General features: G+C 39.2%; 47 protein-coding genes (2 of these 47 running past the window's edge). 32 read left to right on the top strand and 15 right to left on the bottom strand.

Annotation, left to right across the window (positions count from 1 at the left end):
• The 11 genes from D2V08_RS14100 to D2V08_RS14045 form a co-directional block, all read left to right on the top strand.
• On the top strand, positions 1–127 hold the end of the coding sequence (locus tag D2V08_RS14100; RefSeq protein ID WP_245980593.1) for a serine hydrolase. The gene continues 1610 nt to the left of window position 1, outside the view; 127 of the gene's 1737 nt are visible here — the last part of the coding sequence; its start codon lies off the left edge, out of view; it ends in the stop codon at positions 125–127.
• A gap of 148 nt (positions 128–275) precedes the next feature.
• Positions 276–2018 (top strand): helix-turn-helix domain-containing protein, encoded by a 1743-nt coding sequence (locus D2V08_RS14095; RefSeq protein ID WP_119608798.1) that lies wholly within the window; start codon positions 276–278, stop codon positions 2016–2018.
• Positions 2019–2255: 237 nt separating this feature from the next.
• The gene (locus D2V08_RS17390; RefSeq protein ID WP_182835562.1) at positions 2256–2411 is read left to right on the top strand and encodes a hypothetical protein; all 156 of its coding nucleotides are present in this window, start codon (positions 2256–2258) and stop codon (positions 2409–2411) included.
• A gap of 1006 nt (positions 2412–3417) precedes the next feature.
• The gene (locus D2V08_RS14085) at positions 3418–3816 is read left to right on the top strand and encodes a DinB family protein (protein WP_119608797.1); all 399 of its coding nucleotides are present in this window, start codon (positions 3418–3420) and stop codon (positions 3814–3816) included.
• A gap of 187 nt (positions 3817–4003) precedes the next feature.
• On the top strand, positions 4004–5497 hold the full coding sequence (locus D2V08_RS14080; RefSeq protein WP_119608796.1) for a serine hydrolase domain-containing protein: 1494 nt from the start codon (positions 4004–4006) through the stop codon (positions 5495–5497).
• 33 nt (positions 5498–5530) lie between these two features.
• Positions 5531–6736 (top strand): serine hydrolase domain-containing protein, encoded by a 1206-nt coding sequence (locus tag D2V08_RS14075; RefSeq protein ID WP_220473408.1) that lies wholly within the window; start codon positions 5531–5533, stop codon positions 6734–6736.
• A 537-nt stretch (positions 6737–7273) separates the two neighbouring features.
• On the top strand, positions 7274–7741 hold the full coding sequence (locus tag D2V08_RS14070) for a hypothetical protein (protein ID WP_119608794.1): 468 nt from the start codon (positions 7274–7276) through the stop codon (positions 7739–7741).
• A 453-nt stretch (positions 7742–8194) separates the two neighbouring features.
• On the top strand, positions 8195–8746 hold the full coding sequence (locus D2V08_RS14060) for a helix-turn-helix domain-containing protein (RefSeq protein WP_119608792.1): 552 nt from the start codon (positions 8195–8197) through the stop codon (positions 8744–8746).
• A gap of 804 nt (positions 8747–9550) precedes the next feature.
• A complete protein-coding gene (locus tag D2V08_RS14055; RefSeq protein ID WP_119608791.1) occupies positions 9551–10483 on the top strand; it encodes an NAD(P)-dependent alcohol dehydrogenase in 933 nt (310 codons plus the stop codon).
• Between the two features lie 153 nt (positions 10484–10636).
• Positions 10637–11659, top strand: coding sequence for a helix-turn-helix domain-containing protein (locus D2V08_RS14050; protein ID WP_147374144.1), 1023 nt, complete (start codon positions 10637–10639; stop codon positions 11657–11659).
• 263 nt (positions 11660–11922) lie between these two features.
• On the top strand, positions 11923–12834 hold the full coding sequence (locus D2V08_RS14045; protein ID WP_147374142.1) for a hypothetical protein: 912 nt from the start codon (positions 11923–11925) through the stop codon (positions 12832–12834).
• A 241-nt stretch (positions 12835–13075) separates the two neighbouring features.
• Here D2V08_RS14045 and D2V08_RS17385 read toward each other — a convergent pair whose 3' ends face one another.
• Together D2V08_RS17385 and bla are read right to left on the bottom strand one after the other, a co-directional pair.
• A complete protein-coding gene (locus D2V08_RS17385) occupies positions 13076–13249 on the bottom strand; it encodes a hypothetical protein (protein ID WP_182835561.1) in 174 nt (57 codons plus the stop codon).
• A 58-nt stretch (positions 13250–13307) separates the two neighbouring features.
• Positions 13308–14036, bottom strand: coding sequence for a subclass B1 metallo-beta-lactamase (gene bla, locus D2V08_RS14040; RefSeq protein ID WP_119608788.1), 729 nt, complete (start codon positions 14034–14036; stop codon positions 13308–13310).
• Between the two features lie 608 nt (positions 14037–14644).
• Here bla and D2V08_RS14035 point away from each other — a divergent pair.
• Positions 14645–15793, top strand: coding sequence for a helix-turn-helix domain-containing protein (locus D2V08_RS14035; RefSeq protein WP_119608787.1), 1149 nt, complete (start codon positions 14645–14647; stop codon positions 15791–15793).
• Between the two features lie 120 nt (positions 15794–15913).
• Here D2V08_RS14035 and D2V08_RS14030 read toward each other — a convergent pair whose 3' ends face one another.
• Complete coding sequence (locus D2V08_RS14030; RefSeq protein WP_119608786.1) at positions 15914–17599, bottom strand: S41 family peptidase; 1686 nt, start codon at positions 17597–17599, stop codon at positions 15914–15916.
• Between the two features lie 480 nt (positions 17600–18079).
• Between D2V08_RS14030 and D2V08_RS14025 the strand changes: the two genes are divergently transcribed.
• The 4 genes from D2V08_RS14025 (at position 18080) to D2V08_RS14010 (ending at position 26520) form a co-directional block, all read left to right on the top strand.
• Entirely contained in the window at positions 18080–18649 is a 570-nt protein-coding gene (locus D2V08_RS14025) for a DUF7103 family protein (protein ID WP_119608785.1), read from the top strand.
• A gap of 50 nt (positions 18650–18699) precedes the next feature.
• The gene (locus tag D2V08_RS14020) at positions 18700–20307 is read left to right on the top strand and encodes a hypothetical protein (protein ID WP_119608784.1); all 1608 of its coding nucleotides are present in this window, start codon (positions 18700–18702) and stop codon (positions 20305–20307) included.
• A gap of 86 nt (positions 20308–20393) precedes the next feature.
• The gene (locus D2V08_RS14015; protein WP_119608783.1) at positions 20394–21473 is read left to right on the top strand and encodes a hypothetical protein; all 1080 of its coding nucleotides are present in this window, start codon (positions 20394–20396) and stop codon (positions 21471–21473) included.
• A gap of 208 nt (positions 21474–21681) precedes the next feature.
• A complete protein-coding gene (locus D2V08_RS14010) occupies positions 21682–26520 on the top strand; it encodes a RecQ family ATP-dependent DNA helicase (RefSeq protein ID WP_119608782.1) in 4839 nt (1612 codons plus the stop codon).
• A gap of 88 nt (positions 26521–26608) precedes the next feature.
• Here D2V08_RS14010 and D2V08_RS14005 read toward each other — a convergent pair whose 3' ends face one another.
• Genes D2V08_RS14005 through D2V08_RS13985 form a run of 5 tightly spaced genes read right to left on the bottom strand, consistent with a single transcriptional unit; the run spans position 26609 to position 34544 of the window.
• Positions 26609–29710, bottom strand: a complete 3102-nt coding sequence (locus D2V08_RS14005; RefSeq protein ID WP_119608781.1) for a DEAD/DEAH box helicase family protein — start codon at positions 29708–29710, stop codon at positions 26609–26611.
• 5 nt (positions 29711–29715) lie between these two features.
• A complete protein-coding gene (locus tag D2V08_RS14000; RefSeq protein WP_119608780.1) occupies positions 29716–30156 on the bottom strand; it encodes a type II toxin-antitoxin system death-on-curing family toxin in 441 nt (146 codons plus the stop codon).
• Position 30157: 1 nt separating this feature from the next.
• Positions 30158–31234, bottom strand: a complete 1077-nt coding sequence (locus D2V08_RS13995) for a DNA-binding protein (RefSeq protein WP_119608779.1) — start codon at positions 31232–31234, stop codon at positions 30158–30160.
• A gap of 3 nt (positions 31235–31237) precedes the next feature.
• On the bottom strand, positions 31238–34342 hold the full coding sequence (locus tag D2V08_RS13990; protein WP_119608778.1) for a site-specific DNA-methyltransferase: 3105 nt from the start codon (positions 34340–34342) through the stop codon (positions 31238–31240).
• Positions 34343–34346: 4 nt separating this feature from the next.
• The gene (locus tag D2V08_RS13985; protein ID WP_119608777.1) at positions 34347–34544 is read right to left on the bottom strand and encodes a helix-turn-helix domain-containing protein; all 198 of its coding nucleotides are present in this window, start codon (positions 34542–34544) and stop codon (positions 34347–34349) included.
• A gap of 855 nt (positions 34545–35399) precedes the next feature.
• Between D2V08_RS13985 and D2V08_RS13975 the strand changes: the two genes are divergently transcribed.
• The 6 genes from D2V08_RS13975 to D2V08_RS13950 all read left to right on the top strand — a co-directional run bounded on the left by D2V08_RS13975 (position 35400) and on the right by D2V08_RS13950 (position 40093).
• Positions 35400–35747 carry a single-stranded DNA-binding protein gene (locus D2V08_RS13975; protein ID WP_119608775.1) on the top strand — a complete coding sequence of 116 codons (348 nt, stop codon included), beginning with the start codon at positions 35400–35402 and terminating at the stop codon, positions 35745–35747.
• A gap of 66 nt (positions 35748–35813) precedes the next feature.
• Positions 35814–36263: a JAB domain-containing protein gene (locus tag D2V08_RS13970; RefSeq protein WP_119608774.1), complete on the top strand. Its 450-nt coding sequence runs from the start codon at positions 35814–35816 to the stop codon at positions 36261–36263.
• Between the two features lie 381 nt (positions 36264–36644).
• On the top strand, positions 36645–36824 hold the full coding sequence (locus D2V08_RS13965; RefSeq protein WP_147374138.1) for a hypothetical protein: 180 nt from the start codon (positions 36645–36647) through the stop codon (positions 36822–36824).
• Between the two features lie 61 nt (positions 36825–36885).
• The gene (locus D2V08_RS13960; protein WP_119608772.1) at positions 36886–37473 is read left to right on the top strand and encodes a BfmA/BtgA family mobilization protein; all 588 of its coding nucleotides are present in this window, start codon (positions 36886–36888) and stop codon (positions 37471–37473) included.
• 2 nt (positions 37474–37475) lie between these two features.
• Entirely contained in the window at positions 37476–38495 is a 1020-nt protein-coding gene (gene mobB, locus D2V08_RS13955) for a MobB family relaxase (protein WP_119608771.1), read from the top strand.
• Between the two features lie 11 nt (positions 38496–38506).
• Complete coding sequence (locus tag D2V08_RS13950) at positions 38507–40093, top strand: type IV secretory system conjugative DNA transfer family protein (protein WP_119608770.1); 1587 nt, start codon at positions 38507–38509, stop codon at positions 40091–40093.
• Positions 40094–40171: 78 nt separating this feature from the next.
• Here the strand turns inward: D2V08_RS13950 and D2V08_RS13945 are convergent, their stop codons facing one another.
• On the bottom strand, positions 40172–40945 hold the full coding sequence (locus D2V08_RS13945) for a hypothetical protein (RefSeq protein ID WP_119608769.1): 774 nt from the start codon (positions 40943–40945) through the stop codon (positions 40172–40174).
• 384 nt (positions 40946–41329) lie between these two features.
• Here D2V08_RS13945 and D2V08_RS17380 point away from each other — a divergent pair, with 384 nt between their 5' ends.
• From D2V08_RS17380 to D2V08_RS13900, 10 genes are all read left to right on the top strand, one after another.
• Entirely contained in the window at positions 41330–41506 is a 177-nt protein-coding gene (locus D2V08_RS17380) for a hypothetical protein (protein WP_182835560.1), read from the top strand.
• Between the two features lie 142 nt (positions 41507–41648).
• Positions 41649–43520, top strand: a complete 1872-nt coding sequence (locus tag D2V08_RS13940) for an ATP-binding protein (protein ID WP_147374136.1) — start codon at positions 41649–41651, stop codon at positions 43518–43520.
• Positions 43521–43534: 14 nt separating this feature from the next.
• Complete coding sequence (locus tag D2V08_RS13935) at positions 43535–44200, top strand: DNA-binding response regulator (RefSeq protein ID WP_119608820.1); 666 nt, start codon at positions 43535–43537, stop codon at positions 44198–44200.
• A gap of 99 nt (positions 44201–44299) precedes the next feature.
• Positions 44300–45103: a hypothetical protein gene (locus D2V08_RS13930; RefSeq protein WP_245980592.1), complete on the top strand. Its 804-nt coding sequence runs from the start codon at positions 44300–44302 to the stop codon at positions 45101–45103.
• Between the two features lie 217 nt (positions 45104–45320).
• On the top strand, positions 45321–46847 hold the full coding sequence (locus D2V08_RS13925) for a hypothetical protein (RefSeq protein ID WP_119608766.1): 1527 nt from the start codon (positions 45321–45323) through the stop codon (positions 46845–46847).
• A gap of 127 nt (positions 46848–46974) precedes the next feature.
• Positions 46975–47799, top strand: coding sequence for a hypothetical protein (locus D2V08_RS13920; RefSeq protein WP_245980591.1), 825 nt, complete (start codon positions 46975–46977; stop codon positions 47797–47799).
• 14 nt (positions 47800–47813) lie between these two features.
• A complete protein-coding gene (locus D2V08_RS13915; RefSeq protein WP_119608764.1) occupies positions 47814–50339 on the top strand; it encodes an Hsp70 family protein in 2526 nt (841 codons plus the stop codon).
• Between the two features lie 41 nt (positions 50340–50380).
• Positions 50381–51040 carry a hypothetical protein gene (locus D2V08_RS13910; RefSeq protein WP_147374134.1) on the top strand — a complete coding sequence of 220 codons (660 nt, stop codon included), beginning with the start codon at positions 50381–50383 and terminating at the stop codon, positions 51038–51040.
• A complete protein-coding gene (locus D2V08_RS13905) occupies positions 51041–52810 on the top strand; it encodes an AAA family ATPase (RefSeq protein WP_119608762.1) in 1770 nt (589 codons plus the stop codon). It begins immediately after the preceding gene.
• A gap of 2 nt (positions 52811–52812) precedes the next feature.
• Positions 52813–53316: a TerB family tellurite resistance protein gene (locus tag D2V08_RS13900; protein ID WP_119608761.1), complete on the top strand. Its 504-nt coding sequence runs from the start codon at positions 52813–52815 to the stop codon at positions 53314–53316.
• 51 nt (positions 53317–53367) lie between these two features.
• Here the strand turns inward: D2V08_RS13900 and D2V08_RS13895 are convergent, their stop codons facing one another.
• The 6 genes from D2V08_RS13895 to D2V08_RS13875 form a co-directional block, all read right to left on the bottom strand.
• Positions 53368–54186: an endonuclease/exonuclease/phosphatase family protein gene (locus D2V08_RS13895; RefSeq protein ID WP_119608819.1), complete on the bottom strand. Its 819-nt coding sequence runs from the start codon at positions 54184–54186 to the stop codon at positions 53368–53370.
• 276 nt (positions 54187–54462) lie between these two features.
• Complete coding sequence (locus D2V08_RS17680) at positions 54463–54597, bottom strand: hypothetical protein (protein ID WP_262696715.1); 135 nt, start codon at positions 54595–54597, stop codon at positions 54463–54465.
• A gap of 4 nt (positions 54598–54601) precedes the next feature.
• Entirely contained in the window at positions 54602–54925 is a 324-nt protein-coding gene (locus D2V08_RS13890; protein ID WP_119608760.1) for a DUF6804 family protein, read from the bottom strand.
• Positions 54926–54949: 24 nt separating this feature from the next.
• Positions 54950–56038, bottom strand: a complete 1089-nt coding sequence (locus D2V08_RS13885; RefSeq protein ID WP_119608759.1) for a hypothetical protein — start codon at positions 56036–56038, stop codon at positions 54950–54952.
• Between the two features lie 88 nt (positions 56039–56126).
• Positions 56127–56792 carry a hypothetical protein gene (locus tag D2V08_RS13880; RefSeq protein WP_119608758.1) on the bottom strand — a complete coding sequence of 222 codons (666 nt, stop codon included), beginning with the start codon at positions 56790–56792 and terminating at the stop codon, positions 56127–56129.
• 511 nt (positions 56793–57303) lie between these two features.
• Positions 57304–57671 carry the 3' end of a TM0106 family RecB-like putative nuclease gene (locus tag D2V08_RS13875; protein ID WP_119608757.1) on the bottom strand. The gene runs 2992 nt beyond the window's last position, so the window shows 368 of its 3360 coding nt (coding positions 2993–3360); its start codon lies off the right edge, out of view; its stop codon occupies positions 57304–57306.

Genomic DNA, 57671 nt, shown 5'->3' with positions numbered 1-57671 from the left:
TAGTGGTACGGCACAAACTATAAAAATGAAAGGCATATCTCGTTTTATCGATTTCAGTTTTGATTTTCAAGACTTGGATTTAAGAAGAGTATTGGAGAGCCCAACGGATTCAGGAATAAAAAAATAAATACCTGATTAAACTGAAAAAGTCACTTGAAACATAGATTTTATGTGGCTTTTTTTACATGAGGTTGAATAATAAGATGGTTTGGGGTTTTAATTAAACAATATTGAATGGCGCATGGGAAGAATCATTATTGATTAACACAAAATAGATGCACAGATTAAAGCTTGGAAAGAGTAATGAATTGGGTTTTCTTAGAATTTCTAAAGAATTTCTTTCTTTCAGCATATTCTTACTTTTTAGTTTAACCATTCTTTCCCAAGATTTGATGGTTAAAAAGTCATCCTATCGGGATTCGATTGTTAAATACCTTTATAATGATAGTGCCCGTACCAAATATTTTATCGAGGGTTATATATCCCATTCCAACCGGAACAATGATTCCAAAAAACTGTTTGATGCCTATCATGCCATGGCATCTTTCTATTATCAATATAACGATACGCTCAAACTTGTCGAATATACAGACAAACTGTTTTCAGTAGCGAAAAAAAACAATTTGAAAATAGAACTGCTCAAGGCGTATCACTTGAAGAACAATGCTCTGACGATGACTTCGGGGCTAGGTGACGAACGAATATTGGGTAATATCTATGAGGCTTTGAAAATTGCAAAGGAAATACAGAGTACCGTTTGGGAATGCAAGTATTATGATGATCTGGCCTCTTATTATGAAATAACGGGAGATTTTGAGAAAGCGTTAAACCAATACAAGGACAACTTAGCTGTTTTAAACAAAATTGCCGAATCTCCAGACTATGAAAAGTTTAAAATATGGGGAGGTAGTATAGAGAAGACCTACTTGGAACTTACCGATATATATATCGACTTGAAAGAAGTGGACTCGGCAAAAACCTATAGCAAAATGGCCAAATCCGTGTTGGACACCACTGTTGGAAAATACCATGATGCGCATTGCTTTAGAAATAAAATCCATGAATTGGAAATCAATTTGCTTGAGGACAACATTGACTCGGCAAAAGAAAACCTGAAAGAGGCTTTTGAGATAGTCCCAGAAACGTATAAAAATTCTTTTAAAGAAAACTCTAAGTATTATTATTCCGGACTGATCAGCTACTATGAGGGCGATTTTGATAAAGCCATAAAAAATTTTGAAGCTATGGATACTTTAAGTATCCAATCCAATGAACGGGCAGGATTCTTTCTCGACGATTTTTACAAAATCCAGTACAAGTCCTATTTAAAGACCAACGACTTAGAAAGGGCTGATTATTTTTTTGAAAAGCATTTGGCGTCGCTAAAGGGTCAGATGAACATTAACAATTCGGTGAATTCCAATTTTAAGAATTTGGAAATATCGCAATATAACGAAGAGGTACGGGCATTGAAGAAGGAGCGTTTAAAACAACGTTTAATACTGTCGGTGATCCTTTTGGTTGCATTTGTTGTTACGGTTTTGATCATCGTTCTTTTTAGAGTAAAACAAAAAAGGAACAAGGAAAAGCTTGAATTGCTCATGGAACGAATTTCAGAACAGGAATCACTGGTCAAGCCAAAGGTCGTTCCTCTGAAAATCAATGATGACGAAATCAAGCGAATAATAAAAAGGATTAATGAGCTTGAGGAAACAGGATACTATCTTAAAAATGACTGTACGCTTTCCAATCTTGCGAAGAAATTAAAGACCAACACGACCTATTTGTCAAAAATCTTCAATATTCACTACGAAAAAAGTTTTAATACCTACATAAATGACCTTAGAATCGATTTTGTGATCGAAAGACTGAAACACGATACCTTATTTAGAAGATATTCCATTCAATCCTTGGCCAATGAGGTTGGTTTTAAGAGCAAAGAATCATTCAATGCGGCGTTCAAAAAAAGAACAGGCGTACTTCCCTCGGCCCTGGTAAAAAAACTTACGAAAAAGTAGTCATGACCATTTGGTAAACTATATTTTATCTCCTTCGGAGCAATATAACCATACTGTTGTGCCAGGTGGTTTGAAAAAGGGTCAAAGTGAAGTTTAATGACTGAAGTAGAATATTTCGATTTGATTTACAGTGCATTATGTATGCTTAAATTTATAAAGTTAAGCACCTGTTCTTTTTGGTTCAAGGATGTTTGTTCGTTATTTATACTTTAATATGATTATCAAAAAAATCTCAAAATGGATTTTATAGATGTAGATGAATGGTTGCTCCATAAAGGAATAGACCCTTTGGAAGAAATAGAAAACGGGAATGCAGGAGAAACTATTTTTTTGGCCGATCTTTTGGAAATGTTCCTGACAGAGCAATTGGCTTTCAATTATCTCCGGTTGTAAATTCATAAACTACATGTTTCTAATTTCTTTTATTTTAAAAGGATATTAACCAGTCAACTTGGTTCCTGAGCCATGCTGATTACTATTTATGTCATCCCTTTTGAGCAAACTTGGTTTTTCCTGACATAACAAGGTCACAATTCAATATAATAGCGCTTCTGGATAATTAGGTCTACTGTCCATGGTGGCCCATTTTTAATTTTCTTTCATATGTGATCCGTTAACTAGCGTTATTACCTGCCGAAACCAAGCTTACTTTTTGACACCGCTATTTCTTTGCCCCCCTGTAACAACTAGTGATCTTTAAGGACATAGGAGGTGTCCATCTCCAGGGCCTTGTATGGAAAAGGGTATTAGTGCAATACATTGCATTTTTACCAGACTTCTTAGACTTTTTCAAAAGAAGCTGAATAATTTCTAAACATGGTTATCGTGCTATTAACATAATCAGTCATAATTCCACAATTGCAACAAATTATTGGGTTTTATGTCACATCCGATAATATGTTGATCTATTCTGGTTAAGCCTCTTGATCTTTGTGTGTACCGTATTAGTGAGTATGCAACTGTATTTGACCTTGCACGGGAATGAATAAAAATCAATAAAGGAATTTTTGAATTACATCCATATAGATTTCTAAGACCAAAATGGGGCCGCGTAAATCTGAATATTTATAGCAAACCTTTCATTTTGTATGATGTAAAATGAAAGGTTTTAGGATATCGACTCCTGCTATATGGCATTAAAGAAAATGAAAACAGGCTAAGATTAAAGCACTTTATGAAACTCACCATTGCGTTGAAAATTTAGTAAACCCAGTTGGGTTTTACACTAAAGTTCTTGGATTGGAACAATGCAGATTTGGAGCAGAAAGGAGAACTGACTTTTTCTGGATTTGAGATGGCAAACAGGCGATGCCCGGATTATGGGAAATATCAAAGGAAATGAAAACGAGTTTTAACCTACGAAAAAATGGCTCTAAATAAAAGATGAATAAAAAACGCGATGCCAGAAGAAAAATACGACTTCAAATCAACACCGGAATCCATGAGTTTTGCTGAAAACCTAATACATATTGGATGGGCAATGGATTGGCATAGTCAATCGCTAATAGGGGTACGAGAACCCAGGGACTGGAATACTGATATGGAGCTTAAAGTGGGGCATAAATCAAAGCAGGAAATGATTGACAAAATAGTGGAGACTTTTGATAAAACAATCAATTTCATAGCAAGTTTTGACATAGAAAGACTTGACCAAAGGCCGGACTATTTTGGGGCGAACAGAACGAAGAGACAAATTTTAATGTTGCTAGCCGATCACATCACACATCACAGAGGACAAATGCTCGTGTACATGAGGTTGAATGGCATAGTCCCACCAAGATATGTACTATATCAATAAAATCTATGTACGAAGAACCTTGCTTGCTCAAATCAAACTGGACATCTTTTTGACTGTTGTAGGACTGTAGTTTCTATTGAACCCTAGGCCTTGGAAGACCAAATCAATCTTCCTTGCAATGGAACGGCGAGTGAGATGCAACACCTTAAAATAATAATCGTCTTTACTAATATTTAAATCAATCAAAATGAAACAATTACAATGTATATCAATCGATAAATTGATTAAACCCTATATCACAATCTTATTGTTGATACTGTCCTTTACGTCCTGTGCCACCTCGGAAAAGGAAAAACTGGATTCGGAAATAAGCAATGAAATTGACAACTATCTTACCAGGGCGATGGAACTACATAATATTCCAGGTCTGGCCCTGGCGGTAATAGAAGAGGATGACGTAGTCTACGAAAGCTACTTTGGGCAGGCATCTTTGGAAGATGGAAGTTTGGTGGACGATAAGACCATGTTCCGAATTTTTTCCGCAACCAAACTCATCACTACGACCGGTGTTTTCCAGCTAATTGAAAATGGGCAACTGGGGTTGGAAGATAAAATCTCCAAGTATCTCAGTGACTTGCCAGTCGCTTGGCAGCAAGTTAAGATTAAAAACTTATTGAGCCATTCGTCGGGTATACCCGACATTATCAGATATGAAAGTACATTGTCCGACAAAGAATTGATGGAAAAATTGTCCATGGATAAGATGCAGTTCCAGACAGGTACGCAATTTAGCTATAACCAGACCAACTATTGGTTGTTGGGCCAAATCATCGAACAAATTTCGGGTAAAACATTTGATGATTATATAATCGGAAATCAGTTCGACAATAACTCCAATGGGGTACTGTTTTCATCCAATAGCCAAGAAAACATTCCCAATCGTGCCACTAGATATCTTTATAGTGGCAAAAACAAAAAGTTTGTAAAAGGTACCAATAATAATGGGAGAAGAGGTCATTCTGGTAATGGTCTGAACATTACCCTCAACAAATTCATGGAATGGGACAGCAAATTGAAGCTAAATCAACTCTTGGGTGAAAAGGCTAAATCGGATATGTGGTCCCCATTTGATTTCAAACAGGACTTCAAATATCAAAAAGATAATTTCCTGCACGGTTGGCACAATTACCATGTCAACGGTCTGGATTCTTATGGTTTTTCCGGTGGAAATTTAGCTGCTTATAGAATCTTCCCTAAAAGTAATACAACAATCATTTTATTGTCCAATGGTTCTCAAATTGAGGCTTACGACATCATTGTCAATGATGTTGCCAGAATGGTCATGCCGGAATTGAAAACTAAAGACTTGACTCTTGAGGAGGATGTTATGGAACTTATCCTTGATGAGCAATATGATTTGGCCTTAGCAGGTTTTCAGAAATTAAAAGAAGAAAACCCCAGCTCACAATTCGATAACTTAAAATTGAACATCAACGGAATTGGAAATTCCTACAGCTGGAACGGCGAACCAGAGAAAGCCTTTAAAGTCTTTAAAATGAATGCGGAAGCCAATCCAAATTGGTGGATTGCGGTGGCGGGTCTGGCCGAAATGCAAGAAGTAAAAAAGGACACTATTCAAGCGCTTAAAAATTATCAGTGGGCTCTCTTACTGAATGAGAAGAACGAGTATGGCTATAATGATGTGCTAAAAAGTAAGATCAATCAGCTGAAACAACAGTGATAAACGGACAATAACCTTAAATTTTCCAAAAAAATGAATAAAATATATTTTGGCCTATCCGTCATTGCATTTACTTTTCTCTCATGTCAGCCGGGAAAGAACATTAAGTCGATGGATACTGTCGTACCCCCCACTGCCTCACTTCGAACTCAATTTGAAAACAATATCATCCGAATAAATGAAAATGGTATTAGTGATTCGGTGGCCACTACGATTGAAAACCGTATGAAGGAACTTAATATACCAGGAATCAGTATCGCGGTATTCGACAATAATGAAATTTTATGGGCAAAGGGATATGGTTTAAAAAATAAAGAAAATGGAGAGACTGTAAATGAACGGATACTTTTTCAAGCAGCCTCCATTTCCAAACCTGTAGCCAGTGTTATTGCTTTTAAATTAATGGAACAAGGAAAATTGAAACTTGATCAAGATGTTAATTTACAACTGAGAAGCTGGAAAGTACCCGAAAACAAATTTACAATCAAGGAGAAAGTAACAGCAAGTAGAATAATGAGCCATACCTCCGGGTTGGGAACATCGGGCTTTGAAGGCTATAACAAAAAAGATTCCGTTCCGACTTTGGTGCAGGTCCTGGAAGGCAGTAGTATAACCAATTCCGAACCGGTAAGGGTGATTCAAATACCCGGTGAGTCAGAATATTATTCTGGTGGGGGCATGGAGGTACTCCAGTTGTTGATGGAAGATGTCAGCGAAATAAAATTTCCTGAACTGGCCGAGGCTTTGATCTTTGAACCTCTCAAAATGGAAAATAGCACATTTCAATATCCATTACCGGAGAAATTGAACGACTATACCTCAAACGGTTTTGATTCCAATGGAAAAACCATTGATGGTGGGTATCACCTGTATCCTGAAAAAGCAGCTGCCGGTCTATGGACAACACCGTCAGATCTCGCTAAATTCATGATAGCATTGGGTAAATCCTACAGAGGTGAAAAGGGTGGAGTTTTGCACCAAGATTCTGCTCAATTGATGATGAAACGAGTGCCAGGTGCAGGAGGTACGGGAATAGGGATAGATGGAAAAGGAGATGCATTTAGATTTCGACATACTGGTGGCAACGCTGGTTTTAGCTGTTATGCGGTATCCTTCGCCAACGTTGGACGAGGTGTTGTTATTATGACAAATTCAGACAATGGGTTCCCTATGAACCATGAAATCGTTCGAGCTGTTTCCGAAGTATATGATTGGCCACCAATGTGGATGCGGGAATAGTTTGATAACTATTGCTGCCATTATCAGTCCCATTGAAAATGCGCCCGTCCCAAAAGTGAATCTATTCGTTGAATACTTCTTAGGTATGAAATATAATTTATTGAAAATCAGGTTGGATACTATTAGTGATTTGGGTCGTTTTTCCTTTTTTTAACCCTGCTTTTGGTTGTTTTTTGTTTGACCGTCAAAAGCAGTTTAAGGAGGTCCAATTTCCTATTGGTTGGCATGCCCTTTGGATGGTCCATTGATTTTTCCGATTTTTTTGCAGGATTATGTTTCGCAATGGGACGTTCTGGTGAGTTTTAAAATGTATCCGCATTTCTATAAATGCCCTTATTTTACTTATATGTATCGTCCATAGGCTATTCGGACTTGAAATTTAATCGATTCATTGACTTCACGCTGTCCCTTTCATCGTTTCCATTATCTTTTCCGAAATAAATGCGTACAGAAGCCCGACGCCTGGATTTTATGGGACTTCAATTAGGGCTCAATGGCTATTGTACATTACGGGAATATGTGTTGTTCTAAAAAGGCATGGAGACATTTATCTTGAAAATAATGCCCAGCCTGATTCCAGAGTTTTTAGGGGGCTTTTCAATTCACTGTCCTATCCAGTGTGGACACGTTGTCGCATTTATCAAGACCTGGTTTTACATTTCTGAGAAATTAAAAGGGATGATTCTCAACCTGGATGTCTTTATTGGAATCTTTACCCTTTTGATTATAACCTGGTTTGTATTTAAGTCCATTTACGCCTCAGAGCTCTTTACCGGAATCAAAACATCTCTGCGTCCTAGGTCTACCCTAAAAAAGAATAAGGGTTCGGAGCTGAATCATGGTGACTCCCAGGGTGATATTGAACAAATTAAGAGCCATATGGACAAAGAGTGGCCCTACAGGGATTATCCACTTAGTTTGGAAAAGTTGGCACATCAGTTGGTGGTACCGGAAAAAAGAACTCTCCATTGCTATCAATCATCACATGGGAAAACACTTTTTTGATTTTGTGAACACCTTTCGAATCGAAGAGGTAAAATACATGCTGGCAGATTCAAAATTTAAGAATAGCACCATTCTAGAAATACTTTACAGGGTAGAATTCAACTCAAAATCATCATTTTACACTGCTTTAAGAAGGCTACAGGCATGACACCTGCACAAAATCGGAAGGAAAATACCATAGGACAACCCCTTGAAAATGGTTCGACTTTATTTAATCGAACCTTATTTAGAGCGCATTTTATCATATTTGCTCCATGCGAATAAGGTATTTTGAAACAGTTCAAGTATTTTCCTTTAATGACGGTGATGGGCTTTTGGGGTCATGGGCAAAATTCCAATGATCGGTCCAAAGGACAATATCGATGTTTTGAAAATGTATTCACAGAAGGAACCCATAGCCTTTGTAATTAACCATGTTTTAAAATTAAAGGATAGAATCCAAATCACGTGAATATGCTTACGGACATTTTACTTTTTGTTATCGTTATACTACTAGCGGCAATTTTCTATTTGCTCTCAATCGCAGTGAAGAGGCTTGTCCTAAATTCAAAAAGTGATGCTGTTGGTTCTGAATCCATCGCGATGACATCCGTATTTGATCGTGCTGATAAATATGCACGGAATGGTATTTCGGAAGCTGTGGCCAAGGATTATAAAGATATCATCATTGAAAAGATGGAAGTAGGTGAGCCGTATATAAATCCTGATTTCAAATTAAATGACCTGGCCAAATTGATTTCCCTATCCAAGCACCAAACATCCTTGGTATTGAACCAAGAGCTGAAAATGGACTTTAATTCCTTTGTGAATAGTTTTCGCATCAAAAAGGCAATACGTCTACTATCGGAGAGAAGAAAAATACAAATTGGTGAGGTAATGTATGAAGTGGGGTTTAACAATTCGACAACCTTTAATAGGGCTTTTAAAAAATTCACAGGTATGACTCCTAAGGATTTCATTGTAGAAAACAGGAATAGTGGTTTAATGGGGCGAACCGGTACATAAATTGGATGTTGGATAGCACTAGTACTCGTTGTCCGATCTTATTATAAGGATTTAAAAAAAGTTGCCTTGTAAGTTCAGGTCCCAGTAATTAGGGCAGAATACTTCAAAGGTAAAGTGATGAAAATGGTTTATCCCTGATCTGAATGGGAACCTGGACTTCAAATGCTTTTCAAAATAGGGATTGATTTTCTCGCCCCCATTGAAATGAAGAGATGATGAGGGAATATTATTTTGGAAGGATAAGCTGTGGTATGTAGAATACATATGCTGAAAAAGCTTTAAAAAGCAAGGAAATATTGTAAGGTATATATCGCCAAAGACTTTCGGGGATTCGCCAATAGGTATTCCCACAACTTATTATCGGGGTATTTCCAACGAACTATAAAATGTTTGCTTGAACAGGTGAATTTCAGCATTATTTTGGAATTAATATATTAGGGATGGATGTCGGGAAAGATAGTAGCGTAAATATTTAAAAATGGATTATTTTTTATTCTGACTCATTGATTTTTTGAGTTAGGCCAATAATCAAGTTTCTACGTCCATCCTTTTTACAAATAATTTAAATGGAGTCTATGGAACAGCTTCCTTAAAAGAGTATTTTACCATTTATGTTGCTCATCTTGATATTCCCGTCCATTGAGTTCAAGATTTGACCCCTTTGAACACGAAAAGTATAATCGTATGTGTCTTGAGGTCTTTATAAATTACTTGAACCAATTGAGCATCGTATGCTGTAATCAAGCAAATATAGGTGTCCATTGATCCAAGGTAGACGTTTAATAGTGTTGAAATCAATTTTGAATGAAAGCTTATATCCACGAGAAGTATGGCCCTCCCCAAGTACTCAAAGCTGTTGAGATCGAAAAACCCACCCCAAATTCCAATGAGGTGTTGGTGAAAGTCTGTGCTACAACGGTATGCGCAGGTGATGTAAGGCTTCGAAGCTCTGACTTTCCCTTTTTATATTGGTTGCTTGCGAGACTTATATTCGGCCTTTTTAGACCTAAAAGGAAAATCTTGGGACATGAATTTTCAGGTGTTGTGGAACAGGTGGGGAAAAAGGTAAATGGGTTCAAGGAAGGTGACGAGGTTTTTGGGACAACAACAATGCTCAAAAAGGGTTCCTATGCCCAGTATGTATGCGTTCCCCAGAAATGGAAGCATGGGGTACTATCCATTAAACCCAATAACATGAGCCATATAGAATCTGCTGTATTGCCTATCGGAGCTATGACCGCCCTTTTTTTATTGGAAAAGGGAAAGATATCGGGCACGGAGGAAATATTGATATATGGTGCTTCCGGGAGTGTTGGAACTTATGCTGTCCAGTTGGCCAAAAACCAAAATGCGAGGGTAACCGGGGTGTGCAGTACGAGCAACATCAAAATGGTTACAAACCTTGGTGCTGAACATGTTATCGATTATCTTAAAGAAGATTTCACAAAATTGGCCGGAAGGTTCGATATTTTTTTTGATGCGGTAGGAAAGGTCAGTAAGAGGACCGCTCGGAAGATGCTAAAGGAAAAAGGTCGTTTTGTTTCTGTAAAGATGATGACAAAGGAGAAGGATGTGCATATCAAAAAGATTAAATCGCTGGTGGAAAAAGGAGAAATCCTTCCGGTGATTGATAGGATTTACCGATTCGATGGAATGGTAGACGCTCACACCTACGTGGACAATGGACATAAAAAAGGTAATGTAGTGGTATTGGTGGACAAGTCATTATCATCGTAATAAACCATGATTATTAATGGATATATTGGTTTTGATACAGTGGGAAAGATACAAAACCTAAGAGGGCAATGGTTTGTGAGCTAGTGATACTGTATTGCAGGGATGGCTATTTTTATCCTTAGTTTTTCTGGAGGATTCCCTTAAATTTACACCGTGGATTACTTATCTCAAGTATTGTTTTTCTTTGGAGCTGTAGGTCTCTTCAATAGTTTTATTTTGGCTATGTATTTATTGTTGAGCAAGTCTTATGTGAAGTTGGATAACCGGTTGTTCGGTTTCTTTCTCATAATCCTCAGTATAAGGGTGTTGAAGTCGTTGTTCTACGCTTTTTCTACAATCGAACCTATTTGGTTCCTACAGACAGGACCTGCATTTTTTCTATTGATAGGTCCCGCACTGTTCAATTATGTTGCCGTTGTTGGTGTTTTCAGTACTTTTTGGTCCCGTAAATGGAAAATACACTTATTTGTGTGGGTATTGGCGGTCTGTCTTATGATGGTAGTCATGCCTTTTTGGAACTTTCGGGATTTGTATAAGGATATACTTTTACCCATTATCAATTTTCAGTGGCTTTTGTATATCATGCTTTCGGGTTTATTGGTGCTTAAAGGAATCAAAAGAGGCAAAAGGTTGACACTTCTGGAGAATTGGTTAATAACATTGCTCCTATCGAACCTTATTCTCTGGATATGTCTATCCATTATTGGTTTTGACTATTTCATTACCGGTTCGCTAGTGTTTTCACTGCTTTTTTATGTCATTTTCCTTTTTTTTCAGTTTAAAAAACGCCTCCGCTCAAAAGTTTTTCCCAAGAACAAAGGATGGAAACCGGTGAATATAGTACCCCATTCCCAAAAGCTTTTACAACAGTTGCAAAAGATCATGGAAGAACAGAAATTATATGCAGATCCTAAACTGAAAATTGCGGACCTTGCTGATAAAGTAGACGCTACACCTCATGAGCTATCAAAGTTTTTGAATGTATACCTGAACCAAAGCTTTACTGAATTTGTAAATAATTACAGGATTGAAGAAGCAAAGAACCTATTGTTATCAAGCGATAATAGGTATACCATAGAGGCAATAGGGAACCTTGCTGGGTTCAATTCAAAATCTGCCTTCTATAAGGCGTTCAAGAGTAGAACCGGATTGACACCGGCGAAATTCAACAGGTGATTCCAATCGGGTAAATTTTGTCTTTTGTTTTGGTAACATTAGGACATTGAAAGATGTCCTCTGGAGAAACGTAAAAGTAAATGGGAGAATAAAATATTAAATGATTTTATGTAGAGATATGGTTGTTGGTCTACTTCATCAGTATTGCTTGACCAGGGACCCGTAGAAAAATGAAGTCGTTGTTGGGATGGAGCGGAAGTTTTATCTAAATTGGAACAGAAATGGCTTACTAAAATAATGTTTCCATCAAATTTTCCCTTTTAATGAATAGAAGACTTTTTTGTATACTGCTATTGATGTTGCTGACTTCTGTTCCATATGGGTTTGGCCAATCGGATAATACCAATATCACCTTAAATGCCATCGATTCCATTCCCTTTAAACTCACGAGCTATAATAATATTGTTGTGGAAGTTGTTTTAAATAAAAGGGACACACTTGATATTATGCTACATACCGCAAGCAATTCCGTATCAGTCGTTCGTGAACATTCAAAAAAAATACAAAGTATCATGTGGGATGACTCCATTGGTGTAGGTTCTTGGGGCGGAAATGGGAACTCACGTTACAGCACTGGAAATAGGTTGCAAATTTCACAATCGACTTTCGAGGATATCGAGGTTTGGGAAAACAAAAATTCCGGCCCTGGGACACAGGGGAAGTTTGGTCTTGACCTGTTCGAAGATTATGTAGTCGAAATCAATTTTGATAATGAAATCATCTTTCTCTACGAATCGCTACCATCAAAAATAGAGCGGTACACTAGCTGTCCTGTGATAAGAAAGGATAATCTGCTTTTTGTTCAAGGAGCAATGTCTATTGATGGCATTATATATGAACATGATTTCCTATACCATTCCGGTTACGCAGGTGCATTGCTCATAGAGGATGTTTTTGCAAGAAAGGCTCAATTGGCGAAGCGTATTAAAATAACATCAGAACAGGAGTTAAAAGATTCCTTTGGAAACCCAGTAAAAATAAAGCGGGGAAAAATCCCTTTCTTCTTTCTTGCGAAAACTTCTTTTAGTGATGTAAACATCGGATTTTTTGATGGGAAAATAGGACAGCAAAGAATGAGTATTTTAGGTGGTGATATTATCAGAAGATTTAATGTAATACTACCAAAAGATAGGAGCGTTATTTATTTAAGTCAAGTGAGTTCCATAACCAATTGAAGAAACATATTTTAGTGCTCAACATTGGATCAATGTCACATAAATCTTTATTGGACCCCTTATTACAATTCAGGTACATACTTTTCCAATCGATATTTGATATATACCTGACTGCCATTCCATCTTCATTGCATCTAAGAGATTTGGGAAATTGAACTGATGATTTTGCTTAAAAACCCTTCTTCAAACTAGGTCTTTAGGTGTGGATAAAGGCTGTGAAAACAGCAAGAATTATAAACCCTTACTTACAAGTATTCAATTTTTTTCCATAAAAAACGGTTACGATTATTGAAATGCCGATAACCAATGCGAACATGGACTCGGTTAAATCTTCTTTCTTCAGATAGTTGAAGATTCCTGCAATAATGCTAAGTGTACCGATAGCAATAAGAAGTATTTTGGTTGATTTATTCATAATTTAGTAGATGGTTTGAAAATATTTATTTTTAATGCAACGATTGCCGGCCAAATGTTTATTTCAATTTGAATAATTGTATCGTGTAATCAAATAATTCTGGTCCTCCTGGATTTCCATGTCCAGGAATTACGATGGACGTATTCGGATACTTTAATTTGATTTTTCGAACAGTTTCTGACCATTTCTCCGTATTGGCATCGCCTAAAAACCCTTTGCTAGCCCCCAATGCCTTAAGAAGACATCCACCGAAAACAACATTATTTCCAGGGAAAACACCGATAATATTATCTTTGGTGTGCCCTTCACCAAAATATTCCGCATACACCTTTTTAGTGCCAATTTCCAATGTCAGACTATCTTCAAAACCTGTAATGTAACCAGTAAGTTTGTTATTGTCGTTTGTCAATAGATCAATGGTCCGTTTCGAGCCGTAGATGGGAATGCTTTTTGATATAAACTCCTGTATCCCGCCTATGCAATCTTCGTGAAAATGAGTGGGAACTATACCAATAATTGAGGTTCGGAGTACTTCTCTTGTGAAATGAATCAGTTCCAATGAACCTTGGTTGTCCGTTGGTGTGTCGAATATGACCCCCTCATTTTTATTGATGACCAACATACCGTTGCATGTTACTTTTCCATAATCCTCGGTATCTAAAAAGGAGATATGCTGATAGATACCATCCGACAGTTGTTTGATTATAAGATTATCGGTTTGATATACAGTGATGCTGTCCGTTTTTTGTCTTTCCGTATGAGTACGATGGACTTTCTGTTTGGACATCTCGTTTTCTTTTGAAAATGAACCTTTTGGCAGCGCATGGCAAGGCCCTACAATTAGAAGAAAACTCAATATTAGCTTAACCACTGATTTTAGTTCTTTTTAAGCTCGTTGTTTGGTTCCTTATCAAGGAATAATAGTATAAACCCTCAAAGCCTTGGACAATTGAAAAATTTCAACTTGTCGAAAACTGACTGCTAGAGTTAAAATTCATCATACAAAATACTACTTTTTAATGTTTTTTCAGATAATTATCCACAACATCAATATCATGGGGATATTTTAGAGTCCATTGGTTGTGAAGACCTATTTAAATGGGTGCTTCCGTACAAGTTGAAATAAAATCGGAAATAAAATATCAGATAGTGGATGAGCTGTCAAACCTTAGATTAAAATGTAGTGTAATACTTGAATTTCTTTGCAAATTTTTGAAAGCCCCACCCGTATTTTAAAAAAAGTTAAATCTTATCCGTTACAATGAATTAATCTTACTTTTAAACCTGGGCTGAGCCGGAATTCCAGCTACAGGAAATGTTCGTCCCGTTATAATAAACTCGGAATTTAATTAATGTTCAACCAACGAATTATTTCCACTTTCTTCTGAAAAAAACTTGATTTTAGGGAAAATTACTTTGGTGGTCTTTTTTATAGCACTGGTACTGGCATTTTTCTTTTTAACGGTAAAAAGTAAAAAGCATAATAAGGTCCGAAATAGGTTGATGGGGTTCTTTTTGCTCAGTGTACTTTTACATATCAGTGTATTTTATTATTCCAGATATTTTGTTATGCCTCTTTTCCTGGAACAAATTCGCGATCAATTGGTGTTGCTGTTTCCGCCTCTACTTTATTTGTATTTACTTTCTTCCCTGTATCTCGATTTTAAATTGGTGAAGAAACATTTGGCCCATTTGATTCCATTTATTTTGGTTCTGTTTTTATTTGTACCAAGATTTTTTGTGGTCCCGGAAACTGATAAAATTGCTTTTTACCAATCTTTTCATTCCCATATGGAGGCTAAGATTTATGCCGCTGTAGTTATCATCTCCACCACGATTTATTTGCTGCTCATGATAAGGGAACTTGAAAACTATAAGCGGGTACTGGATAGGGATTATTCTCCTAAAAGAAGTCAAAATTATAAATGGCTAAAGCAAGTGACCATCTTGTTGACTTTGCTTTTTGTTTTTTCCTTTTTAAGGACTTTAGCCAATTTTTCAGGACATATGGATAGTATTGACCTTGCCCGAATTGTTCACACACTTCTATTGCTGATATTTATCATTTGGTTGGTTTTAAAACATTTATATTCTCCCGAAATATCCAATCCATTGGATACAAAACATCTGCTGGATAACGATTCAAACTTGATTTATTATCCCAATCCAATCCATGGGAATACAGTTAAGGCAAATAATGGCATTGAATCCGAAATAGTCAGATTAAAGCAACATCTGGAAAAGCACAAGCCTTTTTTGTCGCCTTCCCTGACCATGAAGGACTTGGCAGATGACTTGCAAATGCAGCCTCACGAATTATCATTATTGATCAATAGGCACTTGGGAAAGCATTTTTTCGATTTTATCAATGAGTACAGAATCAAAATGGCGATTACAATCCTTGAAAACCCCGAGAGAAGGTCCACTCACATATCGGAAATTATCTATGAGGTTGGTTTTAATTCCAAATCCTCCTTTAATACAGCATTTAAAAAAATTACCGGTACTACGCCTACCGATTACAGGAAAAGCAAAATCAACTAGATTGATATTAATTTCATATCGCCGATAAATGCTGATTTACTATTGTCACCATCATTTGAAATTTGAAGCAGTATTCAATTTGAATCACCTAACTCATTTTAATATTCTGGATACGGGTTTTTAGTTTTGTTTAATAAGTCCCAAAGTATATTCTAATGGTGTATCCACATCGCGCAGATAATCCTCAATAGTGAGTACACTATAATGATGAGGGGATACACCTGCTTCATCTGAAATGGAATCTGCATTGGTAATATGAGGGACCCTACCTACCATAAAAAACACTCCTGTATTGGTAAGGCGAAATATTTTTTGTCCTCCAGTATAGAATATGCCACCGTTGGATTCTTCACCTATAATCGTACCGATCTTATTGTGCTTTGCAAGTGCAAGTAACTGACCTGTTGTTGAGCCAGCTCTTCCGTCAGTTAAAAAATAGATATCTCCTTTAAATCCATTATCCAAAGGGTATAATGGTTTGAGTTTGGCATCAGATTTGGGGGCATCCTTGAAATAGGTAAAAGGTTTTTTACTTAAATATTGTAATAGATAGGCAGCACCCCAGGAATTTCCACCACCATTTCCTCTAACGTCAATAATTAGGTTTTCACAATTGTTGTTATTGATTTTTTCAAAACTTTCATCCACAAATTCTTTTAATATTGAAAATTTACTACCGTAGAAATCCCAATGATTTATTGACATTAGTGCTGTACTTTCATCATCACCGACAAAATCAAGACAAAGTGTTTCATTACAAGAATTTAGTTTTTTGAGTCCAAACTGATATGTTTCTAACTGATTTAATGCTATAGGCTTTTCCTCGCCTTCAATTACTATTTCATAGTTTTTAGGAAAGCCAAATGAATATGGTATTAGAGCTGTCGATTGCCAATTGTATAAATGTCTTTTAGCGGCATTTCCGACTTTTCCTTGAGAGCTAATATGTTTATTGATGTCCTCTATTATTTCCGCACTGGTTTTCCCGTTTATGGTAAGAATTTCTATTCCTGCTTTCACTCTTTTGTTGTTTATCAACGCATCAGAAACATATAGTTTCCCATTAAGGTTGAACAGCTCCATAGGGAAACGTAAACTTGCGGGAAGCATTTCGCTTTCTTGTTGGAAGTACATTGGAATACTACTATGTCCGCAATTTATATTGGATACCAATTCACTACAATGCCAGATAAACTCGGGATAAGTCGTGGTATCTGTTATTAAGTTCTTTTTTTCATCTACCACATTCCAAAATTTTTCTTTTGACATGAACTTGTATGGATAGGGATTCACAGTGGTAAGTGTTTTGGCCAATTCGTCTATGTCATGCAAATAGTGTTGCTTTGGATAAATGTTGTAGAACTTATTTTTATCACGGTTTTCAAACTGTATATTTACTATAAACCGTTCTGCATTTTCATTATTTGGATTTAAGGCAAGAGATTTTTTATAGTTGACTAGGGCCAAATCCATATCACCACTTAAAAAATATGCCTCGCCTAGACTATCGTATGGATTGGAAGATTCAGGAAACTCAGAAATCAATAATCCGAAAATTTTTATGGCATCTTCAATTCTACCATCGTTGATCAGACGATAACCCAAACCATTAAGTTCTCTTTCATCGTTAAAGTTAAATGTTTCGGGTTTATCTTTTTTGAGTTTATGGTAGTAAACAATTGCGTTATCGATATCATTATAAGATGTTTCGACCAAAATTGATGTGATCGATTTTTTATCTTGGGACAGGCAAACATTGGCAATAAAAAATGATAGTAATAAAAGAATGGATTTGTAGCTCCTCATTTCGTTTTAAGTTTAATTGACGCTAATTTATTTAAACCATAAAGGGCAGTGACATGAATATGGCAACAGAAAGTTCTGATTTATAAAAGAGAACTAATAATTGCCAATGATGTTAATAGAACAAATCTAAAAGCATTTTTTACCGCTCTCTTTTTGTTTTTAATCTATCTGTTTTTTTGAAATGCAAAGTTTGGAAGCTTCAGAACCTACATTTCAAAACCTCAATAAATTATGGGTTTCCAGCCTTTCATGAAAGTATCTCAACCGAATAGTTGACTTTCCTCTGATTTTATACATCTTTTGCGGAAAAACCCCAGTTTTTTTAAGGAAAAAGTATAATGGAAATAAGTGTTAAACATGTAATTTACAACACCTTATATCTTATTGGCCTTGCTAGCGAATTGTTATGGAACACGGATAAACCCGAACGAGAATCTTTTACATCAGGATTTTTTTTGTTTTTATTAAACTGACCATACCATGCTTGCAAAAATCACTCAGCTTGAAATTTTTATTGCTCTTATCTGTATATGTATTCCCATAATACTCAGGATGGCTGACTCCAAGAAACAACAGAAGGGTTTCCGTTCCAGTATCAGTGCGTATATAGAGATGGAACGACGACATATTTTCGGTATGGTCTTTACCATTGCCGCAATGTTGTTCATATACAACGGTGTCATTAACCTCGATGTGAGTTTTCAGGAACAGATGTACCAATTTGACTTTTGGCAGGAACGTGGGTACAATATAGTGTTGGGGACGGTACTCTTTGGAGTATTGTTGTTTCCCTATAATGTCTACCCCAAGACCCATTATACATTTGCTTTCCTGTTTTTTATCGGCTGTACCTTGGTCATTGCATTTATTCATGATAAGGAGGATACGGTCATCAGCTATATCATTGCCGCAGCTTCCATTTTGGCACTAGTGGCACATCTGATCAATAAAAAATGGATCAATCTTTTTTGGGCAGAATGGATAGCCCTGACCGTTATCGGTATCCATTTCATATTGGAGGCTAAGGATATTATCAGTTTTGCCTCATAGAAAAAGAAAGAACCTGATTTCCATACCGGCAATCATTTAATACACGAATTATGAAACACATCAAAATACTTTTCTTGATTACCTTTTTGTGTGCCGTGAACCCATTTTGGGCACAGTATGAAAAAAAGGAAATTGAAGATGCACAGGAGGAGGTGGACTCAATTTTAGGTGAAGGTCGTGCAAAAGCTATCATTCAGCGTCTTTTGGATAAAGAGCTTCGTAGAACCAATAAGGCGTATTCGACAGGTGATACCTACTACGTGGATATTGATTTTGGATATGGAAAGATAGAAAAGAAAGATTTTATCAACCTTCCCCAAAAGATTAAAAAGGGGGATTTTTACATGGTTCGAATCAATAATATCAATCCCAATTGGTACAAGGTTGTCATCAATAGTAAAGACACCATAGTGGCCCAAAAATTGGAAATGCCCACTTTTGGGGATATTTCACTGGAGTCCATTAAAAGCATTACTGAAGGATTCAGTACTTCGATCTTCGCTGAATTTAAGGAGATAGAATCCGAACTGGTCGCTAAAAATGAGTATAGCTACCAAACCCTATTTTCTGATTCCATAGTGAAGAGCTTTGTGGAAAAAATGGACTATTTTGAGTCGATTCTCAAAGAAACACAAAGCGAGGAACAACTGATCATTGAATTGGTGGAGGAACATCGACAATTGATTCGAGGGATGGTTTTTCTTCTCGAATCCAGTAAAAGGGAAGTAAGCAAGATAAAAAATGATATACTGCAGTTCAGGCAGGAAAGATTGCAGCGAGAACCCTCAGAAAACGAAAAGTTATTCGATTATAAAACAGCCATAGAGACATTCTATGGCGTGAAACAAGAAATCGAGAAACACAAAACCAATGCGGAAAAGAGTTTGGCGGAGCTTCAGAAGAAAATCAAAGAAAAGAACCTCTTTGAATTCTTGGAGAAAAACAAGTTTTATACCTCACAGGTGGATGAACTGCAGAGTGGCTATAAGGAATCAATATCAAAATTCGATGAAATAAAGGCCCAGGTCTCTCCGCTGAACATGGAGAAACTATTGGCAAGTATCAGGTACTTAAGGACGGATGGGAATACTTTTGTTTCCTTGCCCATTCAATTCAAGGGCGATCGTGAGGAATTGAGCATTTCCTTTGAACCAAAGGACAGTACAGCTAGTTTACAACGGGAAGTACTGCCCAAGTTGGTATTTCCGGTGGAGAAACGATCCTATTTTTCAGTCGGTACAGGATTTTATTACTCCAATCTCAGGGACGAACGGTTTTCCACCGTTTCCGAAGTCATCGAATCCGATACGATATACTCCATAGTAAAGGAAGAGGACATCACCGAAGAATTGGGTGTCAATGCTATGATGCGCTTTGGGACCAAAATCAAGGGGGTTGAACTTTTGGGGGTGCATGGGACATTCGGTCCAGGGCTTTCCATCCAGAAAAAAGTTAGGCCCCGTTTGATGTTCGGAGTAGGCCTCTCCTATGGCAGGAAACATAATGTGGTACTGGATTGGGGAGGTATCTTGGGTTATGTGGACCGGAAAAGTACGGTCATTGAGGAATCGGATACTTTTAGTGCGAAACCTGATGTTACGGTGACCCAACTCATGGTCGGGAATTATTTTTCCATTGGTTATATGTTCAAATTGTAGATTATGTGAGTGTACGGATAGAGCTGTAGGTAATTAAACCAAGAACCATTCTACGGGAATATTCCTCAAAAAATTTACGCATTGTTATGGCTATTACTAGAAAGCAACTATATGATCTGGTTTGGTCCCGACCCATGGTCCAGATTTCAGATCAACTACAAGTTCCCACACATATTTTAAGAATGAAATGCCATGAACATCAAATTCCTTTACCTAAACAGGGATATTGGCAAAAACTTCGACATGGAAAAACAACAAACCAGGAAGAGTTACCACCTATGGAAGTGGTAGGAAAGGGCAAACCCGATGCTGCGATTATCGTGAGGTTTGTCAGCGAATACAAAAGACGGGTAGAAGAGCTTAAGAATGACAGTACCTTGAATTTAAAGGTTCCGACCAAGTTATCACGGCCACATCCGTTGATAAAGAAGACCGAAACAGCCCTTGGGAAGAAACTGGATAAGGAATATGGTTCGAGGTTCAGTTCTAATGACCCTAAATTCGAGTTTCTTCCTATCAGTACGGATACGAAACAACTGGCTAGAGCCCTAAGAATTATGAACACTTTGGTTCGGGCCATCGAAAAGCTGGGGCATCAAATCAGTTTTGAATATGGACGATGCCATGTGGAAATGTTCGGTCAGAAAAAAGAGATCAACCTTCGTCAAAAATATAACAGGATCAGGGAGAAGGAGGGTGATGGATATAGTCGGGAATCTTGGATGAAAACGAACAAGCTGGAGTTTCAGGCAGGTCCTTCCTTCAATCAAAAAAGATGGATAGATGGTAAAACCAAATCCCTCGAAGATTGTTTGCCGGAAATCATCGCCTGGATAGAAAAGGATTGTAGGGATTGGCACGACCTCAGGGCCCGACAAGCAGCAGCAAGTAAGGAAAAGGAACGGGAATTGGAACTTCAAAGAGAGAGACAAGCTGTTGTGGAATCCGAAAAGAACAAAATGAAGGAGCTTATTGAGAATGCACATAGCTGGAAAAAGGCACAAACCATACGTGAGTATATATCTGAAATGGAACGTCAAGTAAAAAATGAAGACCTAATGCTTGAGGAGGAGACCAAGGAATATATCATATGGGCCAAACAAAAGGCTAATGGCCTGGATCCGTTGCATGGATTCGAAGACCCTATTCTCGGCAAGGTAAAGTAATCACAACTACTTGAAGGGGTGTCAAAGTGTCCTCATACATTGGGTTTAAGGAACATTGGGTAATTATTGGTAATTTACTGGCACCCCCTTAAAAGAGTTTTAAAAATCAACTACAGGAAACCGGGAACAAGAAAGAACAACTTTTTTGTCCCATATCCGTTGATTATTTGGAAACAGAGAATGATATGATCATTCAGAAAAAGGATAGATGAAAAAAATCTTTTTTTTTGATACCGAAGTTCAAGCCAAAAGCGAGAAAATCCTTGATATTGGGGGGATTGGTGGAGAGGGTTATACGTTTCACTCCAATTCAACGCCTAAGCTTCTGGAAATCATCGGTAAGCATGAGTATATATGTGGGCATAATGTCATTTATCATGATATACCCTATGTCCAGAAATCCCTGGGCAAGGTCCTTTCCGATATCAAGGTCGTGGATACCTTATTTTTATCACCCCTCTTATTTCCTGCCAAACCTTACCATTCCTTGCTTAAGGACGACAAACTCCAAACTGAGGAGTTGAATAACCCAGTGAACGATGCGATAAAAGCAAAGGATTTATTTTATGATGAAATCTCGGCTTTCCATAGAATGGACGGGGACCTTAAGCAGATATACCATGCCTTATTGAATGACCGAAAGGAATTTTCATCATTTTTTGATTTTGTCGGGTATGCTCCTTTGACCGATGATTTATCCAGGTTGATTCGAAAAAGGTTCACGGACAAAATTTGTGCTTCTGCCCCCCTGGACAAGACGATAGCGACTGACCCTGTAGGTCTTGCCTATAGTTTGGCCATTATTGCTACGGATAGCCGAAACTCGATAACTCCTCCATGGGTGCTTAAAAATTATCCTGAGGTGGAACGGATCATGTATTTGCTCAGGAACATTCCCTGCATGGAGGGCTGTGCCTATTGCCATAAGGCATTGGATGTAAAACTAGGTCTTAAAAAGTTCTTTGGATATCCCGATTACAGGACATTTGATGGCAAGGCCCTACAAGAAGAAGCGGTAACAGCGGCCATTGACAACAAATCTATTTTGGCCGTATTCCCAACGGGAGGAGGAAAATCCATCGCATTTCAAGTTCCTGCCCTAATGAGCGGGGAAAGTGTCAAGGGTCTTACCGTAATCATTTCACCCTTACAGTCCCTGATGAAGGACCAGGTGGACAATCTTGAAAAAATCAATATTACCGAAGCGGTTACCATCAATGGCCTTCTAGATCCCATAGAGCGTGCGAAGTCGTTTGAACGGGTTGAGAATGGCAGTGCTTCCCTGCTTTATATTTCACCGGAATCGCTTCGGTCAAAGTCCATTGAAAGACTGCTGCTTGGAAGGAACGTGGTCCGTTTTGTGATTGACGAGGCGCATTGCTTCTCTTCTTGGGGCCAGGATTTCAGGGTGGACTATTTATATATTGGGGATTTTATCAAAATGCTCCAGGAGAAAAAGAACCTTGAATTTGGTATACCTGTTTCCTGTTTTACAGCAACGGCGAAACCTAATGTCATCCAGGACATCAAGGATTATTTCCAAGATAAGCTTGGACTTCGTTTGGAAAGTTTCAATGCTTCCGTTTCACGGACGAACTTGAATTACAAAGTGATTCCCAAGGATAATGAAGAGGATAAATACAATGCCCTCCGCAATTTGATCGATGGAAAGGATTGTCCTACCATTATTTATGTATCACGGACCAAAAGGGCGTTTCAAATAGCGGAACGATTGTCAAATGACGGGTATTTGGCCAGGGCTTACCATGGTAAAATGGATAAGCAGGAGAAATCGGAAAACCAAGATGCCTTCATTAGGGGGGACATACAGATCATGGTTGCTACTTCTGCATTTGGTATGGGCGTGGATAAAAAGGACGTGGGCTTGGTCATTCATTATGAACTTTCGGATTCTCTGGAAAATTACGTACAGGAATCCGGCAGGGCCGGTAGGGACACCAATATCACTGCGGATTGCTATGCGCTTTACAATGAAGATGACCTGAGCAAGCATTTCGTGTTATTGAACCAGACCAAGCTGAACATCAGGGAAATCCAACAAATATGGAAGGCGGTCAAGGAAATTACACGGTTTAGGAATACCGTTTCCAATTCCGCTTTGGAAATTGCGAGAAAAGCTGGATGGGATGATAATGTGGTCGAGATCGAAACCCGGGTGTCCACGGCCATCTCTGCCTTGGAAGAAGCAGGTTATCTCAGAAGGGGCCAGAACATGCCTCGGATTTATGCCAATGGGATACTATCCAAGAATGCCCAAGAAGCCATTGAGAAGATTAATCTGTCTGAAAAGTTCAACGATAGACAAAAACAACACGCGGTACGTATCATCAAAAAATTACTTTCCAGTAAGAGCAGAAAGCAGACTACGGATGAGGCTGCCGAATCCCGGATCGATTATATATCCGACCACCTAGGGATCAAAAGGGAAGAGGTCATCAGTGTGGTCAACCTTTTGCGGGAAGAAAAGATTTTGGCCGACTCCAAGGACTTAACGGCCTATATTGGGAGAGGAACCAAAAGAAACAGGTCCATGAACATATTGGAGTCCACCAGTGAAATAGAAAGGTTCTTGGCCTCGGAATTTGACTTGGAGAAAAAGGCGTTTCATATCAAGGAATTGAATGAGCTGGCAGATCAAAGTGGATGCAAAAGTGTTTCACCCAGCAAGATCAAAACCATCATCAATATATGGACGATCAAAAATTGGATCAAACGAGAGCAGCACGACTATTCCAAAAATCATTTTTCCATCCAATCCCAGTATTCAACGGCTGAATTAACGGACAGATTGGAAAAGCGTCATGAACTGGCCCGGTTCATTATAGATTCCCTGTACCAGAAAAGCGAGGATATCATTTCGGATACCAATAAGGAAAAGGTATTGGTCGAGTTTTCGGTACACGGTCTGAAAAGTGAATATGAAAACCACAACACCCTTTTCAAGTCCCATATTGATGTTGATGATATTGAGGATGCCTTGTTTTACCTCTCCAGAATAGAAGCCATACATATCGAAGGTGGGTTTCTGGTCGTGTACAATAGGTTGACCATAGAAAGGCTGGAAAAGGACAATAGGATCAAATACAAAGTTGAGGATTACGAAAAGCTGAATCGGTTTTATGAAAACAAGATCCAACAGATCCATATTGTGGGAGAGTATGCCAAAAAAATGATTGCTGATTATAAAGGGGCATTGCAGTTTGTTGAAGATTACTTCCAGTTGAACTACACTTCCTTTCTGAACAAATATTTTAAGGGAAGTAGGCAAAATGAAATCAAGAGAAATATAACGCCGGCAAAGTTCAGGAAGCTTTTTGGAGTGCTTTCACCCGCAAAGCTGAGCATTATCAAAGATAACAGTAACCAACATATTGCTGTGGTGGCCGGTCCAGGGAGTGGAAAAACCAGGTTGTTGGTGCATAAATTGGCTTCACTCTTATTGATGGAGGATGTAAAGCACGAACAATTGCTGATGGTTACCTTCTCAAGGGCGGCGGCTACAGAGTTTAAAACCCGCTTGTTTGAGTTGATACATAATGCGGCCCTATACGTGGAAATAAAAACTTTTCATTCCTATTGCTTTGATCTATTGGGGCGTGTCGGATCTCTTGAAAAATCGCAAACCGTGATCAAGGATGCGGTAGACAAAATAAAGAACGGGGATATTGAGACCAACCATATTACAAAAACGGTATTGGTCATCGATGAGGCCCAGGACATGGACAAGCATGAATTTGAGCTTATCAAAACACTCATGGAACACAATGAAGACATGCGGGTCATTGCCGTTGGTGATGATGACCAGAATATTTATGAGTTCAGGGGCGCCAGTTCAGAACATCTGGAGCGATTTATTTCCGAACAAAAAGCCCAAAAAATTGAACTTGTTGAGAATTATCGAAGCAAGGCCAACCTGGTATCCTTTACCAATCAATTTGTGGGACAGATACCCCGCCGTTTAAAACAAACCCCCATTGTTCCCCAACAGAAGGACAATGGTCTGGTCAAAGTGATCAAATATGCCAGCTCACATCTCATTGCTCCATTGGTCAAGGATATCCTATCAACGGATTTAACGGGGTCCACCTGTGTGTTGACACACACCAATGATGATGCCCTTCAGATTGCAGGGCTTTTGATAAAAGGTGGTTTGCCTGCCAAGTTGATACAATCCAATGATGGTTTCAGTCTTTATGATCTATTGGAGGTGCGCTTTTTTATCGAACAACTGGGAGTTGCCCAAAATCAGTATATCATCGATGGAAGCACATGGAAAAATGCAAAGCGTAAACTTTGGGATACCTATAGGGACAGCTCCAACATAGAGACTTGTATCAATATCATCAAAGATTTTGACGCCAGTCACCCGAAAAAGAAGTACCGATCTGATTTTGAAATGTTTGTCAAGGAGTCCAAACTGGAGGATTTTACAAAGACCATGGGGGAAACCATCAATGTTTCGACCATCCATAAAGCCAAAGGGAAGGAGTTTGATAATGTATTCTTGATGTTGGATGGATTTGCCTTGGATTCTGATGAGAAAAAACGACAGATTTATGTGGCCATGACCAGGGCCAAAGAAAACCTGATTGTTCATTTGAACAGTGATTTTCTGGATGATTTGTCCTGTGAGGATATTCAAAAGAAATTTGATTATAATGCGTATCAACCTTCAGACTTATTGGTGTTGCAGCTATCGCATAAGGATGTATGGTTGGACTTTTTCATTACACGACAACATCTTTTGTCCAATTATAAGAGTGGGGACCCGTTACAGGTGGATAGTGATGGATGCTATGATGAAAAGGGCAATTGCCTGGTTAAATTTTCGGGACGTTTCAAGGATAAGATACTCGGATATGAAAATAAGGGTTTTCGATTAAAGGATTGCCAAATAAATTATGTGGTATACTGGTTCAAGGAGGAGATGGAGAAAGAATTTAAAATTATACTTCCTGAATTGCTGTTTCAAAAAAGTGAACCGATCCCATCTGAAAACGCTACAGCATCCCTGAACATGTCATAGCGGCAAGTCAAATGATTAAGTTGATGCTTTGCAAGGTCAGTAATCCATATTCCTTAATTTAAAGTTGGGAATTATATAATCATAGGTACTATAGATTATCAAAGATTTCGATTAAGTATTCTTTACTATTTTCGATAAATAATACCTTGTTTTTGGTAAATTCCTCTCTTGTGACATTTCCATCGCTCCATACCTTTCTAACCTTTTCAAAAGGTGTTACTGAAAGAATGAATGCTGATATATACACTTCAAAATCTTTCTTGTCATTTTTTAAGTCTGCCTGAATTTTAGCTTCCAATATAGATGCATCATTGCTGCACCACAACACTTTTGGATTATTGAAATGTGTTTCCCCAAGTAATATTCCTTTCGGATCTAGGAAGTAGATATACTGCTTTTTACCATCAACTACCCAAAGGATAAAGTCGGGGTAAAAGGAGGAGCTGTCCATAAAGAATCCGATACCCTTTACAGATAGGTTCCGAAGCACAAATAGTTGCTTGTCCTTGAATTTGTCAGATTCTTTAACGAACTGGCGTAGGTGTTCAATAAAGTCCCTTTCACCTTCATTCAACCTTACCGGAACGGTTTTGATTTCTTTGAATTTCTGGCCATCCGCGATTGAGGCAATGGGCGAATAAAGGTGTTTGTCAAAGTGGATGGAGGGCAATACTTTCTTGTCATCATTTTCATACATCGTTTTAACCGCCTCCTCCAACTCTTCAATGTACCCTTCTTTCCGATATTTCTGTGGTACCTTCACAATCATTGTATGTGAAGCCGGGAACATGTCTTCATGTGCTGTATGGGTCAGCATGTCATAGGTGAGGTATTTGGATAGGAATGCCTTCTCTTTATCGGCATAGAACTTATTGATGTAGTCCTTTACTAAACTCACGGCTACGCCTTGGATTTTGCCTGAAATTGCCTCATTGATGCCAAACTGGCCTTTGTGGCTTAAGAGGTTGAAACCACCATTTTCGATAAGTTCCCTTGGTACGGATTGATGTATCATCAAGTTGTGATACCCTTTTACCAATTTATATCTGTTTGCTTCCAATGAAAGGGCGTTGTAATCGATGAAGTCACGAAATTCCTTGAGGAAATTTTCTTGAAAACCTTCTGCACTTTCTGCTACCTGACTATTAAATCCCCCTGAAGCTATGCTGATCTTATTACGCATATCAATGGTTACCCTTTGGGCTACATCCGTGCTGTATTCCAATGCGATCAGTTCATCCTTAAAGGATTTTCCTTCTTGCTTTTTGAAGGTCATTATTTGTCCGTCCCAAAGCTCTTTATGGTTGAGTTTGATTTCTATGGGTACATTGGTGTAGTCCGGCACTTCTTTTTCGATTTCTGTTAAGAATCGGTTCATGTATGACGCGTTCAACCCCATTATGGAAATGGTCTGCAATGCTCGGATATGGTAAGGCGCATTGGCTTCTTCACGTTTTAGGGAAAGATTCTTGCCCTTTAAACGAACACCACGGCCAAAGAGCTGTATGATTTGGGCACCTTCACTTTTGCCCATGTTCATCAATCCCATACTTGAAACCCTCCATGAATTCCAGCCTTCAATGAACTTTTTGGAACCAATTAAAATATTGATGGTGGAATTGGTCTCTGATATGGCCTGAAATAAGGAGTTGGAGAAGTTGTCATCCTGAATGGTCAGTTCCCCATCCGTATCCGCTTCGAGCGTTTTTGAATACTTGGGGACATCCCCAATATTGATTACTGCGAAGTATTGATCACTGGTTCTGGTCTTTAATGCAATTTCGCCTTCCGCCTGTTTTACCTGGAAGGCCTCAATGTTTCCTATCCCATGGAATACCTTGCTGAGAATGATTTCAGCAATGGGTTTGGATGTTTTGAGATATTCAAAGTGTCCTTTGAAAATATCGTTTCCATCTGCATCCCGCAGCCCTGTACTATCATTGAGGATTTTATCAATATCAACTTGCAAAGAAGCCGGTGATGCAAGTGCATATTTGAAGAACTTGATAATACGGGATACATCCGAAATCGTAGATTTATCTGATTGTGTTTTTCCTGAACTGATTACTCGGCTTCCAACAAATATCCATAGGGGTTTTTCTATATTGTATTGTCGTAGTTCCTTTTCATAGTTGTCGAACAGTTCAAGCTGTTCATAATAGCCTAATAAACTGGCTGTAAGGAGGAGTTTGTTTTGTTCTTCGCTGTATTCATTCTTGGTGTCAAGGTTGAATACACTGAAGTCTTTCCCATATCCATCTGTATAGAAATGGCGATAGGAGTAGTCGAAAATGATTGCCTTGGCATATTCGTCAAATAGAAACGTATTCTTACTTGTTATTACCTGACCAAATGTTGCAGAGTATTCAAAAGTGAATGATCCTTCTCCACGAGTAAGGAATTCCCTGTAGGATTTCCATGTCTGCTCATCCGATTTGTTGCCCTTGTGCCCTTCATCGATAAAAACCAAGTTTTTTGACTCAGAGAAGTAATCTACATCAACACTGACACCTTCTCCTTCTTTGTCTTTAACCAATTTGGTAATTTCCAAAATGAGAATTTCACCTTCTTTGGTTTTTAGGCTTTCTTCACTACCGGAGTAGAGCTTTGCGGGAATACCACTTTCCACAAAGTTTTCGTAGTGTTGTCGGCTCAAACCCTCATTTGGCGTAATGAGAATGATGTTTTCCCATTCTTTGAAGTATTTGGTGATTTGCCAATAGTTGCAATGCATTAAGAGTGTTTTGCCACTACCGGTTGCCATCCAATAGGCTAATTTCTTTATGTCTTTTTCGGTGTAGGGCTCTATTTGCTTGAAGTCTTTGCTTCCTTCGGAATACGCATTTAATTGACCTATTAATTGGCTAATGTTATTGCTGTATTGATCAAAAAAGTACTCGGTAAATAATAGAGCTAACCATTGATAGTATTTGAATGTGAGAAATGGTTCCGCTCGGTTTTCACGTAGTTTTTTCTCATAGCCTTGTATGGCTTCATCATATTGCTGTATAGCACGGTCTTCAATGTGTTTGTCTGCGTTAGACATGAGTGTACTCGCAAAATAGGTGTAGCCCGTTGAGCTGGTGCCTGACTCTTTGTTGTTAAACTCATCCCGCAAATCTTCAAAGGCCTCATAACCCAACTGATACAAGATGTACCTGAAAAGGACTAATTGTTTTTCTAGTTGCATACTTTTTAATTGTCTTGTTGGTTAGTTGCATCAATAATTTTAATGCGCAGCTCCTCACTAAAATCATCCTCATTTATGATTGAATAGATAATCTCATATAGAAGGTCTTTGTCTATTCGGTTGTCTGCAACATGTACTGAAATGTTCTCCATTTCAATGATGAAACGGTCCAAACAATAATCAAGCCCATTAAGCTCAAGAAAATAGGCACCCAGTGCTATGCTACTTCTTTTATTGCCGTCACTGAATGCATGACTTTTGTTGACTGAAAAGACTAAATGAGCAACCTTTGTCTCAAACTCTGGATAATAAAGATCATTTTGAATATGGTCTAAAACGCTTTCCAAAAGTCCAATGTCTCTGATTCCGTGTGAACCACCTGATTCATCAATGATGAAATCATGGGTTTCGATGGCATGCGCTATGTCAAAATAGTTGAATGCCATCTTAGCGGTTTTTTAATCTTTTGAAAACATCCATATTATCTTTAAGACGTTCTTCAAGTGCTTTGCTTTTATCTCCTAAGAACTTATCAAATTCTTCGGCTGTAAGATGTGTGACATAACTTTTTAGTTTCTCATGTAACGCATCACGAAAAACCATGTCCCGGCTTGCCATTAATGTTCTCGCTTTTTCTAGAAGTGGCTTAAAAGCGGCATCGTGGAACTGTTCGAACTGTTTGAATAGCTGTTGCGCTTCAGGCATGGTCAACTCACGACCTATCTCTTCTTTCTTTTTACAAAGTATATCCGCAAAGCCATTTTCATAAGCAGCTATCAAATCCAACACTTCTGAATACATCGTGTCGCGGGCTGAATCTTTGGATTTTAGATTAAGTATCTTTTTATATTCTTTGGCATTTTCGTGAAAAATGGATTTGTAAACTGCATCCGTGAATTGAGCGTATTTCCACTTATTTTCCACAATGCAATCATCCAAGGCGTCAGTAAACGCCTGACGGTAGTTAAATTCTCTAATGGCACTCGGTAGAAACTCCTCTTCCCGTTGGTTTATATACTTTGTGTTGCCACCAATTTTACTGTTGATGGTATCAATTACAATATCCAAGATAAGGGCGCGAAGTTGTTTCGCTCTATCACTTTCTGTAAGTAGCATACCGATATTCAGAAATGCACGGAAGCTGAAAACACCTACTTTTGGGGCTTTGGATATGTTGGCGGCATCAGTGTCGCTACCATCGGGCATGTTCGGGACATTCATGTCCTTAACATCTGGCAAGTCACTGATATACTGCTCGTAAGCTTCTTTGAATTCCCTTAGTCGCTTCCCGCTAAGCACTTCGTAGCCATTGCCTGCAAATTCAGCTTCATGTTGCTCCAAATACCGGTTAATGGTTCTTTCGTCTATGTCAAAGAATTGAGCGATTTGACGTTTGGTGTAGCGTAAGCTTCCTTCGAAAAGAATTCCAGGAAAAGCCACCTCTTGTTCAATTTCTTGAAGGGCATACTTGTTATTGAGTATATTCTTCCTGTGTACGTTGGATGTGGTTAAATCTTTGGCCATATCTTAGGATAGCATTTTATTCTTGAATACTTCTTCAATGGGTTGATAGCTTTCAATGTGTGCCTGATCGTTGATGTAGAGCAGATCATACTCAAAAGCTTTCAGCTCTGTTTTCAATGCAACTGCGTCCGCCTTGAAATCTTCCATACTCCAATCTTTTACCGAACGCCATACCACCAAAATGTTTTTGTTGGCATTGTTGTTACCATAAACGAATTGATACTTCTTATCACTGAGTTCTTTGGTAATACATTTTTGCATATGCAGTCCTATGAGATAGTTAAAGGTTTCCACCAAATCAACAGCTTGCTCATTGTCATAGGTGAAGCCATCCCATACTTTAAGTTTGTAATCCCAAGGGTCTTGCATGGCTGCTGTGTTCACCAAGGTCTGGCTGCCTTTGGTTTCAAATTCCAAAAAGTATTTTGGGATATACTGCTCAAACTCCAATGCCTTTTGAGTAGCATCTTTCGATGCATTGAAGGCGATGTTTTCCAAGGCTTCTTCATATTGTTCTAAACGTTGGTATTTGAAGAATACCCCAAGACCGTTCATACTGCCGTCTTTTGGTTTACCATCCTTCCAATCGAAGCTGTAGGCAATTTTTTTGACTCTGGGATTTATAATAGTTGATACATAATGACCTTGTTCAATCAATATGCATTTTCGAGTTAGTTTATCTTCTTTATTCAGCAATTGAACTGAATGGAAGGTCGTACCTGATCCTGCAAAAAAGTCTAAAACAGTGTCTGAATTTTCAACATTCGATGCACCAATTAATTCTATATAGAGTGAAGTAGGGTGACAATAAGGAAAGTCAAGTCCTAAAGGCTTGGTATCTGCTTTACCTTTCTTGCCATCTTGGATTAGTGATGATAATTGCCTTTTGGTTGTTTCTTTTAAATAAACTTTTTGACGAGGTTGTGTGGTTTCATCTTTACCAAAGAGAATTTCACTATTGTTCATCATCTCCTTTAAAGTCTCTGGAGTCCTAGAAAACCCATTCGGTGGCATGGCACATGGTTTTTTAGTATCAGGATGAATTAGTGGTTGATGGAATTTTTCATCCGCTCTGGGTTCGGGTGCCCTAAGACTTACACTTTGATAAAGCCTTCCATTGTCATCAATATATCTGTATGCCTTTTCACCACCTGATAAACTTTTATTCGAGTTGACCCATGATGAAAATTTCTTTCTCACCGAATCGTTTAAGTCTCCCTCTGATTCTATTAACTCATCAACCTTTTTTAGCATTTCAAGGATGTTCTTATTGCGAGCATGAATGATGTGATTATCAAGAGTTCTCCAAATGATATATTCATGCTGAGTTGCTACACCACTACCACCATTCATCGGATTACGTTTGTCCCAAATAATGGGACCTGCATTGTAAAGGTTGTAATTGTTGAAAAGAGAGTGTAGCCTTTCATACTCATTCTCATCTATATGGACATGATACGATGCTGTATCCTTCAAGAGATCTAAACTAATTCTTAACCTATTATCCATCATTGACAACCAACTAGAGTGTTCATAGGTGTTCTTGTATAGGAAGCCACTGGTTGCCGTATTGTAAGGAGGGTCTATGTGAATACACTGAATAGTTTTTTGTTCAGTATTCTGAATATGGTTGATTCCGTGGTAATTATCAGAGTTAATTACTAGACCATCTAGTTTCTCCGATATGTTAATATTATTTGAAAGTGCAGAGAGTAAATGTTCTTTGAAATTTGAATCAAAGTGCTTCGTATCTACACTCATTTTTAACCACTTACCTTGACTTTTAAGGTTATCATAGGTGGGTGTTGTCTGGACTAAATTATAGGCTTTCCACTCAGCTAACTGCTTTTCATTTTTAATGACCTCTTCCAATATAGGTTTGGCTGCTTCTTCACCTATATATTCCACCAAGCGGTCAATGGTAATGACCCATTCGGTACTAAGCACAAACTTCTTTTTCTCCCATAGCTTTTTTTGAAAGTCTTCTATTTGGCTAACAAATTCAATGATGGTATCGGCTATGGATTTGAATACCTTAATGGTTTTGAGGTTATGTTTCAGCCTATCAAAGTGAGCATCAGTATCGGTTACATAAAGGTCATCCACATTTATCAATTCGCTCTTGATGTAATAATCCAACTCCCTTTCCAAAAAGCCTTTCAGGTTCTTATGAATAAAGAAATCATACTTGTTCTTTCGGGTATAGTGCTGGAGCTTCTTTAAGAGTAAGGGTTTGCCTTCTTGTTCTTTCCATAGATTGGCGAATTCTGGATTGGTGCCAAATTTCTTTTTCAAGGCATCAAAAGCGATGTCGTCCAAAGTGTCCTGCTTGCTATTGCCCTTCACTCTTTTCTTTTCTTCATCATTTAAAGCCCTATACTCAAAGTAGAAAGTGGCTTCTTCATTATTGATGTCAGCTTCTTTTTCAGATAGGATAAAATAATTGTTCTCACTTTCTTTTACATTACCTTGCTCAATCTGGGCTTCGGTTAACTTGAAATTTATTACGAGCTCGCCCCCTGAGGTAGGAACTTTGAATGCATACTGATTAAAGGTCTCAGATGATTTGATGTAATATTGATCTTGATTGGCCCAATGAAAGTGGGTTTCTTCCCCATTGTAAGGCACTACATACTTCTCGTTCTTCCCAAACCTCCGTTTGCTAATGAAGTCGCCTTTATCATAATAGCGGGAAAAGAATAAGGTTAGGTGGTTATATATCTGATTCTCCGTCTCTACCGAAACAGAGGATTCAGTTTCCTTCGCCTTGAGTTCTTTGTACTGGACTATTTCCTCTTTGTAGTCTTCCTCATAGATGGCCAAGCGCGTCTCATCTTTTTTCTCAACGGCTTCCAACCACTTTTTAAGCGAAGTGGATTTCTCCATTTCAGTAATTTGGTCTTGCACTTGCTTGGCTTCGTCAGCTGATAAAGTCTGCAACGCCGCTTTTACCTTAGTTACCAAAAGTTGATCTATGAAGGTGGCAATCTCTTTTTTCTTGTAATGCAATATTTTGTAAACACCAAAATCCAAATCTTGCGAATCGAACTGGAAGAGTTGATTAAGGAAGGATTTTAGTTGGTCAAGCGATGTATTGTTTTCAGGCATTCTGTTAGTCTTTCTTAATTTCTATCAATAGATCTTTGACATCAACGTCAAGAATTTTAGCAATGTCATAAAGAATTTCAAGTCGTGGTTGTTGTCGGTTCTGGACATAACCGTTGACCATGTTATAACTCTTGCCAAGTTGTTCGGCCAACCATTTTTGTTTGATTCCCTTTTCTTCAAGTACTTCCTTTATTCGGTTCATGTCCGTATAAATTTATGTAGCCAAGATAGCTGTTTAATTTCTGATATCTCGTTTTTCAATATAAAAAGTGTTAGACTAATTGCATCGCCTTGTAAATCATCTACCCCCCATTAAATAGTAAACATTTTAAGCTCCGTACCTTTTTGCGAACAGCTTGGTACCTTTTAGATTTGTTTTTCCGTAATTTCTTGTTCCTTCGGTCAATCACGTGAAATAGCTTGGTACCTTTTTTGTCCAGCTCGGTACCAAATTTAATCCTACAGTTTGTAAATAAGTTTATTTAAGTTTTGTGCTTTTATTGATGGTATGTCACCAAAAAGGAAGTCGTACACCCGGATTTTTGGTACGTCCTTCCTTCACAAACCCTTCTTGCGGTTTTGCCTTGTAAGGCCGCAAATCCGGGTGTACGCCGTTCAAATTTTAAGGGTTCTGTAATAAAAGAAGCCCTGGTTGTTTTTCGGTGCGTCGAAAAACAGGGCAGTGCCCGGTGCCTTCCAATCAGGACACCAAGGACTTCGCTCGCTTAACTTTCCGTACGCTTCCTTGCCCTTGGGTCTGAAGGAATGCCCAAGGGCCCTTATTGAACCTGTCAAGGCCAAGCCCTGTTTTGTCCATAATTAGGGTTTCCACTTCCTTGAAAACCTAAAGGTTTTGCTACGTTGTGGAGCCTCCCGATTTCTGTTCCAAAAGCCTGGACAGAACCCCCTTCTTTTATGGTGCTGCGCACGTAAGAAGCAAACAAACGCCCCTTAAAATTTGGGAGACAATGACCAAAAAAATAGAGGGGAAATTTTTAACCCTGTTTGCTGATGCATCCAAAAGAGGAAGACAGCAGACCATTAAAAACTTTTAATCATGAGTACATTGAGAAACAAAGTACAACTAATCGGAAATGTGGGGCAGGACCCTGTAATTACTAATCTTGACGGCGGAAAACGTGTGGCACGAATTACCTTGGCCACCAATGAACATTACAAGAACAAGGATGGGGAGCGGGTAACCAATACCGAATGGCATACCGTCATCGGATGGGGGAAGCTGGCCGATATCATCGAGGGTTTCGTGGCTAAGGGCAAGGAAATCGCCATCGAAGGGAAACTGACCTCCCGTTCCTACGAGGACAAGGAAGGGAACAAACGCTACGTCACCGAAGTGATAGCGAGCGAGATCCTATTGTTGGGCGGATCGACCAGCGAGGAGTAATGGTGATGGGTGCCCAAGTTCTACCTCGGGCACCCCAATCCTTTTTTAATCTATAACACCACGAAAATGGAACACAATGTCAACGAAATACAGATCAGTTATCAGGAGAAGCCCAGTACCCTGAAATCCCAGTCCCTGTCAAATTCCAAGGAAGTGTCGAGTTTGCTCTTCAACCACTGGGATATGGATACCATAGGACTCCATGAGACCTTTAAGATCCTTTTGCTCAACCGATCCAATAAGGTTAAGGGCATTTATTCACTTTCCCAAGGGAGTATCACGGGAACCTTGGTGGACCTGCGCATCCTTTTTGCCATTGTCCTAAAAACCCTGTCCGTCGGTATCATTCTTGCCCATAACCACCCCTCCGGGCAATTGAAAGCCAGTGAAGCCGATAAGCAATTGACCCAAAAGATCAAAGAGGCGGCACGCCTGTTCGATGTCCAGGTCCTAGATCATATCATAATGGCACCTGATGGACGCTACTATAGTTTTGCGGATTATGGTATCCTATAAATTTGTACAAAGGCCTTCAAAGCCAATGACACCTGAACCTAAAAAAAGGGAAGCGAAGTATCACGACACAAAGGACTATTCCTATGGTTTTGACCCTGAACTTTGGAATCTATGACAAAGGTTGTCAAATGATATTACAGTAAGCATATTTTTTGTACGCGATGAACCAAATCGACCCAATCATTATGATTGGGTTTTTCTATTTTCTCTAGACCAATATGTGTAACTTTAAGCCAATACAGTCCATGGCGAAATGGTACGGCACGTCCATGGTAACTGCCATTACATACAGCTTTGACTTTCCAAAAGTCCGTACCCTTTGATTTGACTTTTACAGAACTACGGCAACTGGTCCATAAACCCTTATGCTGATAACTTGTTTTGTTAACGCAAACAGGGTTTTCAGAAAGGAATGGAACCAAGTTGTGCGATGCATTTTTGTCCCGGCGGGACAAAAAAGAAGAGCAAGAGGATAGCGTGCTGGCGCAACGCTACCGATCATATATGCCCCGTATGGCCAGTGTTTATAGGGATTGGGTGGGACATGGAAAAGTGGGCTAAAGATGTTTTTCACGGAAAACGGCCTCAGTCCCAATGAAATCAAGCGATTTTTCACGGAAATATGAAAAATAAGGACAAAAATGAGCGTTTCAAAAGCCTGAGCATCAAGGAACCGGTACTCTTGAAGTTTAGACGGTTTTCCAAACGGTTTGGTAAGTCCCAATCCATGACCTTGTTGTCCATGATCGATTTTTTTGAACGTCATGGTATCGATCCGGACCAACACCTCGGGGAGACCTTGGCCAGTATGAAATTGTTCATGAAGCGACGCTTTAATGCCATGGTGGCCATTTTACGCAGTATCGAAAAGGAACAGACCTTGCCCACCGTCAGTATGATCCAGGCCCTCTTTGAACAAGAGTTGGATGCCGAAACCGATGAGGAATGGGAAGGCGATTTTGAGTTTTTTGAACAGCAATTGACAGAGAAATCACCACCTACAGAGCCTCAACTATTGGATACAGAGATTACCGTGCCCAAGATCGTTCATGAACGGCTGTGCGAGCAACTCGAGGAACTGAAAACCGATTTTGAACATGTATTGGATCATGTGTCCGTGGCCAAGAACCCTTTTGGTAAGGAGCATCTTAAACTGGACCTCAAACCCGGAGCCATCGAGAAATACCGAACAAAACTTCAAAACCTTTAATTATGTATATCGCCATTACACGCCAACACATGGGGGCCAACTATCAAGGCAGTGCTCGGGATTTTGTCAAATACCTGGAAAAGGAAAACGAAGGAAAGCCCTTGGAGGCCCAAGAACGATTTTTTAACCAGACGGAACATGATATCGATGCGGAGCAGGTCATTGCCGAAATCGATGCCAATACGGCCAAGCTTAGTAAAAAGGATCCCAAGTTCTATTCCATTATGGTCAGTCCCTCCCAAGCGGAACTCAGACATATCGGGAACGATCCAGAAAAGTTGAGACAGTATACCCGCGAACTGATGAACACTTATGCAGCGGCCTTTTATCGAGACAAGGTAGTGACAGTGAAGGATGTGCTTTATTTCGCGAAGCTGGAGCGGGAACGGAGCTATTCCGAAAAGGACAGGGCGGTACAGGAAAACCAGCCTTTTGCCAGTAAAATTTTAGAACTACAGCACCAGGTAAGGGCCATCAAACAGGGAAGGGAGCAAGGCGATATAGCCCATCTTCAGGAAAAGATTCAGGTATTGGAACAGGAAGCACCACATAAACTGAATGGCAAACGTATTGTTACAGGGATGGCAAAGGAAGGGCACCAGAGCCATATTCATATCATCGTAAGCCGCAAGGATGTGACCAATACCCTTAGCCTTTCCCCTGGGTCCAAGTTCCGGACTTCGGAAACCACCCTAAACGGTGAAAAGGTCAAGCAGGGTTTTGATCGCGATAAATTCTATCGGGCAGCGGAAAAGACCTTTGATAAACAGTTTGGATATCGCAGAAACTTTGTGGAGACCTATAACGCCCGAAATCTCCTTGACAAAGACCCCAAAAGGTTCTTTACGGCCCTTTTAGGATTGCCGGCCCATGAACGACAGGCCGCACGGCAATTGTTGTTCAAAGCGGGAGTCAAGGTGCCCAGTATTCCGACCAATAAGGCCCAATTGGCCTATAAGGCGATGTTGCAACTCAAAAAGGGTATCGGAAAGGCATTGGAATCGGGTTCCATAGGGATATAAAACAAAGTGTTATGGAAATCAATTTGAGCTATTTAGTGATGGGATGGTTGTTGGGTACTGGTATTTCGGTAGTGCTCCACCGCTACCTTAAGCAGGGCTACCTATTCGGGTTGGTTCTGTTTATGTTGGTGATGATCTTCATAGAATGGAGTAGGGGATGGATGCTATTTTTGGAACAAGCCCTAGTGCTATGGCTTCCGCTATTTTTTACGCATACCGTAATCTACGGTTTGGTGGATTATCATAAAGATCTAATCAAAGCATCAAAGGTTTTCGAGGTCAAATTAAAGGTCAGGGGAAGGCCTTTGGTCTTAGGGAACATCCGTCGCGGCATATCGGTGATGGCCTCCGCGGGTAGCGGGAAGACAGAAAGTGTCATTTATGGTTTGCTACAACATTTTCAGAAGCAACATTTCTCTGGGATCATCCATGATTATAAAGACTTTGAGATTACGGAAATGGCCTATCCCCTCTGGCAAGATGAACAAATTCCCTTTCGGATAGTATCCTTCGGGCCCATCCATCATCGTGTAAATCCCATAGCACCCCACTATCTGCTCGATGAGGAAAGTGTACACGAGGTATCCCGGGTGCTATTGGAAAACCTGATGGAACATCGGGATTCCGATGAGAACAGTACTTCACGCTTTTTTAAGGATGCCGCGGAAGGACTGATCAGTGGGCTCATCTGGCGATTGAAAACGGACTACCCCGCTTATTGTACCTTGCCCCATCTCATGGCGCTTTACCAACAGTTGGGCACCAAAAGCCTGATCAAGTTCCTAAGGGGGAACATCACCTCTAGGGCCATGGCCGATGCCTTTATCAGCGGGGTGGGATCGGAACGGCAGACGGCAGGGGTGCTCAGTACCCTGGCCAATGCCATTAAAAAGATCAGCACCCGAAAAATTTTTATGGTCCTATCTGCGGATGAAATCTCCTTGGACATCAATAATGAAGAACATCCTGCGGTAATCGCTTTGGTCAATAATCCACAAAAGGATGCTTCCCTTTCCCCTGTGATTGCGACCATTATCCACACCATCTCCAAACAGATGTCGCAACGAGATAGAAAACCTTCCTTTATGCTATTGGAAGAGGCTTCCACCTTACGGCTATTGAACATGCACCGCATACCGGCCACATTACGGAGTTATGGTATCGTAAGTGTCTATGTGCTCCAGGACAAGGTTCAAAATGATATGATGTACGGGGAGAAGGCCAGTAAGGCCATACTCTCCAACCTGTCCTATCAGTTTTTTGGGAAAGTCAACGACCCTGATACTGCCCGATATTATGAGCGGTTCTTTGAGTTGGTAAAAATACCCACCCGGAGCGTGAGCAAGAGCTCTGGCCTGAATCTGGAACGACGGATTACGCAAGGGGAAAAGGAAGTGTCCAAACGCAGGGCAGAGGTTTTCTTTCGGTTGAAACAGGGCGAGTTTGTGGTGTTTTCGGACGGGAAGGACAGGAAAGTACAGTTTCCAAGGCCCCAAATTGAAAGAGGTTTGCCAAAGCCCAAGACCCATAACGAGGCCGACCTGGAGCAACATTATTTGAAGGTGCACCGTGAAGTAAGGAATATATTTAAGCAATAACAGCCTTTAGGGCTTTAAGTGTGTCCCATTGAAGTGAATTGGAACTTGGAGAACTTCATTCCGTGGACCATGGTTTTTCTACCGTTCCTCAACAAAGGAGTCCGGCCTGTTCATATGTTTAGGAACATATTTTTGAATGATATATTCGGTGATTTCATCCAAGGTCTTCCCGGTGATGGGGTGGAGTCCGGGAGCGGTGAAATATTCTATTTCTCCCTGCTTGTTCTTGTAGTACCAAAACCGAGGCTCGTTGGTGTGCTCTGAAAAAAACCTGGTGGCTATATTCACTTTGACCTTTTTGAAGTTTTTCATTTTTATGGGATCAATGGGTACGACAGGCGTTCCATAGGTTGATAAGGGTGCGATATCACAGGATATAGGTACATATAGGGAGTCGGCCCAGGTCATACAATTTACAGTGGTCTCCTTCTTTGCGGTATTGTTTCCAAAAGGCCATGCCCCAAGCATAACAAGCATTAGGACAACGACAAAGATCGCTGCCAATAGATAGTATGTTACATTCGTTTTTTTTGTATTTGGACCCGTAGGAGGCTCCTCCTGCGAGGCACCTTTGGCCCGGTTTTCTTTTTTTATAAAGTCCTGGTAATTTTCATATCCCAGATATTGGCAAAACAGATCAATGCTCTCTGCATTACGTTCACTTACGGTACTGTCCTCAAGGATATGGCGGTCGTAGGCCCTTTCCAAGGTGCGATAACTGATATAGCCATGATTTTCCTGGATCTGGTGAGCAATGTGTTTGGCAAGGGCATTTTTCTTTTGGGAGATACACTCCCTTTTGGCCTTGGCGAAGACCTTTTGAACGATTTCACCGATTCTGTTGTCATCCATAATGGTTAAAAATACAAATTTCCTCAAGACAGGTTCTGTCCAATTTCAGCTGTAAACGCTTGTTGTCACTGGTGTCCAAAAGATGTCCAATACAAGTCCATGCTTTGTCCACGATTCAAATCAACATCTCACTTTACTTTGTCTCAGAAAATGGATTCCGCTATGTGTTGCTGACATAGCCATTCTAGAAAATTCATTTTTATGGAATGCTGCAATGTGACCTGTATAGGGTTCATTGGAAAGTAGCCTAAAGGGTCACATGCAGTTTTCACTTTCCAACCATAGCAAAGGAGTACTCCAAAACTCACAGGGTGGCTGAAAAGCAACATCGCTCTGGAAAATCCGGACAGCCCCCTCTTTGTTCAATCTTAAAATTTCATAAAGATGAAAAAAATTCATTTGGCCTTATTGGCCGTAGTTTTCAATATGTTCTTATTTTCTTGTGCCAAGGAAGATGTGGCCGATACCGAGATGCTCTTCCAAACCGTTGCAACCGAAGGGGATGATGAAAATCCACCACCACCTCCACCTCCCCCACCACCAGGAGGAGGGGATCAGTAATAATAATTTCATTAATTTGAGCCATGCCTGGATATCGGGCATGGCTTTTTTATGAACCAACCTCCTGTACTTGAAACCTTATTCATTCCTTATCATACTGACAATTCTTGTTTCCTGTGTGCCATCCGATAAAAAAGGGACGATGGACACCATAGTGAAGTATGACAGCATACAAATCTATTACGATCGTTCCATCGGAGAAGATATTTCCATTACCGAAAAAAGTAAAAGCTTGGATAGGGCCATATACTTGGCAAAGAATCTAAAGAATGACTCCGTTCTTGGTAACTTGTTGTACCAGAAAAGTTCTTTACTATTTCAAGCTGGGGAGTATGACAGCTTATTGCTTCACCATCGGAACTTTATTAATACAGCAGCTAGAATTAATTGGCCCCGGATACAAGCTTCCCAATATTATCTTATGGGTTATTACCATGACCGAGTCGAATCCGATTATAAAAAGGCATTTGAGAATTACAGCGCGGCTAAAAACCAATTCGAACTGGCTAAGGACAGTAGTTGGGTAGGGAAGACATTATTGAATATGGCCACGATTCAAAAAGATCAAAATGATTTTTTTGGAAGTAAAGAAACGGTAACTGAGGCCATAGTATTTTTAAGTGCCACTGAGCACACGGATGAATTGGTCCAATGTTACAATCTTTTGGCAACCAACCACAGAAAGTTGTTCAATTTAAAGGACGCCATAGCCTATTATGAAAAGGCTATAGCTAATAGTGTTAATGCAAAAGATAAAATCGCATTTGAGAATAATTTGGGTGCCACCCTCGTGGATGATGGAAAATACGAAAAGGCCATTGCTATTTTTGAAAGGCTCTTAAAGGATTCTTCCTTGGATAGTTCCACAGCCCGATATGCCAGGATACTGGATAATCTTTCCTATACGAAATGGCTAGTGGGCCAAGAAATTGCTGACGATTCTTTTCAAAAGGCATTGGCGATTCGGATAAAAAAAGCGGATATGAGGGGGCAGATGGCCAGCTATACGCATTTGGGAGAGTTTTACATGAAAAAAAAACCTCCAATGGCAATGGCTTATTTTGATTCTGTGATCCAAGTTTCAAAAAGAATGAACGTTCCTAGGGCGGAAACGGATGCGTTACGTTTTATGATCCAGTTGCAGCCCAACAATGTAAAACTCTATGAACGATATGTTCATCTGAATGATAGTCTTTATAAAGAGGAGTTAAGTGTCGAGACCCAATTCGCGAAGTACAAATATGACGATAAGTTGAAGCAGGAATCCATTCTAAGGCTGGAAAAAGAGAAGGCAGAACAGGCATTGTTGACGGCCAGGGAACGCAATAAAAAAACAATGTCCTATTTGGGATCTATAGTGTTGTTGTTGGGCCTAAGCTTTGTTATCTATTATTTCGGGCAACGAACCAAGCGATTGAAAGAACGGAACAAATTGGCAAAATTGGAGGCCACTCTTGAAACGGAAGCTGAGATGTCCCGTAGGCTACATGACGATTTCGGGGCAGGGCTCAATCAAACCATGTTGATGTTGCAAAGCGATGCCGATAAGTCAGCTGTCCTGGATAAATTGGATGCGCTCTACAATCAGAGCCGGAATTTTTCCAGAGCAATCAATGAAGTGGGCACAGGTGGTCGTTTCAAGGACGAGTTTTTGGAAATGCTCCATTTCAGGACCCCTAAAAATGCAAACCTTTTTGTCACCGGTGTCAAGGATATTCAATGGAACGAAATGGCCCCGCTTTCCCAACAGGTGCTTTTCAAGGTGCTTCAGGAACTCATGATCAATATGGGCAAGCATAGCCATGCCAAAATGGTGACCTTGGGCTTTAAACGTGCCGGAAAGACCTTGACGGTGAAGTATTCGGATAATGGGGTGGGTGCGTCCCTGGAAGAACTCAACGCCAAAAATGGATTGAGGAATACGGAAAAGCGTATTCAGGCCATTGGCGGAAGCATTATTTTTGATACTGGAAAGGGAGAGGGCTTTACGGTTCGGGTCACGATTCCATTTTAACACAAATCATGGTTATGTTCAAAAAAGTATTGATCGCAGAGGATTTTCAGGATACCAATCAGGGTATTTCGGAGATGTTGCGGGAAAAGTTGCATATTCCTAGCCTACAAGAGGAATTCTATTGTGATAAGGCACACAATCGCTTAAAATATGCCCTAGGTGAAAACGAACCCTTCGAATTGCTGATCACAGACCTTTTTTTTAAGGAAGATCATGTGGAACGTAAGCTTACTTCCGGATTGGAACTGATAGGGGCCGCGAGGGCCATACAGCCAAATCTCAAGATCATCGTCAACTCGATGGAGGATAATCCGGCCAAGGTCAATGCACTCTTTAAAGAAACAAAGATCAATGGTTACGTTTGCAAGGGCAGGCATGGTCTCAAAGAATTGGTAAATGCAGTTCAGGAGGTGTTCCATAACCGTACCTATGTTTCACCTGGGATTGATCTCAATGTATCCAACAATGTATTTGAACTCGAGGAATTCGATCTGATGATCTTGCAGGGTTTGGCGGACGGACTTACCAAAAAGGAAATTTCGGAAAAATTCAAAAGGGAGCATATCACGCCCAATAGTGAGAGCACAATCGATAAAAGAGTAAGCAAACTGTTTGATAAGTTCGGTGCCAAGAATACCAACCATTTGATTGCTAAGATGATTAGGGAGGAAAAAATCTAATGTAGATTATGAATTGAGAAAAATGACCTGTCCTTGCAGAAATCTGTAAACTAACATTGAGTGAATCTCGTATTATTGTGCTGAACCAAATTAGTCAAAATGCAATTCACAAGTACAAGTTCAGGAAACTCCTATACTCCATTTAAATTTTCCATAACCTCATGTGCCGAGTCGGTCCACAGGTTCAAAGTTGTTTCCCTAATTGCATTGTTGCTGTGCATTATGGTGCCAAAACATACCGAGGCTCAGAATGATGGAGCTGCAATAGCAGGTGCTGTTGGGGCATTGGCTCTTATTGGGACTGGAATAGCAGCTGTTGAACAGATGAAGGAAAGAGCGGAGTTGACAGCAACACAATGGGTATTATCCAATAATCCTCAGTTGACAAGCTTCTCTTTGAAGACAGTCGACTTCGATGGTAAAAAATTAAAGGATATGTCTTCCGCATCGGTGATCACTTTTAAGATTCAAGAATTTGAACCGCAAGACGACCCAGTTTTAAATGGCGAAAAGTTTGTGCTTTTAGGATTCACAAGTCATGGATGGATCAATGAGTACGGCATTGATTTTAATAAGGTAAACTGGTTTATGCTGAATAAAGCTGAGTGGACAAAGATGATGGTTTCATATGTCAAAATAGCGTCTGGAAAAGACTCCAATATCGAAAAGGATATTGTTAATGGCAAGATTGTAAATAGAGGAGTTAAGGTGAAAGGAAAAAACATCATTCCGTTTTATAAAATGTCTGGGGATATGTATGTTGTTACAGATTATTCCGATCAAATGAAGTTTGTGTACAATGAAAGATCTCTTGGTATTTTTTTGAAGAAAACCCAAGATCTTGTGCAAATCAAACGAGGTAGTTTAATAGAACTCCATGACTTCTTTTATGAAGAGAATTAACTGAATTATTTAATACCACTATCCATTATAGCCCCAGGAATTGGTCATAAGACACTATGACTATTTATAGGGCAAATAAATCATCCCTTACAGATTTCTGTAAGGGATTGTTCGTTTATAGGGTTAGGTTTGTTTGAGTCAATGAATTACAGACCCCAAGTATATGGGTATGTGGTGGTGGCAGGAAATACATGCCTCACGGCAACAATAAAAGAACATGGATTTAATAATTAGTAACCCTTACCGTATTGCTGGAATCCTTTCCAATGCCTCCGAAAGAGAAATCCAAAAACAAAAGACAAAAATAAAAGCATATTCGCGTGTTGGAAAAGAAGTTCAAACGGAATATGATTTTAAATTCCTTGATGATGTTAACAGGAATGAAGAAATTATCGAACGTGCTTTTGCCAAAGTTGAACAAAACTCCGATAAAGTAAAACATGCATTGTTCTGGTTCCTGAACGCAAACCCTCTTGATCAGACTGCACTAGAATATTTAAAGGATGGCGATGAATATAAAGCACAAGAAATATGGAAGAAGGTAACCGACGGAAAGGAAATAAATGTTAAAAATTACTCGGCATTTAACAATGTTGGTACCTGCCATTTAATGAGCAGTTTCAAAATAGATATTAAGAAAGGTATAGAAGCAAAACTAAAGCTAATTGAATCCGATTATTTCGAAAATTTTGTCCATGAAGTTGCTGATAAGACGTATTCCATCGATAGTCAAAAACAAGTAGAAATCTTTGTGGATGAATTGTTGGATGAATTGTTGCCGCTTTATTCCGACCATGAAATAAATCAATTGTTCAATGGTTGCAACAGTTTCGTAAGAAAATACCTGACAAGTAAGTTGACCGAAGGGCCGATTCATATAATCGAAACCGCAATTGAAACTACCAAGATCAAAAGGCGTGATAACAGGTCTATAGCCTATCAACATGGTTTAACTCTTTATACCGGAAACCTTAATGACATCAATGCTTTAAAATCAATGCTGGGTACAAATGATTTAAAGTATAAAATGCTAGCCGACAACATGGCCAATGAAATCGCTCAGTGTGGTATTGATTACTTCAAGGCTAACAAGGATTTGAGTGACCCCAGTGAAAAGGGATTGGAATTATTGAGGTATGCACAGTCCATTGCCGTTGGAGACCAAACATGCGATAGGTTGGTGGAAAACATCGAAGGAATACAGGAGTGGAGCAAAACAGCACCCATCAAGGATGATCTAAATTTTATAACAGAAAGATTAAAGGTCTTTCAAAATTTGGCGGATACGATAGCCAACGCAAAAAAATTGATGCTTGATTGCAAACCTAAATTGGACCGTATCAAAAATATTCTTGGTCCTCAAGATCAACTTTATTTAAATGTCAGTGGGGCCGTTGTCAACAATGCATTGGGCATGATAATAGATATTGTCAACGAAGCCCAAAGTGGTCTTGAGTACGATAGAGCCAAACTGATGCGATTACCCAATATAGTTTCCTCTGCAATAGTAGTGGTCCGAGGACTGGGCACGCTTGATATGGATGGGCCCACAAGGCGCAGATATTCAGATAATAAGGCCACTATTTTAAGTATTGAAAGTCAGTTGCGATCTATCAACGGACAATCCAATTACCGCTCACCTAGTCCAGGAACATCCAGCTCCTCAGATGATGGGTGTGCTCCATGGGTCTATATCGTAGGTGGAATCATATTACTAATAATACTGGCAAATACTTGTTCCTAAAGAACCCCTTGACATGAAACATATAACATTAATTCTCATACTTTTTTGTACTACTAGTGTCTTTGCGCAAAGACAACAAGATTCCGTTTTCATAAAAGTGCCATCCTCCATCCGGGACAGTATAAATATGCATCAACTTGAAATTGAATCCTTAACAAAGAAACTAAAGTATCAAAATTACACTCTTGGTCGACAAGCTGAAACGATAGCGGGACTTGAAAGGGAGGATAAAAACTTACGAATATCCCTTGATAGTTTGAACCTACTTGTTGAGGCCAACAAAGAATTAGTGGTTGCAAATACGAACGAACTCGACTCAAAAATTCAAATGACGGGACAAAATGCGGAATCACAAATAACGGATTTGGACCATACTTTGGACAGACAACAACTTTATTGGGTCATCGCCATATTGGCAATGTTATTATTGGGAGTGCTTATTTACTGGCTTTTGGGCAAGCGAATAATGTCAAATAAAACAGATGTTGAAACGCAGATAAGGAATACAAAGGCTTCACTGGAGGAAGAAGGTGTAAAACTGGACAATAAGTTGGTTGAGGTTTTGGAATCACAATTGAAACTTCAACAAGAGTCGAAAACATTCCAAGCAGTTGAAACTAAGGATAAAGTAAATCATTCCCTAGCTTTAAAAATAGCTGATGAAATTATTCGAATTCAAAAGAATTTGAGTCGTATGGATCAAGGGACAAAGGGTTTAAAACAGTTAAACTCTTCCGTAAAACGTATTCAGGACAATTTTGCCTCCAATGGATATGAATTGGTGGATATGCTCGGCAAGGAGTATAATGAGGGAATGAAAGCTACTGTAAATTTTATTCAAAATGAAGATTATGAAAAGGATCAAAGACTGATAACAAGAGTAATAAAACCACAGGTCAACTATCAAGGAAAAATGATTCAAACAGCACAAGTAGAGGTTACAGAAGGATAAAAAATATTTTTTCAATGACAAGAATAAAAATTGATTACGGTATTGATTTAGGAACAACCAATTCCGCTATTTCCAGAATTGAGCATGGAGAACCGACTATTAAAAAGACGGATACTTTAAAGGATACCATGCCCTCCTGTGTTTATATAAATAAGAAAAGAGCAATACAGGTAGGTGACAGTGCATACAATGCCTTGAAAAGACAGAAACTGAATGCCATGAAAAACTGGGATTCGGGCAAGGATAATGCTTTCATAGAGTTCAAACGAACCATGGGGACCGACATGAAATATAACAGTTCCAATTTAGGAGAGGAACTGTCAAGTGAACAATTATCTGCCGAAGTATTGAAGACTCTGAAATCCTTCGTTAAAGATGAAAATATAAACTCCATCGTCATTACAGTTCCTGCTGCATTTAAGAACAATCAAAAAGAGTCCACGAGGGAGGCGGCCAAGTTAGCAGGGTTCAATCATATTGAGTTGTTGCAAGAGCCTGTTGCGGCATCCATGTCCTATGGTTTGGATTCTAATAAAAAAGATGGTTTTTGGCTGGTTTTTGACTTTGGAGGGGGCACATTTGATGCGGCCTTGTTAAAGGTTGAAGAGGGTATCATGAAGGTGGTGGACACCGAAGGTGATAATTATCTAGGAGGTAAAAACTTGGACTTTGCTATCGTTGATGAAATTATCTTGCCATATCTCAGCGATAATTATTCTATCGATTCAATTCTTAAGGATGATATCAAAAAACAATCTTTGAGGAATTCAATGAAATATTATGCTGAAGAGGCCAAAATCAAACTTTCATTTAACGATACCCATAATATTCTATCAGATTTAGGCGATATCCCAGGGGAGGATGATGAGGGGGAGGAATTTGAATTGGATATCACGGTCACACAATCGGATATGGAAAAAGCAGTATCGCCAGTTTTTCAAAAGGCCATTGATGTTAGTCTTGAACTATTGAAACGCAATAATTTGATGGGTTCATCCCTGGATTCGCTGATTCTTGTTGGAGGCCCTACATATTCACCAGTTTTAAGAAGGATGTTGGAAGAACAGATCTGCGTGCCCGACACCAGTGCAGACCCTATGACGGTTGTTTCCAAGGGCGCTGCCCTGTATGCCTCAACCATTGATGTTTCAGAAGAAGTAAGGGAGCAAACACGTGATAAAACGAAAATACAATTGGAAATTTCCAATGCAGGATCTACAGTGGAAACCGAAGAGTTCATACCTATTAAGATCCTAAAGGATAAAACGGAAGGGGAAATACCTGAAAAGGTTTTTGCTGAGATCACGCGAGGGGATAAAGCTTGGTCCAGTGGTAAGGTGGAGATCAATACCATCGGTGAGGTTGTGGAAATCCAACTTAATGAAGGAAAAACCAATGTGTTCGAAGTTGTTTTATATGACAAACAGGGAAACATTCTGGAAAGTGAGCCTTCAAGTTTCAGTATTATCCAAGGTTCTAAAATAGGTAGTGCCACATTGCCCTATAATATTGGGGTGGAGTTAAAAGATAAAGCCACTGGTAAAGTTCGCTTCAGGACCCTGAAGGGCTTGGAAAAAAATCAGACCATTCCAGCTGTTGGAACCAAAAATGGTTTGAAGACCCAAAAACAGATAAGACCCGGTATGGAATCTGATTTTATTAAGATTCCTTTATATGAGGGAGAACATGCAGCAGAGGGGACAAGGGCAATCTATAATGAGCATATTACAGATATAAAAATAAGTGGAGCGGACCTACCATCCTTGTTGCCCGAAAGCAGTGATGTGGACCTCACAGTGAATATTGACAGGTCGGAAAAGATTACGGTCATAGCCTATTTCCCATATTTGGATTATTCCACCGAGATTGGTGTGGACACCACCAAGGCCTCAATTGAAACCCCATGGCTGGAAAACGAGATCAGAAAGGCAAAAGGGAGTATTGTTGAATTAAAAGTGGATGGGAATTTTCACAATGGCAAGTTGCAAAAGGTTGAAACGGACCTGGAGCAGATTGAAAAATCATTCAGGAATAACAAAAACGACGTGGATGGAAAACAGGAAGTGTTGACCAATTTGAGAAAGTCATTGAAAACTATTGATGAAATCAATGATATGAACGAATGGCCAAAATTGGAAGAGTCGCTCAAAGAAGAATTTTACAGATTGGAAGATGCCAATAAAGAACTGGGAAATAGTAAGACTATAAAGGTGGTCGATCAATTCCGTTCACAGTTAGATGAGGTTATTCGAACTAAAGATGTGAAACTGGGAAGTGTTCTTTTGGAGGAAATAGGAGACTTCTTTTTTCAAATGACAATGATATATCAATTGATTGGAATGGTGCAGTTGTTTGACAGGGATTTCAATACATTTCATTGGGCCGATAGAAATACAGCGAGAAGCTTGATCAACAAAGGGTTGCAAATAGTGGGCGAAAATCCAAGTGTAGAAGGATTGAGACCGGTAATCATTGCTTTGTTCGATTTATTGCCAATTGAAGAAAGACCAAGCGGAGACGATAGTGTATTGGTAGGATAAAATTGACTGATCTTATGAGAACGAACAGCAAAATCATATTCATGTTTTTAACCATCACAATGTTACTTTCAGCATGTGAGAGCGAAGCCGAAAGAAAGCAACGATTGGCAAGAGAAGAACAGCAAAGGATTGAATTGGAGGAACAGCGAAAAATGGAAGAAGCTGAACGAAACCTCAGGCTGGAACAAGAGCGAATGGAGCTTGAAAGGATAGAAAGGGAAAAGCGCATTGCTCGAGAGGCCTTGCTTAAAAAAGAGCGGGCAGAACGGGCCCAATATGAAAAGTACATTGGAAACTCCCTTCGGACTGGGGCCACTCCTTATTCCAAATACTACGGAATGAATTCCTCTTGTAATGAATATGGATGTTCTCAAATAAAGGTCAGGACCAGTAATTCAGATGTTTTGGTTACAATAAAAAAAGGAGGCGAAGTGTTTCGTCATGCCTATATTAATTCTGGTGACAGTTATACCTTTTCCTTTCCCAATGGTACCTACCAAACATTTTTCTATTATGGAAAAGGGTGGAATCCTGAGAAAGAAATGAAGGGCGGAAAGATTAAAGGTGGTTTTATAACCAATGTAAGCTTTGGCAAGGATAGTCCCCAGATTTTGAACAATAATATATTGGAATACCAGCTGATTTTGCAGGAAAATGGAAATTTCAGCACCCAACCGAGCAATCCGGAAGAAGCATTATAGATGGGAGGTGGTAATCACATATTGTCCAAAGGTCATATGGTAGATGGTCTGTACGAGGTTGCCTTTTTTATCAAAAAGGGGAGATATGCCGAATCATACCGGGTGAGGGACCAAAAAGGACATAGTAGGTTTTTAAAGCTTTTTCATTATCCACAATTGGATAGGACACAATTTGACAAACAGGGGAATATCGTTGAAATCGAGGTGCTTAAACAGGTCGAACATCCCAATTTGGTTGAGTACTTTGATTATGGGGAAGTAGTGTTGGATAGCCAAAAGTTTGCATATGTAGTTCTAAATTTTATCAGTGGTGAAACTTTGATGGATAAGCTTAAGCGGGAACATACCTTTAATTGGTACGAGGCCAATTCTATCATTAAAGGTGTGCTTAATGGTTTAAGATATCTACATTCCCTTTCTTCTCCGGTCATCCACAATGATATCAACCATTTGAACGTAATGTTGGATTTGACTAGTAAGGTGGCCATTACAAAGATCATTGATTTTGGATATGCCAGGTATCTTGAGCAATCCAACCTGGATTTTTTGAAAACAGGGTTGAATCCTTTCTATCAGGCAAGTGAAACTTTTAACAATGTATTTTCTGTACAGAGTGATCTGTTTTCAATAGGCGCGCTCTATTATCATTTGTTGGAAGGTCTTCCCCCATGGTTTGTAGATATTCCTAAATATGGATTAGATCAGGTCAAGCTGGAGAACATTGTTCTTGAAGAGCGTAGAAAACCATTGAGGTTTACTCGGGTAAAGGATGTGGCCACCAAAAGTATCCTTCGAAAAGCCTTGAACTCAGATACTGAAAATCGGTTTAAGACTGCTTCAGCCTTTATTGAGGCCATGAATGGGGAACTATTGGTCGAACCCCTTCATGCCACAAACGGTAAAAAAACCAAAAAAAAGATGTCCAAGAAGGGTAAAGGATTTGGCGCCATTGCTGGAATGCAGCCATTGAAAGACATGGTGCAATTGGACGTCATCGATGCCCTGACACAAAAAGAACGTTACGCCTCATATGGGCTAACCATTCCAAATGGAATGCTCTTGTACGGCCCTCCTGGCTGTGGCAAAACTTATTTTGCGGAACGAATGGCAGAAGAAATTGGATTTGACTTTTATCAGATCAAGCCTTCGGATATTCAAAGTAAATGGGTGAACGCCTCCCAAGAAAACATTAAAAATCTTTTTGAAGAGGCACGTCAGCATGCCCCAAGCCTCATTTTTATCGATGAGTTGGATGCAGTTGTGCCCAACAGGGATGATTCGGGGATATCCCACATGAATACCAGTGTGGTAAACGAAATGTTGGCACAAATGAACAATTGTGGAGAAGACGGTTTATTTATTGTTGCGGCGACCAACCGGCCCCTCAAGATAGATCCGGCCATACTCAGATCGGGTCGTTTGGACAGGGTTATCTATTTACCTCCACCTGATCTTGAAGCACGTAAAAAGATGTTCGAGCTCTATTTGGAAAAGCGGCCTAGGGAAGTGGGAATCAATTTTTTGAAAATCGCCAAGGCCACCGATAAATACGTTTCAAGCGACATCAAGTTTCTTTGTGATGAGGCTGCAAGAATTGCACTGAAATCATCGGCACGAATTTCTGAGGAGATACTTCTAAAAACAATTAAGGCCAATAAACCCTCTATTAATGAAAGGGAATTGAAATCATATTTGGATATCAAGGCCAAAATGGAAGGAATTAAAGATAACAACAGTGACCGGCCTAGGATCGGATTTAAAAAAGATTAAGTATGGAAACAATACAATTCAATAGACTTCTGCTGAAAACAGCATTTTCATGTATGGCCTGCGATGGAGACATCGATAAGCGTGAAATAAGGTTGATACGACAATTGCACCATGATTCCAATATTTTCGGTGATATGGATATGGATAAGGAGCTGGAATCTTTGCTGTTGGAGATCAACAAAGATGGTCTACGATTTTTGAAGGATTATTTCAGTGAATTGATTGACCACAAACTATCGCAATCGGATGAATTGAAATTGATTGAGGTGGCAATAGCCACTATAAAGGCGGATGAAAAGGTCGAGTATAGCGAAATAAAGTTTTTCAAAGTAATCCGTTCGAAATTGAATATCGACAACAAGCTTATTCTTGAGAAACATCCCGATTTTGAGGATTACTTGGAAGAGGACATCATTACGGAATCTTATTTGCTGAGACTGCAAGATGACTTTTTCGATGCACATGATATGCCCAAATTTGAAAAAATCGATTTGCACCTAGAGTAGTTGTCGGTATTTTTTGTTTTCAGCCGGTATCAGCTGGTAATATGGCAAGCTTTACTTTATGGAGAAGGTCATGCTTACCGGTAAATGATCTGATAATCTACGTGCTTTCTCAAGTTGTTCACAAGACCTTACAAAATTGATTGTCCGACTCTTGATAAAGAATATTTCCCTTGAATAAAATATGTTATCTATTGCATAGTTGAGATAGTCGTCTCCATTACATTCCCATTTCAATGTGGTCTTTTTGTTCGAAATTGCGGCTTTATATCCATTGCTTCTCATTATATTGAAAATGGGCATTTTTTCATCAACATTAAAATCCCCGGCAAGAATTACAGGAGTGTTTGTCAAGGAATCTCTGACATAATGGGATAGTGCTTTGATCTCACTCTCTGGGTCTTTATCGTAGGGCCGTGAATGATAATCGATGAGATTGATATGTTTTCCCTCTGTATACAATTTCAGGATAAAAGGCTCCCTGTCGATTATGGAATCCAGCCCCGAGATTAATCTGCCCCGATTTTTTATTTTAATGTTTTTGGTTTTCCAGATTATGGCGTAGCGCTCCGTTACATATTTTGGACTATTTGTAGGGTCACTGATGACATAGTCCCATTTGGCCCCCATCCTGTTCAGGATATCGGTTAATCTGGCAACGGCTTGTGCACCACCATAACCGGCAACCACTTCTTGTATAGCAAGAATATCGGCATCCCTTACAATTTCTGCTATCTCATTAAGCTCCTTAGTGTTTTTGGTACGCCCAAAATCTTTAATGTTCCAAGAAATCATATGTATCTCGTTGCTTTGTGCGTGTACAATACAATGGGCAATTAACAGAAATATCAGTAATACTAAACGCTGTATCATGAGGTTGGTCATTTAGGTTTCTATGTAAGTTTTAATAATACTCTTTGTTTTTTACACAATGACTGATTCTCCCTTTCGAGTTTTCCATATCGCCATAAAATCTAGGTGTCACATGCAATGAACGTGTATGATGTGCTGTCCCGCTTCTTCACTACAATTCACCCCAATAGTATAACTTTTTGGGCTATTAGTATTTTCAATTATCGTTTTAGCCTTTTTTATCATAGCGGTTAATTCATCCCGCACCTCTTTGTCCAATAAAAAGAAAGCGGATTTTTATTCATTGGATTCCATGTGGAGAATGGAAAAGATTTTGAAGATTTCAACTGAACCTTTTGTAAGCCCTTTGAAATTATTTGAAATAGTACCGGTTTCTTTGAGTTTAAAGATGGCCGCAATGGTATCCTGCATCTGATTAGGTTTTATTTTGATTGGTTTCGTTTGGCTTGCCTTTAACGTATATCGAAATAGAGAGTAAGAGAGCCCAAATGATATCGATGATATTCCACAGGTCCCTGCCCAAAGCTATTTTGAAAATAGGGTTGATCAAAATGGCAGAGGCAAGCCAGATTATGAACCATGTCTTGTTTTTTTCAAAACTGTGGTACGCCAATAATCCAAATCCCAACATGCCCAAAAAACGAACCAATTGAAAATAGCCGTATTCCCAGTCAAATAAACAACCGATGAACAGTATGATCAAAGCGATCTTTATGATGAGGAGTATTTTGTTGGGCATTTGGAATGGTTTAGTGCTACAATGTTAAAGTTCATCCATTAATCGAACTAGCATCATGGAGAAGATATCCACGTTGGTACTAAATTCGAGGAAAGGGCTTTTTCCTGTATCCTTTTGAATATCCACGCCGTTTTTATAGGGGGTAATATCCAAGACTTTGTTCAACCTAATAGTTTTGTTTCCCTTGGAGCCCATAAAAATGATTCGTTTGTTTGTAAGGTATAAGTTTCCACTGTCAATGACCTTCCAAACATCTTCCGAAACGGATTTGGCAGCGATGCTGCCCATGCGGTAATATACCCCTTTCGCTATTTTTATCCTTGCTGTAGGACCGCCATAGTTGATTCTTTTGGTCACTCTCCGTTGTTCTTGCCAATTAACACGGCCCATAAAATAAAGGTTTTCACTCTTTTGAATGTTTATGGGAGGGTTGGTGTATATTGGTAGTTCTCCGTTTTCTATAGTCCAATATAAACGGTAGCGCTGTAGATTTTCTTTGGTTTTCGCATCCAAATTTGGTTCGATGCCCAGGCTTTGGGATATCTCGTTCATTTTCTCAAACTCCTCATCGCTCAATCGCTCATCTGAAATGGCATTATCAATGAAATCCCTTAGGATTTTATTTGAATTGGAATTAAGTATGTCCTTCGCTGTTTGATCATTTAGCAGCAGGTTTTTTTTGAGCATCTCCAATTTGTCCTTTTCATCTTGGGTCAATTTTCCATCAGATACGGCAATTCTAACTTCTCTGTCAAAAATCTTTTTGGTTTCAAAGTCGAGTACATGCTTGATGTCTGCTTCGGTCAAATGCAGTAGTTTTTTTAGATGTTGAATAGTATTTACTTCATCCTGGTCGATAACTTGATCTTCTAGACAATGATGAACGTACTTTCTGAAAAGTTCAAAACGAAGGGCTTTGAACTTCTTATTGAGTTTTATTTTATACCTATCTGCAATTTCTCGGATGTGTTCCAAGTTTACCTTGGTCAGGTCATCTTCGTTTTCGACGAATAGGTTGTTTATTTCAATGATGGCATTTTCCTTGGGGGTCCTATTTAGGATTTTGTCGAAGAACGAAGGCTTTTTACTTTCCTTTGTTGTGAAGATGCTCATAGTTCTGGTTTGGATTTATTTCCAGGTGTTACACTTATACCTGAACAAATGGTTCAAGCAAGTTTGATTTATATTGATGTTATTATCATTATTCCAAAGTTGTACCGTCTTCAAATATAATTTTTTCAGGCTCCCAAATGACTTTTAGGTCTTTCAGATCTTTGTTTTTTAGAGCTTGGTCTTCATCATTAAACCGATTGTAATCCGTTGTTGCATTCCAATTAACCTCTTGACGGGCAGGTATGGGTTGATCATAAACAAAGTCTAGGGATTTAATTTCATCGTCGAACAAATTGGTAAATGTTATGCCGCCTTTAATGGCCCGGATATTTTTATCGGATTTATTTTGAATCACGAATTTGTAGGTTATAAAGTCTTCATAGTCACCTTCCGAGAACCCTTTTTGATAACACGAAACCATTACCGATTGATTGAGCCGTTTAATTCTTTCTGCCTCTTCCTTGGCTGCTTTTTCCGCTAGGGCCCTTTGTTCGGCTTCTACTTTTTCCTGTTCTTTTTTCCACTCCTTGCCATCCTCCAGGATTTCTGCATAGGTCATATCTTCAAGTTCTTTTTCCTGTAGTTTCAATCGTAACATCGACCCTGCTAACAATTGAAACTCGGTTGTGTCAAGTTTGGATTCTATGGCTTTTAAATCTTCTTTTGCGGTTTCTTCATTGAACTTTTTATCCAATGCGGAGTTACAGGACATGAATAAAGCCGTAACCCCAATAAGTATAAGTTGTTTCTTCATTTAAGTTTCCTTTTAAATCAATGGAAACTAAACTAGATAAATTGTCAACAATGCCATTACGGAAAAACGTAACAGCAGATTGTTTTAAGAGAAGATTTTAATTTATGATTTAAAATTAAAAAGAGACAAGATTACTATTCAAGGTTGATGATCATGGATAATAACCATCTCAGAATTGTACATAGTTGGCAAAACTATTTCATTTATATATCCAACAAGCAATTACTCCGTAATGAGAACAAGTTTTCCCTTAATCATCCTCTTTCAGTGTTCTGATGTTTTGGATATCAGTAAACTTACTTTTTTTCATGTGACAGTTAAAATTAAAGTGACCTCCTCCCGTTAAACCGGACAGTTTAAAACTGGAGAACGAGTACATCGAAATGAATCTAAATAGCCCGGATTCTCTAGTTATGACCGGTACCTAATTTTGGGAGGAGGTCAAAAGTTGGGAAATTCTAATTTTAAGCTGTCTTCTTTTAGGTAAGGCTACACTAATATCCTTCCTTGTTTAGATTAAGGTAAATTCCTTAAACCTACAAAATGCATTGGCCAGTTTAATCTGATATGGACTTTTGCACTCTGCTTCAAAAATAGCTGGATTGGCTATCATAATAAAACGAGTTCGTGCTCTCGATACAGCAACATTGAACCGGTTGGGGCTAAATAGAAAGTCCATTCCACGTGGTGCCTCCTCTAAACTGGACGTAGCAACAGAATAAATAATCACCGGTGCTTCTTGTCCCTGGAACTTATCCACTGTACCTACTTCCATTTCGGGCAAACGCTGTTTAATCGCTTGCACTTGGGCGTTGTAAGGGGTAATGATTTTTGTGTCTGCAGTCGTCAAGGGTTTTTCTATGCCATACTCATTGATTA

Source organism: Flagellimonas lutimaris (assembly GCF_003581615.1).
Lineage (GTDB): Bacteria > Bacteroidota > Bacteroidia > Flavobacteriales > Flavobacteriaceae > Flagellimonas > Flagellimonas lutimaris.
Note: the sequence above shows the minus strand (reverse complement) of the source record. Positions and strands in the feature narration are given on the sequence as shown.

Excerpts from the sequence above, each read along its gene's own strand:
- D2V08_RS14095 (WP_119608798.1), top strand. The coding sequence starts at position 276 with ATGCACAGATTAAAGCTTGGAAAGAGTAATGAATTGGGTTTTCTTAGA.
- D2V08_RS17390 (WP_182835562.1), top strand. The coding sequence starts at position 2,256 with ATGGATTTTATAGATGTAGATGAATGGTTGCTCCATAAAGGAATAGAC.
- D2V08_RS14085 (WP_119608797.1), top strand. The coding sequence starts at position 3,418 with ATGCCAGAAGAAAAATACGACTTCAAATCAACACCGGAATCCATGAGT.
- D2V08_RS14080 (WP_119608796.1), top strand. The coding sequence starts at position 4,004 with ATGAAACAATTACAATGTATATCAATCGATAAATTGATTAAACCCTAT.
- D2V08_RS14075 (WP_220473408.1), top strand. The coding sequence starts at position 5,531 with ATGAATAAAATATATTTTGGCCTATCCGTCATTGCATTTACTTTTCTC.
- D2V08_RS14070 (WP_119608794.1), top strand. The coding sequence starts at position 7,274 with ATGGAGACATTTATCTTGAAAATAATGCCCAGCCTGATTCCAGAGTTT.
- D2V08_RS14060 (WP_119608792.1), top strand. The coding sequence starts at position 8,195 with ATGCTTACGGACATTTTACTTTTTGTTATCGTTATACTACTAGCGGCA.
- D2V08_RS14055 (WP_119608791.1), top strand. The coding sequence starts at position 9,551 with ATGAAAGCTTATATCCACGAGAAGTATGGCCCTCCCCAAGTACTCAAA.
- D2V08_RS14045 (WP_147374142.1), top strand. The coding sequence starts at position 11,923 with ATGAATAGAAGACTTTTTTGTATACTGCTATTGATGTTGCTGACTTCT.
- D2V08_RS17385 (WP_182835561.1), bottom strand. The coding sequence starts at position 13,249 with ATGAATAAATCAACCAAAATACTTCTTATTGCTATCGGTACACTTAGC.
- bla (WP_119608788.1), bottom strand. The coding sequence starts at position 14,036 with ATGTCCAAACAGAAAGTCCATCGTACTCATACGGAAAGACAAAAAACG.
- D2V08_RS14030 (WP_119608786.1), bottom strand. The coding sequence starts at position 17,599 with ATGAGGAGCTACAAATCCATTCTTTTATTACTATCATTTTTTATTGCC.
- D2V08_RS14025 (WP_119608785.1), top strand. The coding sequence starts at position 18,080 with ATGCTTGCAAAAATCACTCAGCTTGAAATTTTTATTGCTCTTATCTGT.
- D2V08_RS14020 (WP_119608784.1), top strand. The coding sequence starts at position 18,700 with ATGAAACACATCAAAATACTTTTCTTGATTACCTTTTTGTGTGCCGTG.
- D2V08_RS14015 (WP_119608783.1), top strand. The coding sequence starts at position 20,394 with ATGGCTATTACTAGAAAGCAACTATATGATCTGGTTTGGTCCCGACCC.
- D2V08_RS14010 (WP_119608782.1), top strand. The coding sequence starts at position 21,682 with ATGAAAAAAATCTTTTTTTTTGATACCGAAGTTCAAGCCAAAAGCGAG.
- D2V08_RS14005 (WP_119608781.1), bottom strand. The coding sequence starts at position 29,710 with ATGCAACTAGAAAAACAATTAGTCCTTTTCAGGTACATCTTGTATCAG.
- D2V08_RS14000 (WP_119608780.1), bottom strand. The coding sequence starts at position 30,156 with ATGGCATTCAACTATTTTGACATAGCGCATGCCATCGAAACCCATGAT.
- D2V08_RS13995 (WP_119608779.1), bottom strand. The coding sequence starts at position 31,234 with ATGGCCAAAGATTTAACCACATCCAACGTACACAGGAAGAATATACTC.
- D2V08_RS13990 (WP_119608778.1), bottom strand. The coding sequence starts at position 34,342 with ATGCCTGAAAACAATACATCGCTTGACCAACTAAAATCCTTCCTTAAT.
- D2V08_RS13985 (WP_119608777.1), bottom strand. The coding sequence starts at position 34,544 with ATGAACCGAATAAAGGAAGTACTTGAAGAAAAGGGAATCAAACAAAAA.
- D2V08_RS13975 (WP_119608775.1), top strand. The coding sequence starts at position 35,400 with ATGAGTACATTGAGAAACAAAGTACAACTAATCGGAAATGTGGGGCAG.
- D2V08_RS13970 (WP_119608774.1), top strand. The coding sequence starts at position 35,814 with ATGGAACACAATGTCAACGAAATACAGATCAGTTATCAGGAGAAGCCC.
- D2V08_RS13960 (WP_119608772.1), top strand. The coding sequence starts at position 36,886 with ATGAAAAATAAGGACAAAAATGAGCGTTTCAAAAGCCTGAGCATCAAG.
- mobB (WP_119608771.1), top strand. The coding sequence starts at position 37,476 with ATGTATATCGCCATTACACGCCAACACATGGGGGCCAACTATCAAGGC.
- D2V08_RS13950 (WP_119608770.1), top strand. The coding sequence starts at position 38,507 with ATGGAAATCAATTTGAGCTATTTAGTGATGGGATGGTTGTTGGGTACT.
- D2V08_RS13945 (WP_119608769.1), bottom strand. The coding sequence starts at position 40,945 with ATGGATGACAACAGAATCGGTGAAATCGTTCAAAAGGTCTTCGCCAAG.
- D2V08_RS17380 (WP_182835560.1), top strand. The coding sequence starts at position 41,330 with ATGAAAAAAATTCATTTGGCCTTATTGGCCGTAGTTTTCAATATGTTC.
- D2V08_RS13940 (WP_147374136.1), top strand. The coding sequence starts at position 41,649 with ATGGACACCATAGTGAAGTATGACAGCATACAAATCTATTACGATCGT.
- D2V08_RS13935 (WP_119608820.1), top strand. The coding sequence starts at position 43,535 with ATGTTCAAAAAAGTATTGATCGCAGAGGATTTTCAGGATACCAATCAG.
- D2V08_RS13930 (WP_245980592.1), top strand. The coding sequence starts at position 44,300 with ATGCAATTCACAAGTACAAGTTCAGGAAACTCCTATACTCCATTTAAA.
- D2V08_RS13925 (WP_119608766.1), top strand. The coding sequence starts at position 45,321 with ATGGATTTAATAATTAGTAACCCTTACCGTATTGCTGGAATCCTTTCC.
- D2V08_RS13920 (WP_245980591.1), top strand. The coding sequence starts at position 46,975 with ATGCATCAACTTGAAATTGAATCCTTAACAAAGAAACTAAAGTATCAA.
- D2V08_RS13915 (WP_119608764.1), top strand. The coding sequence starts at position 47,814 with ATGACAAGAATAAAAATTGATTACGGTATTGATTTAGGAACAACCAAT.
- D2V08_RS13910 (WP_147374134.1), top strand. The coding sequence starts at position 50,381 with ATGTTTTTAACCATCACAATGTTACTTTCAGCATGTGAGAGCGAAGCC.
- D2V08_RS13905 (WP_119608762.1), top strand. The coding sequence starts at position 51,041 with ATGGGAGGTGGTAATCACATATTGTCCAAAGGTCATATGGTAGATGGT.
- D2V08_RS13900 (WP_119608761.1), top strand. The coding sequence starts at position 52,813 with ATGGAAACAATACAATTCAATAGACTTCTGCTGAAAACAGCATTTTCA.
- D2V08_RS13895 (WP_119608819.1), bottom strand. The coding sequence starts at position 54,186 with ATGATACAGCGTTTAGTATTACTGATATTTCTGTTAATTGCCCATTGT.
- D2V08_RS17680 (WP_262696715.1), bottom strand. The coding sequence starts at position 54,597 with ATGCAGGATACCATTGCGGCCATCTTTAAACTCAAAGAAACCGGTACT.
- D2V08_RS13890 (WP_119608760.1), bottom strand. The coding sequence starts at position 54,925 with ATGCCCAACAAAATACTCCTCATCATAAAGATCGCTTTGATCATACTG.
- D2V08_RS13885 (WP_119608759.1), bottom strand. The coding sequence starts at position 56,038 with ATGAGCATCTTCACAACAAAGGAAAGTAAAAAGCCTTCGTTCTTCGAC.
- D2V08_RS13880 (WP_119608758.1), bottom strand. The coding sequence starts at position 56,792 with ATGAAGAAACAACTTATACTTATTGGGGTTACGGCTTTATTCATGTCC.